The organism is Paenibacillus paludis, from assembly GCF_042610515.1.
In the GTDB taxonomy this organism is placed as follows: Bacteria; Bacillota; Bacilli; order Paenibacillales; family Paenibacillaceae; genus Paenibacillus_AQ.
This window is the reverse complement of sequence record NZ_JBGJZP010000007.1, coordinates 1-57,671: the sequence shown is the minus strand read 5'-3', so window position 1 is coordinate 57,671 and position 57,671 is coordinate 1. Positions and strand designations below refer to the sequence as shown.

Genomic DNA, 57,671 nt, shown 5'->3' with positions numbered 1-57,671 from the left:
GAAAGCAAGCCATCCTGACACCAGGATCATTATCACGGTTAGAAATGTTCCGAAGTGCTCCTGCATGACTTCCCTGCGGTACCGTTTGAAGGCTACAGAATAACCGTCGCGGTCCATTCCGAGCTTGAAATATTTCAGCGCCTCTTTATTGCTTTTGTCCATCAGCAATGATTTGCCAATGCCGATATAAGCAATATCATAGTTGGAATTCAGCTTCAGAACTTCCTTCCACACCGGGACAGCCCGGGTATCCTCGCCATTATAGTGATACCCTACCGCTTGATTGACGCTTGTGCCAAACCGGGTTGGCTTGAAGATGACTATGTTTCCTTTGCCGCGGTCAAGTACGAGCTGGTTCCCGCCAGAGAATTCTATGGCTGCCGGTATTTTGAAGGTTCCGACCTGGTTGCCTTTACCGCCGTACACATAGAGAAGGTCACCTTCATCGTTGTACGTGAACACTTTGCCCTGGTTAGCATCAAGAGCACTGTACATCCCGTTGGCAAGAACTTTAATATCCGTGAACTTAGAAGGTCCTATAGAGTTGCGGAACCTGATATCACCTTTAACATCAAAGTATCCGAATCGCTTCAGCACATCCTCACCAGATGGATTCAGACGTTTTATCGGTTCCTTCGAGCCCGGATCAATATTCGTGGCATACAGAAACCCTTTAGAATCAACATCAATATTGGAAAACTCTGTAGGCACAAATAGTGCCATCTGCGCTTTCTGCGCCTTGGTGGAGAGTAACCGCCATAAATATTCGGTATAGTCACGCTTCACCTTGTTCGTACCGACATAACCGATAAAGTCGCCGTTTTTATCAAACTGCATAATCCCTTCGAATATCCCTTTAGCGATGACATAGACACGTTCCGCCTGGTCTACGGTCACTTTAACAGGAATAAACTTGAAGTCAGCCGGTAAAATATCGGACTTCGGCTGCTCTATCATTCGTAGCAAGTCCCCTTCCGGGGACAGAACAACAATGCGCCCGTTATCCGTATCGGCAATAAACAGATTACCTTCCTGATTAACATATAATCCGCTTGGATTCTTGAATTTTTCCGCTTTACCCTTGTTATCGAAGCCGCTAATGACCTTATTGACCTTCCAGTCGCTATCCAGACAAATAATCCGTCCGTTCCCGCTATCAGCAATATAGATCAGTCCGCTTGCCGCAACGACCATATCGCCGGGATCCAGAAAATCGCCCACACCGAGTTCCTTTCCGGATAGGGTACGATCAGGTACATAAGCAGCAGGAGCAGGTACCGCTTCTTCCCAGTAATTATAGTTGTAGCTCTCATAGGGCGTAGATTCAGCAGACGCCGGCGCAGGAGCTGCATAACATAACAGCAGGGATGCTGCCATAACCGCGGGCAGCCATTTTTTTGCTATCAACTGTCTTCCCCCCTTAGTCCTTCATTCCCGAAGTAGCCATCGTCTCTATAATCCGGCTCTGCGAAAAAACAAACAGCGTAATGGGTACGCTCATTAAAATAAGAGCTACCGCCGCCGCTGCACCGGAACGGGCAATTCCCCCGGCCACCACTTGGCCCGCCGCAAAATGAAGCGACTTCAGCTGTTCACTGTAAATGAACCCGTTCCCGTCACTGCCCCATAGAATTTGGAATAATAGAATGATGAGCGTCAGCCAAGCCGGCTTTACGTTAGGCATAACGATGGACCAAAAAATGCGGTATTCGCTTGCCCCGTCTATCTTAGCGGCTTCCAGCAGCACATCCGGAATCTGTTCCATAAATTGCTTCATTAAATATAAACCCAGTGAATAAGCAAACGCCGGAATAATGACTGCCCAGTAAGTATCAATCAACCCGAGCCAGGACATGATCATATAGTTTGGCATCGCGGTTACTGCCGGCGTAAACATAAGCGACAAGACAACGATGCTGAACAATATCTTTTTGCCGGGAAAATGATGTTTAGCGAGAGGGTACGCCGCTGCCGAGGCCAGCAATACGTGACCGACAATACCCGTGCCGGTAATAAATACCGTATTGAAAATATACCGCGAGAACGGAACCCAGGAATTTCCGAGCAGATTAAACAGATCTATAAAGTTGTTCATCGTTGGATGGCGGACAAATAACGTCGGCGGGAAGATAAAGATTTCATCCAGCGGCTTGAACGCATTATTAATAGCGTATACAAGCGGTAGAATCATAAATGCTCCAAATACGGTGAGCAGGGCGAATAAAGATAAAGTGCCCCATGCTGAACGGTTCACCCGCTTTTTCGGCATTCGGATCGACCGGCTTAACCGTTGTTTTGCATTCATTTGAAAGGGGATATTCATGCCTCTATTCACCCACCTTTCTAAGCAGTTTTTGAACAATTAGGTTCGATCCAACCATGATCAAGAACAACACGGTAGCAATAGCTGAAGCGTAGCCCATTTCAAATCGGGTTGTGCCAAAATCAATCAAATGTGTGACGATGGTTTCCGCTGCATAGTTCACGCTCGGGAACCCTGCCAGCGCAATCGAAACATCAGCTACGGCAAACGCGGTCGTTATCTGGATAACGGCACCGAACATCAATTGCGGGCGCATGGAAGGCAAGGTGATGTACCACAGCTCCTGCCAGCGATTTTTGATCCCGTCCACAGCTCCCGCTTCATATAACGTTCCATCAACAGTCTGCAGGCCTGCAATGAACGTGAGGAACCCTGTTCCGAGACTGAGCCATAATTGAACAAGGATGATGATAGGCATAATGTAGCCTTCCGTTTTGAGCCATTGGATCGGCTCCAGGATAAAGCCAAACTTCAGTAATAATCCGTTCATGATTCCATACCGGTCTCCGGAGAAGATCATGAGCCAAATGAAATAGACATTTCCCGAAATGGAAGGCGCATAAAAGACGAGCGTCATTACAGCTCTAAGCTTTGGAGACAGCTCATTAATGATCCAGGCAAAAACAAAACAGGCGATATAACTAATCGGCCCTGTGATCACTGCGAATAACAGTGTGTTTTTGAGGGCAATCAGAAAGACATCATCTTCCAGAAATAAGCGGGTATAGTTCTGCCAGCCTATAAACTTCGGAAACTCCAACATATTGAAGTATGTGAAGCTAAGCACGATCGAGACCAAGACAGGCAAGACCGTAAATACGGCGAACAATATCATATACGGCGCCATCAAAATATACGAATGCTTATTGGCTCTCATTTCCCGCCACTTCAGGCTCCACCAATTTTGCACGCTTGACCCTCCTCCTTACCGCTATAGACCAAACTCTTTCCGTTTGGTGGTGATCTCGTCCTGAATATATTGGACATAGTCCATAATGGATTCCCGTGCTTCCACGCCGCCGACTACCGTTTTGTAGAAAGCGTTGAATAAATGTCTGCCCGTGAAATACCCGCCCGGAACTTCAGGAACACCTTCGGCCCACTCGAACTGGGCTTTCAAATTATCATAATCGGCAACGGGCCAAGGCAAGCTGTCCAACGCTTTGATGTTAGCGGTCGGATAACGGGCTGCCGCCCCCATTAACCCTTCCATCTCACGTCCGAACACCGTTTGCGTCTCTTCACTCGTCCACCATTTCATAAATTCCCAAGATGCCTCTTTGTCTTTGGCCTTATCCATCATCACGACAGCACTTCCCCCGCTGGATACCGTCCGGTCCAAGGTGCCATCTGTTTGCACGGTTCCCGGGATCGGCACGAAGCCCCACATCCCCCGAATCTCCGGAGCAAATACAGAAAGCTGGTTATATAGTGTGTAATCGGCTATGCCGAAAGGCATTTCTCCTGTGCGGAAGCGATTGGCAAAGTCATATTCACGCTCAAGCTTGTAATCGGTGTAAAACTCCGTCCACTGCTTGAACGTTTCCATCCCGGTCCGCGAATCGAGATCTGACTCCTGTCCGCCATCCCGGTAAAATTGTCCGCCATTCTGAAATAAGAGCGCGGCGTACATCGAGTTAGGCGGGATGTTCTGCCCTTGGACTGCGGATTGAACCACAACCGGCAGTCCAAACTGCATATGGTTCTTACTGAGCACAGCAAGTAAAGTGGATACCTCATCCCAAGTCTGAGGCACTTGCAGATGAAGCTCCTCCAAAATGTCCTTCCGGTAGAAGAGCATATTAAAGGTCTGGGTCTCAGGTAAGGCATACACTCCGCTATCATATCTGTAAGGTACAACTGCGCTTTCCCGGAAACGGCTGCTCACTTCATCAAAGTCTGCAAACTGTGTCAGATCTGCCGCCGCATTGCGCATTGCAAAGTTAACAGGTAGATCATTGCCGATCTGCATCGCTACATCGGGTCCTTGCCCGGCTAAGGTAGCCGGAAGCAATGTCGTCATGTTGACGAGCTTCAGGTTGACATTAATGCCCGTGGCGGATGTGAATGTCTCATCAATCATGGCCTTCATCGTATTCGCCTGATCCCGTCCGCTTCCGATCCAGACGGTTACTGATTTCTGGTCATCCTCTTCCGACACATTTCCGATTTGGTTGTAATCGGTAAAGAAGGAAGCGAAGAAGGTAGCGGTCTCATGCTTAAACTTCGAGCCAAAACCCATCCCTTTCTTGGGAAACTTCTTATCGGGAGAAGCTAAGTAAAGTGCATCTACTTCAAGCGGCTGCTCTCTTGCTGTCTGTACCCATGTTCCAAGTCCTCCGGTATTCGTCTTATATGCGGCCAGTCTTCTTGGAATGGTGTCCGGATCATCAATTAATTCGCCCAACTGCTGTGCCATTGTTTTGAGCAGCGCTTCCTGATCACTCGATTGTCCTGACAACTGGACCAATTGCTTGGCAATCCCCGTTAATCGGTCCCGTTCGGCACCAAACACCTCAAGCATGTCAGGCACTTTTTTATCCAGCTGGTAATCACGGTATTCATCCGGCTTGGTTCCCGTAATCATCAGGATCTTGCGGTACATGGAATTGAGATTGTACAGGCTGTCCTCTACCTCGCGAATTAAAGGGGCGAACTCGCCAAGGCTTACCTCAAGCCTCACAACATGTTTGCCCTTTTCCAGCTTGTATAAATAGGGTTCGTCCCCACCCATAATGTCCAACCGGTAGGAGCTTTTATATCGAAAAGGAACCTTTGCCATTTCCTCAAACGGCACTATTCCGTCTATGGTCAGCCTCCGGGTGGAATAAATCCCCCTGACATAATTCTGCTGTGTCTTAAAGGCCATTTTATATAATCCGGTCTCAGGGACATCAATTTCCCATTCAATCCACTGGCCGGGTATTCGCCAATTCAGCCCGCCTATGGTATTGATCTTGATCTTGGAAGAACTGTAAGGATGAACCGCGGCACTGGAACGCTCGCTAAGCGGGTACAAGGTTGGCGATGATTTGGCAGCCGCATCCTCTCCCTCGATCCTCAGGAGCTGACCGCTGGAGGCCTGAACACCATCGGCATCCAATTGCTTCTTTACTTCCTTATAAGGCAGCGGCTCCGCTTGCTTAAACAGCTTCAACTGCTTAAGAACGACAGGCTCTCTGGAAGATTCCAAAGTTAACGTGTGTGAGCCTTTAGAGAAATAAAATAAAAAGGGCTCATTCTCATAACCGTTAGAGTCTTGGAACGCTTTCTCGCTCCAGCCCGGTTTCTCAATCTGTCTAGGCCTCAGATCATTACCCTGATTGTCTTGAACCAGCTGATCCAATTGGTCAACCCAAATACGGTCAAACTGCAAGAAAGCTGCTTCCCGAAAAGGGAGCTTGCCGTCAATATATAAGGCGCGCTCAATCGCTGAGCTTTTCCCTTCAACGGGATAATACAGCATGGATAAATTATAGAAGCCCTCTTCCGCGACTTGAACATTCCATTCGACCCTGCCGGATTCCCCCGTTAATAGAGATTGGCCTGCCATGCCTTCGTAATCCGGTAGCTTCTCGAAGCCGTTGCCCTCAACATGACTATAATTAGCTGCCTCCAGTACAATTTCTTGATCAGGTCTGGGAGCCCCCTCATGTCCGGTTAAGTAGGATACGTATTTATGCTCATTAAAAGCCGCTGTCTCCACTGTAGCCGTTGTTTCATTGGGTACTTGCTCCACTGCGGACGTTGCTTGCGCACTTGCATCTACCTGTACATTTAAGCCTGCCGGAAGCGTGATCAATAATGCCATTGCAGCAAGCGTTATATTCTTGGCCATTTTGGATTGACGCATTTTACTTATCACCAGAAGTCCTCCTTACAAGCGCAAGCGGTTATCACCCTTTTACGGGAGAGCTTACGTGCTATGGTGAAATCTTATATTCATACAACAGGGGGAGTCGCCAAGACATCCCCCTGTTCTTATGACGATACGAACCGCTTCTGTTACTTGCCTAGCTTGGCAATGGAAGCCTCCGCCTCTGGCTTATATTTCTCGGCTGTTGCTGTAACCGATTGATTGTTTACAATAATGTCCTTCATGAAATTGGTGGTCGGGAATTCCGGGTAAGCGGTTTCCAAAAGAATCTGGCCTGTGTTGTTGATATGCTCATGCATCATAGCTACATCTTCTTCATGAGTGTAGATGCTTTCCAGCCACTCTTGGCTCGGAAAATCTCCGGTTTGAGTAATATCATAGGTATCTTCGAAAGCCTGGTAGACAGCCTGTGGATCTTTTACACCTTTAGGAATGAAAAATGCATTCTTGCCGTTATCAGCATAGGTAAGTTCAGGAGATCCTGAGGGTCCATTCGGGAACGGAACAACACCGAAATCGAAAGTCAAATCTCCCAAATTCCAAATCGGAGCCGGGAACATCGCTACATCGCCATCTTTGAAGGTATTGAATTCGTCATAGCCAACTTTGTCTGATCCTTTGACTTTGACAACGTTTTCAACGTTGTACAAACGGTTTATAAATTCAGCGGTTTCAATGACTTTGGGATCAGTCAGACCTTGTGTACTTGTGGCTTCGTCCACAAGCTTTCCACCATTAGCTGCGGAGAAGTTACGCAGGATATCGATAGCCCAGCCCGAGAATCCATAAGTGTCGATTTTACCGTCATTATTCGTATCCTTAGTGGCTTGTTTGGCGACTTCGATGAATTTATCCCAATTCCATTGTCCACTGGCATAAAGCTCCTGCAAATCGGGAAGCCCCAGTTTTTTGAACAAATCGCGGTTGTAATGGATGCCCGCACCACCGACGCCGGGTTCAGCGAAGGCATAGTCCTCGTTTGCGATTTGAGGTGCCTTAACCAATAGATTAGCTTCATTGTTGATATTGGAAGCGGCTGTAGTATATTCGCTAACTTTCAGCAGCTGTCCCTTGAGGATTGCAGGCCATGCCGAGTTGTACTCCATAATGACGATATCGGCAAAGGGTTCACCCGTAAGTGCGGTAGCCGTGAATTTAGGCATGAACTCTTGGAAGGGAACGTTTACAAATTCGAACTTGCAGTTATACTTTTTCTCTACTTCAGCAATTTTAGCAAGACGTTCCTTCTCGGAAGCTGAATTACCCGCAGGCTTCAGATCCCACCAAGCCGCTACCTTAATTACACGTCCGCCCATGTCAACCGGTGCTGCCGTTGCTTCTGCTGTTGCTTCTACCGCCGCTTCTGTAGCTGCAGGCTCAGTAGTCGCATTTACTTTTGTATTGTTGGCAGCATTGTTCCCGCCACTGCAGGCTGTAAGTAAAAAAACAAAACATAATAATAAAACTGAATACCCCTTTATCTTTCTCATTCGTCAAACCTCCCGTTAATGATATGAATACGTCAGTGCTGTCCCCTTCTGGATAAAGCGCTTACACGACTGCATAAAAAAATAACAGAAGCACAATTCCCTTCGTTTGTTTGGAACACCGCCTTTATTTGTTATTGTATTTTGTTTTTCTTAACATAACAAATATTACCACCACCCAAGAAAACGGTCAATCATTTTTTATACTTAATCTCACTTTTTCCATGAAATAGGACAAGTTATATCGTAAATAAGTCATTAACTTGTACATTGTCAATAATAATGTTATCTTTTGCATAACAAAAATAACAATAATCAAAAACCCCAAACAAAAATATAGCCCTAAAACAAAATAACAAAACCATCCCAAAGGAAGCAAATAACCAAATTCAAAAAAACAAGTGTTAGCCACTCATTCTTCATGTAAAATTGTAATGTAATTGTCTTCGGGAATTATAAAATAATCTGATTAAAGTAGGATGATTTGTATGCGACGTAAAGTAACTATCCAATCCATAGCTGATTTTACGGGGCTGTCGAAATTTGCAGTATCAAGGGCATTATCCGGCAAACCCGGAGTCAGTTCACAGACGAGAGATACGATATTCAAGGCCGCCGGACAGCTTGGTTACTTTAAAGACTCTAAGTCTGCGCAAACTCCAGGCGAGCTGGTCGATCTGGATGCCCGCAAATGGTCCGGCACAGTTCTGATTTTATTTCCAAACATCCGCTACCAGAACCCGAAATCTTTGTATTGGGGACCGGTATTTAGCGGTATCTCTTCCAGATTGAATCAGAGGGGCATTAACGTATTAACATTAACGGAACCTAAAGACGACTCGATGTTTTCTCTTCTTAACCCTGAAGCGATCATGGGTGTGATTACGGTAGGTTCCATTTCAACACCTATTCTGGTAGAGATTCGTAGTCTGGGCATTCCGGTCATGATGGTGGATCACTCCGACCCCAGCTTTCATTGCGATTCCATCTTTACCGATAATCCGTCATCCATGAAAGAAATGATGAACTTTGTCATTAATAAGGGCTACCGGGACTATCAATTCCTTGGAAACATACGTGATGCCCATAGTTTTTATGAACGATTCCTTGTCTTTCGGGCAGCACTCGAAGATAACGATATCGAACTTAAGCAGATCCCTTCACTTAACGGACCCGAAATTGATAACTTCAGGGAAACCTTCGCGGCTGCCATTACCGAACACGGACTGCCCGAGGTCTTTGTATGCGCAAACGATATTTACGCCTTGTTCGCCATGGAGACGTTCGAATTTATGGGCATGGCTATACCCGACGCTTTGGTGTTTACCGGTTTTGATAATACGCACCCTTCCATACCATTCCTGGCGACCGTTAATGTCAATAAGGAGCTGCTTGGCACAAGAGCTGTAGATCAGCTGCTGTGGAGAATCCTCAATCCAGGCACGAGTTATGAAAAAACACTTATACAGGCAGATGTGATCATTAGGGACTAGCAGATATAAGTTAAACGTCTTTGTTCCATCCAAAAAAGAGAACCGGAAAGTCCCGGTTCTCTTTTTTGGATACAGCAACTACAAAAGCTTAAGTTCCAAACCGCTGCCGGTACCCGCATTTGCGGCACAGCTCCTCTACGGCTTCCCTGCGGGAGAAGCCGTAGAACAGGTTGTTCGCCCGCTCGCCCTCGACAATCTCGGAGAAGGGCTTCTCATGGATGTTGCCGAGGTTGATGACACCCTCGCCATCAAGACAGCACGGCACGACCGTGCCGTCGACCAGCACCGCCGCCTGGCTGCGCAGCGCATGGCAGAAGCCTTTGCCGTCGTCCTCCGGCTCGTGCAGGGCAGGCCATCTGAACTCATGGTCCTGGTTGAGATAGATGCGCGGGGCGATTTTGACGCCAGTGCCCGGCATAACCTTCTCCTCAATCTTGAAATCCAGCTGAAACGCCTCCTCCAGCAAGGCCAATGTCTCGCGGTTGCGGCTTCGTTCCAGATTGGTCAGGTTATCCTCCGTCAAATTCCATAGCCGGAAGGAGATAATCACACCCTGCGCAGAAACCTCGCGCACGAACGAAATGATCTCCCGGAGATAGCCCTCGCGGTTCTCTGAGCCAGCATGTCCGTCGAAGCTGTGCAGCGAGAAGTTCATCTGCCTAAGCGCCGGCTTGCCGAGAATCTTCGGCCCCGCCTTATGGATCAGCGTGCCGTTGGTCGTAATGTTGACCTTGAAGCCTTTGGCGTGGGCAGCGTCCAGCAGCTCGCCGATCTTCGGATGCAGCAGCGGCTCGCCTTTGACATGAAGATAGATATGACTGCTATGTGGCTTGATCTCGTCCAGAATCTTATTAAAGGTGTCGAGCTTCATGAAATTCTTCTGCCGCTCCGTGGGCGGACAGAAGCTGCAGGCCAGGTTGCAGACGCTTGTAATCTCGATGTACACCTTTTTGAAAGTCTTCAAGTTCTGCTCCCCTTTTCCCTCTGTAATCCCAGCGGTTTCAACTATAGATCCGAGGCGTAGCGGAGGCCGATCTGTGCTCTGGCTTCCTCCATTACCTCCGCAACCGCGAGCGAATTGGCATGGCTGTTGGTGTTGCTCTCGCGGTGTCCATTCCTCAGCAGATGGATGAATTCCTGCACCTCATAATACATCGGTTCGAATACCTGCGGCAGCGTAAGCTCCTCGACCGTACCGTCGCGGTAATGAATCTTGACCTGATAGGGCTGGTTGATCTTGTCGATCACCATCGTTCCGTTCTCCCCCTGAATCTCGGCAGGCAAATAGGAATCGGTAATCTTGGAATGCATGACAACCGCATCCATATCGGCATAGCGCATAACCATACTCCCCTCCCCGTCCACTCCGGAAGAGAGCATAATGCCCGTAGCCTTAATCGAATCAGGCTTGCCAAACAATGCCACCAGCGGATACAGGCAATAAATGCCCAGATCCATAAGCGAGCCGTTCGAATATTCCGGATTAAAAGCATTCAGCACCGTTCCCTGCCGGTATGCATCATATCTCGACGAATATTGACAATAACTGGCGAAATACCGCCGCACTTGACCCAGCTTGTAAAGGTTGTCTCTAATAACGCCGAAATTCGGCATGAAGGTTGATTTCATTGCCTCCATCAGCAGCACATCATTGCTGTTCGCAGCTTCAATCATCGCCCGCAGCTCTGTGCTGTTGGAAGCGGCCGGTTTCTCACATATCACATGCTTGCCATGGTTCATGCACACCAGCGCCTGTTCGGCATGCATGGAATTGGGACTGGCGATATATATGGCGTCCACTTCGCCGCTGGAGACCATCTCCTCCAGATCTGTGTAAATGGCAGCTCCCGCATATTTGGCGGCAAAAGCGCGGCCCTTCTCTTCTGTGCGGGAATGTACGGCTGTAAGGAGAAATTCCTCATTTTCCAGTCCGGCCTGAACAAAGCGGTCTGTAATCCAGTTGGTGCCTACGACCCCGAATCGAATTGTCATGATGATCCCGTCCTTTTTTTGTTCTCACTAATCTCTATATGCTATTTTCTCACTGTCAGGGTGGTCATGTCCACTTTTAACGGGTAATTTCCGACAAATTCTGATAGGATCACTATGTGAAAAAAAGCACCTGCATAAATGCAGGCGCTTCTCCTCACAACACTTTTAAATTATATAATCGTCCAGCCTCCGTCAACGAACAACGTTTGCCCGGTAGTGTAGCTGCAAGCATCCGAGGCAAAATACAGCACAGCTCCATTCAGCTCACCGGGATTTCCGGGACGGCCCATCGGGCATACGGCGTTGTACATTTTCAAAGCCTGCTCCGAAAAGAGCGTATTCTCCGTCATTTCACTCTTGAACAAGCTCGGTCCAATCGCATTGACAGTAATTCCGTGCTTCGCATACGTTGCTGCCACACCCCGGGTCAGGTGAATCACTCCGCCCTTAGCCGCGTTATAGGAATGGGTAGGGATGGACGCCGAAGCGGTAAGCCCCAGCATGGAGGCGGTATTGACAATCCGGCCGTATTTCCGTTCCTTCATATGGCGGATAACATGTTTGGACATCAGGAACACGCCCTTCAGATCGGTATCAAGCACACGGTCCCAGGCCTCCTCCTCCAGCGCTTCAATCGGCACGGAATCGACGATACCGGCGTTGTTCAGCAGGATATCAATTTTGCCGAACTCGGCCATCACCTTTTGAACCGCAGCAATAATCTGGTTTTCTTTGGTTACATCACATTCGATCGGGATAATCCGGCGTTCCGGATACTTCGCCGTGATCTTCTCAGCCACCGCTTTCAGCTTGTCATATCTTCTGGCCAATATCGCCACATCAGCCCCTTGATCCGCGAGCATTTCCGCAAACTCCACACCGATTCCGCTGGATGCGCCCGACACGATTGCCGTTTTCCCCGTTAAGTCAAAAAGATTGTTCATCGTAAACCCTCCTAATAGTTTTGTAAGCCTGTTCTGATAATGATGTGTTCTCGACTTATATGGACGATGGGGTATGTTCCGGCTGCAGCTTGTTCTCCCACCAGTCCCAGCGGAGATAGCAATAGGGCAGGAACTCCATCGGATTGAGCTGTTCCAGCACTTTGCCTTTTTCCAGCACATTCGTACTGACGGTATAGACCGCTCCCAGCATGTTCACGACTTCAAGCTCGCTCCATGGATCATGCTCAGACTCCTGGAAGGTAATCGAAGCTTCGGCAGCCTTATACACCTTAACGTCACTGACCAGCCGCTGGGTCACCAGCGTAGGCATCAGATCAAAGCCGCTTCCGTCAACCGCATTGGCATACTTGATGTTGTATAAAGGAATGTCCTTGCCGTAATACTCCTCCAGAATCCCTCCGGCCTTGCCGTCATTGAAGCGGTCCTCCATAGTGGCCTTTATGTTGAAAAAGTCAACGCCATTCCGGCTGATCGCCCCTTCGAAGGTACGTTCCGAGCTGTTCATGCGGATATCGGCCATCTTCTTAGGCAGGCCGCAGACCTCGCGGCCCATCGCCATACCGATATCGCTTGTAATCGGCATGGACAGACAGTAGTTGCCCAGCTGTCCGTTATAGTCAGCCAGCACGAACAATCCGGCTTCACGGTAAGGCGGGCAGAAGTTCGTTGCCGGATAGTCGGCCACAAACGCATTGACGAGCGGACGGCTGGCAGGCTTCAGCGGCTTCGGCAGCAGGCGTTCGATAATCTCCGGTTTCGTCTCCCAATACACCGTAAGCATCTCTGCATCATAGAAGGTAGTCGGTCTGCCTCCATACTTCTTGATATCCGCAAAACTTTTCACAAAACTCCCCATCATTGAATCCTCCTTTATTTAGTATCAATTCAGTACAAATGCTGTCTCGAAGCCGGACTGAATCGCCTGCCCGATTCTGCCGGGCTTGCCGGCATCGCCAATTATCTTCACCTTCGGCAGGGCCAGCTTGAGCTCTTCCGTGAATGAACGCTCAGGTGCAACTCCAATGGACAGCACTACGGCATCTGCTTCCCTCACTGAGGTTTCACCCGTGGCGCTGTTCTCCAGCACAATGGCCCCGTCCCGCACTTCTACCAGCTTCGTCGAAGCCAGCAGCTCCACGCCGCTCTTTTTCAGCCGGGTAACAATGTCGATCAGGTTCGGAAGATATGCATCCGGGCCAACCCGCGGCTGCATTTCCACTACCGTGACCTGATTGCCGAGGCTGGCCAGATATTCCGCCGTCTCCAGTCCGGTCATGCCCGAGCCGATTACTACCGCCCGCTTGTTCTTGATTACAGCAGCTCCGCTTAACACGTCGACAACCGTGCAGACCGCTGCCTTATCCACTCCCGGAATAGCAGGCACAATCGGCTGTGCCCCGGCAGCGATAAATACCGCATACGGATTCAGCGACTTCAGCTGCTCCAGCGTAGGCTTCGTTGAAAGCCGGACATCCACATTCAGCTGCTCCAGCTGATGCTGCATATTGTCGATGAACCAGTTCAGCTTCTCCTTAAGCGGCGGGCGGCTGCCCAGCTCCACGCTGCCTCCCAGCACATCCCGTGCTTCGAACAGCACCGGCTTGAACTCCCGCAGCGCCAGAATCCGCGCAGCCTCCATGCCTGCCGGACCGCCGCCTATCACGGCCACAACCTTGCCGCCGCCATCCCGCGGCGGCTCGGCGAATTCAAGCTCCCGCCCTACCCGCGCATTGACGGCGCACTTAATGACCTTGCACTCCATTACTTCCTGGATACAGTACAGGCAGGAGATGCAGGTTCTGATCTCGGCTTCGCGGCCTTCTGCCGCCTTGTTCCCCCACTCCGGATCGGCCAGCTGGGCTCTGCCGAGCGCCACGAAATCCGTATTTCCTTCCTGGAGCAGGCTCTCGGCAAACTCCGGTTTGCGGATTACATCACAAGCGATCACCGGAATCTGAACGGCCTGCTTCATGGCCGCAGCAAGATGTTTTTTCCACCCTTGCGGATAGGAGATCGGCTCAATGATCGTATTTGACGACTCATAGGTGCCAGCGCTTACATTTATGCAGTCCACACCGAGCTGTTCCAGATGTTTCGCTGTGAGCAGCGCTTCTTCCAGCGTAATGCCCCCAGGCACAAATTCATCCCCGTCGATCCGCACGGATACCGGGAATCCGGCCCCGCAGGTCTGCTTGATTCCTTGAACGATCTCACTCAGGAACATCATTCTGCCTTCCAGTGAACCGCCGTATTTGTCGGTCCGCAGGTTGGTCAGCGGGCTTAGAAACTGCCCGATCAGATACCCGTGGGCACCATGGATTTCCACACCGTCGATCCCTGCAGTCTGGGCGATAACCGCGCCGAATACGAATTTGCGCACCAGCCCTTCAACCTCTTCAGTAGTCAGCTCCCGGGGCATTTCACCAATGGCTGATGACATGACTGCGCTAGGCGCCACAATCTGCTTGCCGCCGATCAGCCGCCCGTGATTCTGCCGTCCGGGATGCTGCAGCTGGAGGAAGATTTTGCTGTCATGGCGGTGTACGGCTCTGGCCAGCTTCTCCAGCCGCGGAACGAACAACAGATCACTTGCATTCAGCTGGTTGGGGGTTCCCACACCCGTTTCGTTGTCCACCCGCGTAATCTCTGTAATAATCAGGCCGCAGCCGCCGGCGGCACGTTCTTCATAGAAGGCAATCATTTCGTCCGAGGCTTCGCCGCTGGCCGCTGCCAGTGACGTGCCCATCGCCGGCATTACAATCCGGTTCTTCAGGGTAAGACGTCCTATTTTTCCTGCTGCAAACAGTTTCTCATATTTCATCTGCTTAGCACCTCCACCTATAGTGTAAGGCTCCAGATACTTTGTGAATATATTTACAAGCGCCAAAAATCACTTCTTTATAGTGCAAATTGCACTATGATTATTAGGGGGCGATACCAATGGATGTTACCTTAAATGAGCTGCAGCGTGAAACAATCGAAGTTGAGCACTATACCGCATCTTTGTTCACAGCATACATTTCTGGCGCAGGCCTTTCGGCAATTGTGAACACAGCCGCAGGGCTGCTGGGAAATCCCGTGATTGTGTTTGACGCAAGCTTCAAGATTGTGGCCCACTCCGGCCAGGAGGATATCGACGATTATCTGTGGAACGAGAATATCCGCAAGGGCTACTGCTCTTATGACTTCATTGCGGCTGTGAACCGAATGGAAAGTGTAAGGCGGGGCAAACAAACGGATGCTGCGTATGAAGTTACCTGTGAGGAGACTGCCAATACCAAGCTGATCTCCAAAATAAAAGTAGGCGGCAAGCAAGTCGGCAACGTGCTGCTGCTCGGCTGCAAGAGCCCTTTCCGGCCCAGAGATCCCGAACTGCTGGCGATTGCCGCCACCATTCTTGCAGAAGAAATGGGCAAGAGCAGCTACTACCGCAACGCCAAAAATATAAAGGTAGAGGATTTCATCTGCGGACTGCTGGATCAGCAGCCTCAGGACCCCGGCACTATCCGGGACCGGATGTTATCGGCAGGCCTAAAGTTCGGCACACAACTGCTTGTGCTGCTGTTCGATCTAACCCGCTATGAGGGATCGGGCCGTTATGACGATTATTTAAGAGAGCGTTTACAACAGCTTTTCCCCGGCAGTCCATGCAGCTATTATGAGGGCCGGATCGTGATGATCCATGACGGAAACCTTTCCAAAGAGCTTGCCCGCAGCAGGCAGCTGCAGCAATTTCTGGACCAGACTGGCATCACCATAGGTCTCAGCAGCATGTTCTCCAGTCTGACCCAGTGCAGAATGCACTATCTGCAAGCCTTAAGCGCAATCCGCATCGGCCGGATTCTCTGCCCCGGGCAGCAGTTGACCTACTATGCCGATGTCCAGCTCTATGAGCTGCTTTCTGCCGAGGTGATGTCTGGCGAGGAGCAAGTGTACCGTCATCCGGAGCTGCTCAAGCTGCAGGAATACGATGCCGCCCATCAGTCCACCCTGTACCATACCTTCTTTGTTTATCTCAAAAACAACCGGAACATGCAGCTCGCTTCCGACGAGCTGTATGTTCACCGGAATACACTCAGATATAAATTGGATCATATCGCGAGACTGCTGGATACCGATTTCTCCGATTCGGAAAAAATGCTGGCCTATTACGTCTCCTACAAAGTCGCTGATTTCTGCGAGAAAGCCAGGGAACAGCAGTTGGCAGCGGTGCGTGGCGTATAACGTTAAACACAGCATGAGCAGATCACAGCCTTATGTGTACTTCGCCAAGTGGAAACGGCTTCACCGTCCTCAATAGGACGGTATCCGTTTCAGCGAGAAATAGAAGGATAATTTATAGCGTGAAGCAGATAATTTCTTATATTTTAAGAACGCCAAGAGCCCCCTTCTTCTGGTGAAGAAAGGGGCTCTTGGCGTTCTATGAATCAAAGGTGTCTAGTTCAGCCAGCAGCTGGCTTGTTTATCCGTAAAAAGCCTGCAGCTGCCGCACAATCTCCGCCTTGTCATGCTCGACTACCGTCATATGCTGCGGCTTCTCGAACAAGGCCGAAATCTGCGCTGGGAAGTCCTGCTTGATACCGGTCAGGGCAATCGCCTCGTCGAATTTGGCCGGATGCGCCGTTGCGAAGGTAATGGCCGTTTCGCCTGGACCGCTGAAGGCCTCATAAGCCGCGATGCCGCAGGCTGTATGCGGATCCAGCAAATAGCCGTATTCCTGCTCGTATTTGCCGATGGTATCGAGGCATTGCTGGTTCTTGACCCCAAGCGCGGCAAAATCAGCCTGCACCTGGTCGAACAGCTCGCCGTCCACCGTAATTTTGCCGTCTGTTTGCAGCTGTGACATATATGCAGACAGCTTCACTGTATCCTCGTCCAACAGATAATACAGATAGCGTTCAAAATTGCTCGCCACCTGGATGTCCATCGACGGGCTGTAAGTGCCCGTAAAACTGCCTGGCTTGTATTCGCCGGTCAGTACGAACCGTTCGAGAATGTTATTTTCGTTGGTGGCGATAATCAGCTTGTTGATCGGCAGGCCCATCTTTTTAGCCAAATAGCCTGAAAAGATGTTGCCGAAGTTGCCAGAAGGCACGCTGATATTGATCTTCTTCTCGTCGCTGCCTTCAATTTGCAGATAGGCATAGAAATAATAAACGGTCTGGGCCAGGATACGTACAAAGTTAATGGAGTTAATCGCCCGCAGATGATAACGCCCTTTGAAATCCAGATCCGCGAACAGCTCCTTAATTACCTTCTGGCAATCGTCGAAGTTGCCCTCCACGGACAGGTTCAGCACATTGCTGTCATCCACCGTCGTCATTTGCAGCTCCTGTACTTTGCTTACTTTGCCATGCGGATGCAGGATGCAGATCTTGATCCCTTCCTTGCCGCGAACGCCCTGAATGGCTGCCGCTCCGGTATCGCCCGAGGTTGCACCGAGGATATGGATGATCTCGCCCCGCACCTTGGAGATATAGGAATACAGCTCACCCATAAACTGCAGCGCCACATCCTTGAAAGCAAACGTAGGACCATGAAACAGCTCCAGCACATGTAGCGAATCGTTAATCTTGCGTAGTGGCGTAACCTCCGGCGCACGGAAATTTCCGTAGCTGGTGTATACCATTTCTTTTAGATCCTCATAGGGAATTTCGTCGTTGGTATAGTAGGAGAAAATCTCCAGGAACAGCTCCTGGAAGCTGAGGCTTCTCCACTCTTCCAGCGTTTCCGGGGAAATCACCGGGATCTTAAAAGGGACCATCAGCCCTCCATCATCCGCAAGCCCCATCAGAACCGTATCAATAAAGCCTCTGGCTTCCACATTTCCTCTTGTGCTTATATACTCCATACCTGTCTCATCCTCCTGAACCCCTCTTTATTTAACCTATATAGTAACACGTTTAAGCGTTAAAGTCCGTTATTTATGTGTCAACTTTTGCGATAAAAAATCAGGGCTGAACCGGCTGCACTATTTATTCTGCAGCTGCTTCCAGACGGTCTTGTTGCTGTACTTCTTCTCTACGCTCACATCCTCACCGAACCAGTCCGGGGCGGCGAAGCTTTCCGCTTCCTCCAGCGAATCAAATTCAACCTCAAGCACCGTAAGCTCCAACTGGGTGTAGAGATCAATTTCCACCGTAGTACCGTTCCATACGCCGGTAATCCGGGTTTTGACCAGCGGAATAGCCTTGACCGCATCAATCATCTGATTATAGATTCCTTCCGAGATGTAATATTCAATCTCCTGGCGGCTGATCCCCTTGCCATCCTTGAAGGTATGTGTAAAGGTAACCTCTCCTGAATCCAAATCGGTAATTTTGCGCACCCGCAGTTCCTGCCCGTCTTCGATCGCGAGATAGGTCTGATCTATGCTGTGCCGGGTGAGTACCGTAAGCTGTCCGTCCTCTATAAGCCGCTCCGGATATTCCGGCAGCAGAAACTTGCGTTCAATTTCCATAGCCATGCTGTTCGCTCTCTCCTCTTCCAGTTCCGCTTATATTTTATATTATTAATCATCATAGGGTCGTGTCATACGCAAGTCAATCGCAAAAGCCGAATCTTATGGGAAAAAGCCGGTGCGAGTAGCCAGCATATGCTTAGGCTAAAACCATTTTTGCTGAGTCCGCGTTTCTGCCTGAAAGGTTGCTTGTTGAGCTGGTACGGCTGTTGCTCCATAGAAGAATTAGAGCCTTGCCACATCCTAACTGCACTTCGTGCAACTAAAAAGGCGCATATCAGCGTTAATCAAAATATAATTGCACTTTGTACAGTTAAATATCGCCGATACCAGGAAAAGTAAGCTTACTGTCCTTTTTAAGTGTACGAAATGCAATTATCGCTGAAAATAGACCGCTGCAGCTCTTTTTAATTGCAGTAAATGCAATTATGTACTTCTGTGAGCTTGACGCTACCTGGTGCTGGTGAGCAGCCGCCGATTTTGAGCTATTATGAGCTAGGAGCTATATCAGCAGAGATGCCTCGTTGCAGCATACAGACGTCAGATTCAGTATTCACAAGAAGACGGGGCATCCCCTGCTGGGATACCCCGTCTCAATGACTTTACCGCTGCATCTAGCAGCGGCTACTCTTCTCCAAGCGGATACAGCAGCGGTACCACCCGTCCGGCGCCGACATCAATCAGGCCGTGATCCGTGATTTTAAGTGCAGGACTGACAGGGAGCGAATGGGTGCTGATCGACATAATCGGGTTGTAATGATTATAACCCAGCGATTCCATTGCCGTCCGCAGCGCGAGCACGCGCTCAGCCGTCTCTGCAAGCGGTGCTTCGGTCAGGATACCGCCAACCGGCAGCTCCAGCAATGCGAGCACTTCACCATCACATACGACGCAGAAGCCGCCTTGTGCAGCTATTACTGTATTCGCCGCCAGGATCATGTCCTCAGGGTTATGACCTACGACGAGCAGATTGTGATTGTCATGCGAATACGTAGTCGCAATGGCGCCGCGTTTAATCGTGTCGCCGCCGATCAGGCCGTAGGCGCGGTTGCCGTTTTTGCCATAGCGCTCAAAGGTGGCGATCAGGCCATAGCCGCTTTCCTGCCACTGCAGCTGGCCGCCCTTAACCTCGGCCGCAGCGTGCTTCTCTTCGGTAAACGTGGACACGTTGTTGACCATCATCACCCGGCAGCCATAGCAGCCGTCCGCCAGCTCTGATGACACCGCGAAGTCGCTTGCAGCCAATGGAGCCAACTGCACGCTGCGGTAGAAATGGGCCGGGAACCGCGGCCCCCGCTCCACCTGAGGCAGCGGCTGCATGCGGTCGTAGACCTGGACGCCCCGTTTGTAGACCTTATCAATAGCGAAGCTGGCCAGATCCGACAGCAGTACATAATCGGCGGCTTTGTTCGGGGCGATCACGCCGCGGTCAGCCATCTTCATCCGCCGGGCCGGGGTGAAGGTAGCAGCATAGACTGCATCCTCCGGGGCCATGCCCATGGCGATGGCTTTACGTACCAGATGATCAAGGTGCCCGGTCTGCACCAGGGAATCGGTCATCACATCATCGGTCACGAAGCAGAAATGCTCGCTGACCGCATGGCTGATCAGATACTCCATCACATCGGGGGTCATCGATTTCTCCTGAATCTCGATGAACATCCCGGCTGCAATCCGTGCGGTAAGCCCTTCGATGCTCTGGTGGGTGTGATCTGAATCAATCCCGGCATAGATCAGGCGGTGCAGATCAAGGTCCAGCAGCTTCGGCGTATGCCCCTCGATGACAAGACCGGGATAACGGCTGCGGACATGCTGGATGATGCGGTTGCTTTTGCAATCAGGGTCGCGGATGACATCAACATAATTCATCACTTCGCCCAGACAGATCATCTGCTCCGTCTCCATCAGCTCGTCGATATCGGCAATTTCAATCGAGCCGCCCGTTGTCTCCAGCGGAGTCGCCGGCACCGAGCTTGGAATCGCATAGAACATGTCCACCTGACAGTCCCGGCTGGCCCGGATCATCTCATGTACACCTTCTACGCCGAATACATTGGCCATTTCATGCGGTTCTGGAACAATTGTTGTTACCCCATGCTGCAGAATACCGTAGGAGAAGGTCTCCGGCGTAATCATCGTGCTCTCGATATGCAGATGGATATCAATCAGGCCTGGCACCATATACCGGCCTTCCGCCTGAATGACTTCCCCGGCTGTGAACGTCTCCGCGCCGAGCGCCCCCACATAGAGGAAACGCCCCTCCTTCACGGCGACATTCGCCGTCTCGAACCGTTTATAGTAACTGTTGTACACTTTAGCGTTCAGTATAAGTTGATCTGTAATCATCATGTATGCTCCTTATGAAGCGCTACTGCACCAGCACCAGCTTCTCTTTTGGAAAATAAACCGTAACCTGCTGTCCTTGAATGAAAGGCTGCTCCATTTCCTGATTAACGGTGAATACACCCAGCTCCGTCTCCACCTGGTATTGATAGCTGCGGCCGAGATACGTGCTGATCTGCACCGTGCCAGGCAGTGTGTTGCCGGCGGTGTTTGGATCAGGCGCAGTGCCGAGCAATTGCAAATCATCAGGGCGGATGGCACCAAGCAATCCGGTATTGCCTTCCCCGCCCGGCCGTTTGGCCGCCAGGAACTTCAGCGCTCCCCGGCTGAGCTCGATATCCGTTCCCTCGTCATTCCTGCCCTCAAAGGAAATGAAGTTTCCGAACCCGATAAACCGGGCCACAAATTCACTGGCCGGGTATTTGAAGATCGCCGATGGCTTGTCGAGCTGCTCGATCTTGCCATTATTCATCACGGCTACCTGATCGGAGATGGAGAAGCATTCCTCCTGGTCATGGGAGACATAGACGGTCGTAATGCCCAGCTCCTGCTGGATGCGGCGGATTTCCACCCGCATATTCACCCGCAGATTGGCATCAAGATTACTGAGCGGCTCGTCGAACAGCAGCAGGTCCGGCTCGATGACCAGCGCTCTGGCAATCGCTACCCGTTGGCGTTGTCCGCCGGAAAGGGCAGCGGGCAGTCTTTTCTCAAAGCCGCCCAGACTGACAATTTCCAGCATCCGGGTAACCCGCTTCTTAACCTCCGCTTCCTTCAGCTTCCGCAGCCGGAGGCCGAACGCCACATTGTCATAAACTGACAGATGCGGGAACAGCGCGTAGCTCTGAAACACAAAACCGAAATTCCGCTTTTCCACGGGGATCTTGGTATAGTCCTTCCCGCCGAACATAAATGCTCCTGATTCCGCGTTCAGAAAACCGGCGATCAGCCGCAGTGTGGTCGTTTTGCCGCAGCCGCTTGGGCCGAGCAGCGAGAGAAGCTGCCCCTTGGCCAGCGACAGATTGAAATCCTCCAGGATCAAACGGTTGTCATACGCAACCGATACATGATCAAGACTTAATAGTGACATTGCGTTATGCCTCCGTTTATCGTTTGGTAAAATAAGCGAATCCCATCAGACGCTCAATGACGAACATCAGCGCCGCCGTCAGCACCATCAGAATGACTGAAATCGCGGCAATCGTGGGATCGAAGTAATTTTGCACATAGGTCAGCATTTGAATCGGCAGGGTACTGATCCCCGGGCCGGTCATGAACACGGAAATGTCCACATTGTTGAAGGATTCCAGAAAAGCGATCAGAATGGCCGCCAGAATACCGGAACGGATATTGGGCAGGACCACTTTAAAGAACGTGTACAATCTGGAAGCTCCCAGGCTCTGCGCCGCTTCTTCCACAGCGAAATCGAAATTCTCCAGACTCGAGGCAATCACCCGGATAATAAAAGGCAGCATGATTACCGTATGTCCGATTAACAGTCCGGCCACAATCGGCAGACCATACACTACAATCAGGTAGCGCAGCAGCGTGAAGCCCAGAACAATGCCGGGAATCAGGACGGGGGACAGAAAAATCGCATTCAGCGTATCCCGCCCGCGGAACCGGTATCTGCTCAGCGCGTAGGCTGCAGGCACACCCAGGAGAAGCGCCAGCAGATTGCCGAGCAGCGAGATTACAATCGAGGTCTTGAAGGTCTCCATGAACGCGCTGACCTCGAAGATATTTTTGTACCACTTCAATGAAAAGCCCTCAGGGGGGAATTTCAGGACTGTGCCCGGCTCAAAGGAAGTAACGGAAATGATGATGAGCGGACCCAGCAGAAAAATAAAGACCAACAGCGTATACAGCGACAGCGCGCGGTTTCCTTCCTTCATGTTCTCACCCCTTCGGATTTAATCGGTTGGCCCAGACGTTCATCAGCCCCACGACCACAAATGTAATGACGATCATAATTACGGCAATAACCGAGGCCGACTGCCAGTCATTCAGCGTCATGGCATTCTGGTACAGGAAGGTGGAGACTACCCGTTCCTTACCCCCGAGCAGCGCCGGCGTGGTATAGGCCGTCAGACTGCCGACGAAGACGAGAATTCCGCCGATGATCAGCCCCGGCACTGTCAGCGGGAAGGTGATTTTGCGGAACGCCGCAAACGGGGAAGCGCCCAGACTGCGCGCCGCCCGGACCAGCTCATGATCCAGATTCTCCATAACCCCCAGCAGTGTGATGATGATCAGCGGCAGGAATAAATGCACCAGCCCGATCATCATTGCCGTAGGCGTATAGAGAATATCCAGGGGCTTTTCGATCAGCCCGGTGTTGACCAGGAAGGAGTTGATCAGCCCCTTTTTGCCGAGAATAATCATCCAGCTGAAGGAACGCACAACGGGACTGGTCAGCAGCGGGAAGATCGACAGCGCCAGCAGAAGGCTCTTCTTCCGTGCGCTTGCCCGCGAAATATAATAAGCCGCCGGATACCCGAGCAGCATGCAGACCAGCGTGGTCACGACACTTACCCGGAGCGTAGTCAGCAGGATGCGGTTAAAGTACCCGTCGCGGAAAAAATGCAGATACCCTTCCAGCGTCAGCTTCCCATCCTGCACGAAAGTGGAGGCAATGGTCAGCGTGATCGGGACCAGCATGAAGGCCGCCAGGAACAAGAGGCCCGGCAGCAGCAGATACATTGCTCTTTTGTTCTTCATTTTCTAATGACTCCCGTCCTTCTTCGGCTCTTGGTTCAAGCTATCAATGAAACACTCCAGAAAAGCAGCCGCGTCTACCTCCAGGCAGACAGCGGCATTTACCGGCTTGCCCAGCCGGTTCTGGAAATCACAGACGGTCTGGCCGTCGCACAGCTCGCTGCGGGTCTCCACGTCCACATAATAATCGTGCACGGTGACGAACCCGCGGTTCAGTGCCACGCCAACCGCCAGCGGATCATGCAGGGCACAGGCCTGCACACCGTTGCGCTCATAATAACGCTTCCGGTAGCCGGAGGTGCTCTGCTCCACATAATCGCGGATTGCCGGAATGCGCAGCTTCGCAATGTCCTCCGCGCTAAGCAGCGCACGGCGGGTCACATCCAGCCCGACCAGCGTCAGCCGGGGGAACCCGGCAGCCAGTACCTGCTTCGCGGCCTCCGGATCGACGTACATGTTGTATTCTGCCGTCGGCGTGATATTGCCGAAGCCCTGCACCACGCCGCCCATGACGATTACCTCGGCGGCATGCTGTGTAAGCTCCGGGCATTTCTGCAGCGCGCGCGCCAGATTGGTCAGCGGCGCGGTCATGATCAGCGTGATTTCGCCAGGCTGCGCCAGCACCTGGCGGATGATGAAGTCCTCCGCAGGCTCTGCTTCGGCCTGCTTTGTTACCGGCATATCACCCAATGCACCGCCGATGCCATCCGCACCGTGCACACGGTGCTCAAAAATCGCTTCGCGGGCCAGCGGCTTGTCCGCTCCGCGATATACCGGAATCTGCCCGGACACGCCGAGCAGCTGGAGAATTTTGCAGGTGTTCAGGGTTGCCTGATCCAGTGAGACGTTGCCGCTGACCGTGGTGATGCCAAGAATGTCGAGCTGTCCGCTCGTCACCGCCAGCATAATCGCCAGCGCGTCATCCACCCCTGTATCTACGTCCAGAATGACTTTTTTACGCCCCGTCATCCTTAGCCGCCAATCTCACGGTTGAAGCGGTCCGTCCACTCTGTAATGTGCTCGTTCACGAAGGACATATCCAGCTTGCGCAGCTTGCCGATGACATCCGGTCCGTACGTTACGCCCACAGCTTCTTCAGGTGTCAGCATTACGTTCATATTGACAGGGGAATCGACCTTTGCTTTGGCGGATGCCGCCTGCACTTCATCGCTCAGCTGCCAGTTGATGAATTCTTCGGCAAGCTCTTTATTGTTGCTGCCTTTGACAACGTTGACTGTATTCATTACAGCATAAGCACCTTCAGACGGTGCGATAAATTTGGCGTCTGGCACAGCAGCCTGCAGATCCTTGAAGTACATTTCCATAATCGGACCGCCGGCAATTTCCTCCTGGCCGAACATGTTCACATACTCGGAAGTCTGGCCGTAGTATTTAACAACATTACTGTCCAGCTCCTTCAGCTTCGTGAATGCTGTATCCTCGTTGAAGTCCGCATTGCCCGCCGCAAGAGATGCCGCATCTACAACCATTGGACCTGCTGTAGCTGTAATTGCCGGCATCGCCAGGTTTTTATCAAACTTCGTCCACAGATCGCTCCAGCCGGTTACGTCACCTTTAACCAGTGCCGGATTATAGGCAATTCCCAGGCGTCCGATCGTATACGCAGGACCATATTCTGCACCCAGCGGGGCTTTGGCGATATCATAAAGGTTCTGGAGATTCGGAATCTTGCTGCTGTCGATCGTTTCGAACAACCCTTCATTAATTGCCTGCTGCGCATAATAGTCCGACAGATAAATGACATCCACATCGGAGCTGCCTTGACGGATTTTGTTCAGACGCTCGGCGTTGTTGCCGATTTCCACCACAATTTTCACATTGTGCTCTTTCTCAAACGGCGCATAGACCGATTCCTTGAAGAAATCTTCTGAAAAGCCCCAGGTGGAGACAACCAGTTCCGTAGGCTCGCCCGATTGTGCCGCTTCGGGTGCAGCTGCGTTATTTGTTCCTGTGTTGTTCGTCGAGGTATTGTTGCCGCAAGCAGCAAGCACAGCAGTCAGTGTAAGGGCAAGACCCGCATTCATTATTTTTTTCATTAGTAAATAACCTCCCAAGTGTAATATGCTGTACAAATCCAGTCTTCATCCTATAGTTGCGGCAATTTCAGTTCTCTTCATTCCAGTGAGCTTCTGGCGGAAAACGGTTTGGCAGCACCTCCTGCTGGTAGTAAAATCTTGATTCCCCTTATTTTTTCATAAAAAAAAGAAAAGCATTCTTGTAGGAACAAGAACACTTTTCTTTGTATAAACAAAGCAAAGAGCTACCCGTAATAGAAGGACGGTCTTCGCTTAAGATAGATCAAAAACGAAAATCCGCGGATATCATATTGAATCTGTCATTCTCCGGCCAATATCATATTCGTAAAGGCCCACCCCGTCGGTGCGTCGTAATCCCTCAGCAGAACCTCAATCGTTAGTCCCATCTCTGCTTCAAGTCTTTCCTTAAATCTCTTCTTAAACAGCAGTGACATCCGAAAATCTACTTCCTGCTTAAGTTCAGGCGCCTCGCCCTCCAGGGCGGTCGACCGGGGAGATCTGCGGTGCTTGGCGTGAAAGGTAATGACCCGCTGATCAACAGTAACGCGGAGCAGGGTCGTCCCGAAACCAAACAAATCCTTAGAGACCTCATTGTAGATCTGGCACATTTTCTTCTTCTGCTCGCTGTTTTCCAGTTCTGCCATGAAACCACCTTTGAAAACAGAATATCGTACAATTCCTTCGATAGCAATTGTTATTATACATAAATATCGCATTTTCGGCAACAAAAAAGCAATAACTCACATGAAAGTTACATTAAACACGAACAATTAGCACTTTTCAGCGGGTCAACGTTCAGTAAAATGTGCCGAATTCAGACGCACTTTCACCTCTCAGTGGTTCCCCAAACAAAACAAAAGAAGCCAAGTCCCCCTGGCTTCTCCTGTTCTCCTAAATGCTAATTATGCTTGCGCCTTTAAGTGGAAACATCCGCTCACATAGTCCTGCTGGATGTCCGGCAGCGCCAGCCCGGCCTGCATCAGCCGGTCACCGCCGTATACTTCACCGCTGTCTGTAAGCGTGTAGTTATAGTCGGGGTTCAGGCCGCTGAGCAGGAGGCTGCGGCGCGGCGGGTAAGGCACAGCCATTACCCGGAAGTAATAGACCAGCGCCTCGCGCTGATCGTCCGAGACGAACATCCAGGCCGTCTCGTTGCCCTCGAACGGGCTCTGCAGCCGGTACAGATTGCCCCGCTGCACCAGGCCGCGAATTTCTTTATAATTCGCTACCTGCTCTTTCACCAGCTCCTTCTCCTCGTCCGTGAACTTCGTCAGGTCAAGCTCATAGCCGAAGTTCCCGGACATGGCGACATCCCCGCGGAAGGACAGCGGCGTGACGCGTCCAACCTGGTGATTCGGCACCGCCGAGACATGCGCGCCCATCGCACTGACCGGATACACCAGGCTGGTGCCGTACTGGATCTTCAAGCGTTCCGCGGCGTCAGTGTCGTCGCTGGTCCAGGTCTGCGGCATATAGTAGAGCAGACCCGGATCGAAGCGGCCGCCGCCGCTGGAGCAGCTCTCGAAGAGAATATGCGGGAAGTCCGCCGTCAGGCGCTCGATCAGCTCATACAGGCCCAGCACATAGCGGTGGGCAGTTTCCCCCTGGCGCTCAGCCGGCAGGCAAGCCGAGCCGATCTCCGTCAGGTTGCGGTTCATGTCCCATTTGACATAAGCAACCGGCACGGTGGAGAAGATCTTGCTCAGCGCATCGTAGATGTACTCCCGGACCTCCGCACGGGTGAAGTCCAGCACCAGCTGCCAGCGGGCTTCGGTGCGGCGGCGTCCCGGCACATGAAGGCACCAGTCCGGATGCTCACGGTACAGCTCGCTGTCCGGCGAGATCATTTCCGGCTCCACCCACAGGCCGAACTGCATACCAAGGTCGTTGACCCGCTTCGCCACATCAGCCAGTCCGCCCGGCAGCTTACGCAGGTCCTCGGTCCAGTCGCCAAGCGAGGAGTTGTCGGAATCGCGCTTGCCGAACCAGCCGTCATCGAGCACAAACAGCTCGATGCCCAGCTTCGAGCCTTCGGCGGCGATCTCCACCAGCTTGTCGGCATTGAAATTGAAATAGGTTGCCTCCCAGTTGTTCACCAGAATCGGCCGCTCCTTGTCGCGGTACATCCCCCTTACCAGACGGGTGCGGTACAGGCGGTGATAAATCCGCGACATGCCCCCAAGGCCTTCATTCGAGTAGACCATAACAACTTCAGGAGTCTGGAAGCTTTCTCCCGCAGCCAGATGCCAGGAGAAGTCAAAAGGGTTCAGCCCAATGCAGAGACGGGTCGAACCAAAGGCATCCACCTCCGCTTCAGCCGCAAACCCGCCGCTGTAGACCAGCGAGAAGCCGTATACCTCGCCCTGGTGCTCGTCTGTACCCGGCTTGGCCAGCGCGGCAAACGGATTGTGCTGATGGCTGCTCATTCCTCGGCGGGACTGGAGTGCGGTAGTGCCCTGCTCCAGTCGTCTGCGGGTCAGATTCGCTTCCCGCGACCAGCCGCCGGAAAGATAGATCAGATCAAACTGGCCGTCCTCCGGGAAATCGACGGAAGCGCTCAGCGCGCGCAGCAGGTCAAGCGGCGCCTGGCCGTCATTAACAAATTCTACCGAGCGGGCAATCACATCCGTGTCACGATATACGGTATAGCGTAAAATAACGTTCAGCGACGAGTAATCATCTCGCAGCGTAATTTCCAGCGTATCTGCTTCTTCAGGGGACTCCACATACACGGAAGGAAGTCCGGCGAGCGTTGGCTTGCCCTGCAGTACACGGTATCCGGTGTACTGCAGCTCAGTAATCCGCGTGCCGTCCGTAAGCTTGGCCTGATAAGCCGGCACGCGGTAATCGCCCGTGCCGTACTGCGGATATTCCTGCGGAAGCCGGTCCAGGCCGGTACCCGCCCCGAGATGCGGCAGTCCACCCAGATTGCCGTCATGGCGCAGTTTTTTACCCCAATAGACATGCATCGGATAGTTATTGAAGATGCCGATAATATAACTCATACCCTTGCTCTGTAAATGAAATATCCCCTTGTCTTCCTGTACCCAAATTGCCATGGTCCGGTTCCTTCTCTCTACTGTTTTTTACCCCAGGTAATCTTCCTTCACATAGTCAGCCATCGAATGAATCTCAAGCCCCTTTGGCGCTGCGGGAATGAATTCCCGATCTCCATTGCCCCGCAGCATAAACTGCACGGTCTTCGGCTCACCCGGAAGCAGATCAAAGAAGTTATCCGAGAAGATACCTTCCTCTTCTGCCGTCAGGTATACCCCTCTGGCCAGCACGTCGCTGCTGACCGTAAAGTCCAGGCTGCCCGGAATCTCGGTCACCGTAAGAACCGGCCGGTTCAGCTTGCTGTCCTTGGCCGCAGCGAAGTAATGCTCCTTACGCTCCAGTAGGGAGCCGTCCGCCAGCAGAGAAGCCACCAATACCACATGCTTCGGATCGTTGCCCTGCAGCAGTTCCGCAGTCGGCACCGCGAAGACCACCGCCGCCGAATCGGCCTCCAGTTGGACCGGCTGTGTCCATTCACGCAATAGCGAGCCGCTGAAATCATACAGCCGGAGTACCAGTTCACCAACCAGTGCCTTTTGAAGATCTGAAACGGCATGCACTTGCAGGTTCTCCCCATCCATCTCTTCAATAGAGAGCAGAAGTTCCTGGAAGCTTTTGCGCACCGTATATTGCAGTGCCTTCCAGCGGCCGTAATAATCCATGCCAGCCCAGGAAGCCACCGGCCAGCAGTCGTTCATCTGCCAGTACAACGTTCCCATGCAATACGGTTTGTTTCTTCTGTGGCTTTCAATAGCAATTCTCATCGCCTCTGCCTGAAGAATCTGACTCATATACAGGAATGACCTGAAGTCCTTCGGCTGCGGCAGGTAGATGTCCATATACTCTTTAATGATCAGGTTGCCCCGCCCGTTCTTCTGGTGAGCCAGCATCACTTCCGATTCCAGCTCCATATCCTCTTCCTCCGCGTAGCTCAGCACCGATTTCAGCTCAGGGAAGGACTGGAAGCCGTATTCGCTCATGAAGCGGCCTACCTTGACGTTATAGTTCTCAAAAGGCTCAATCCCGTGCCATACACCCCAGTAATGAATATCGCCCTCACCCATGATCCGCGTCGCATGCTGATCTTGATCAGCAGTAAGTTCACGAAGCGGAGAGGATGGCCAGTAATCAGCACCCGGATGATAAGCCGCTACCGCTTCCGGCAGAATGCGGTGGAAGATTTCTTCATAATAACCCCAGAGCGTTTCGCGGATCTCAGCGCTGTAGCCTTCTTTCCAGCCCCAGCCCATGTTATCCTCATACTGCGACCAGGCGGAGTCAATCTCATTATTGCCGCACCATAGGGCGATGCAGGGATGATTGCGCAATCTGCGCACGTTGTATTCTGCTTCCTTCCGTACATTCTCAAGAAAAGGCTCATCTCCCGGGTACATGCTGCAGGCGAACATGAAATCCTGCCAGACCAGCAGCCCATACTCATCGCACAGCCGGTAAAAAACTTCCTCCTCATAGACTCCGCCGCCCCACACCCGCAGCATGTTCATGTTCGACTCTACCGCTGTGGCAATCTCGTGCCGGTAACGTTCCTCCGTTATTTCCGTGGTGAAGCTGTCGTTCGGAATATGGTTGGAGCCCTTTGCGAATACCGGGACGCCGTTCAGCTCAAACTGGAATGAAGCGCCCTTCGCATCAGGTTTGCGGATCAGCTTGATTTCCCGCAGCCCGGTAGTTACTTCTGCACTGGACAATACCGTAGCGCTATCCAGCAGTTCTGCCTGGAAGGTAGTTAAATGAGGCGTGCCCAGCCCATTGCACCACCATAACTCCGGCTGGTCAACGACAATATCCATCTCCACAGTGTGCTTGCCGGAAGGAACAGAAACCGCTTGCATCCATTCCTGTCCATTAGCAGTCGTGATCCGCAGCATTCCCTCGCAAGCTTGCGGAGCTTCAATCTCCACGACAGCTGTAAGCCGCGCCTCTTCCCGCTTAACTTCATTCTGGCGGATATAGAGATCCGTAATGGCTGCGGCATCCCGGCCTTGCAGCACCGCTTCCCGCCAGATTCCGCTGGTAAGAAATCTCGGGCCCCAGTCCCAGCCATAATGATACGGAGCTTTGCGGGCAAATACGCTAATCCGCTGCTCTTGCAGTCCGCCCAGCTCTGATTGATCATTGGGCGCCGGCAGATCATACCCCAGCTGCGCCAGCTTCGGCAGGTCTTCCTTAACTACGGAACGGAATTTCACGAGAATTTCATTGTCACCGGCCACCAGCAGCCCTTTGACATTTACAGTCCAGGCCCGGAACATGTTGTCTGCTGAAAGCGCATGCACATTATTCACAAAAACATCGGCATAGGTGTCCAAGCCCGCAAAGACCAATTCCGTAATGGCCAGGCTCTGCCATTCTTCTTCCAGCCGCAGCTTGCTTCTGTACTCCCAGTCCTTCTTGTCGATCCATTGCAGCTCATGCTCGTTCTTTCCATAAAAGGGCTGCGAAATAAGTCCATTGCGGAGCAAATCCGTGTGCACCGTTCCCGGCACAACCGCCGGAAGCCACGTTTCATCACCGCAGGCTCTAAATTCCCAGTTTGTCAATTCAAGATGATATGATTTCATAAGTCCTCCCTATTTCAGCAAAATTCATTTGTTTCATTATATTTTGTTATCTTATTGTTAGCAACAAAGTAATTATAAACCCAGAAAGAAAACAAATAAAGACAATAAATAATAATTGAATACATTTAATGCTGGAATCAATGACGCTATAATGATAATGTAAACGCTAACATCAAAACGAAAAGGGGACAACGTAATGAGAAACAAGTTATTTTCGTTATTTTTTGTTATCACCATGACTTTCTCTTTATCTCTGACAGGCTGCGGATCGAACAATAATAACAACGCAGCTAAAGCCACAGATGAGCCGGCTGCAACCAAAGCACCAGAGAATTCCGGCAGTGAAGCAACTACTGAGCCAGCGGCTGGAAGCGGTTCCGACATTAGCGGAAAGATTACCTTCCTGACCAACAGAACCGATATGATCGGCAAAGAGTATGACGAATATGTTAAACGCTTTAACGAGAAGTATCCGAACATAAAGGTCGAGTTCGAAGCTTCCCAAACAGACTACAACCAGCAAGCCAAGGTCAGAATGGCCAGTGGTGAGCTTCCCGATGTGATGTTCATTCCTTCCATTCCCAACTCCGATCTTCCGAAATATTTTGCTTCCCTGGACGATCTCGGCCTGAATGATCAGATCACCTTTAAAGATTTCAAATCCTATGAAGGCAAGCTTTACGGAATTACCACAGGTAACTCCACCACTGGGATTGTTTACAATAAAAAAGCCTTCGCCGATGCAGGCATCACCGAGGTTCCGAAGACTTGGGATGAATTCCTCGCTGCCTGCGAAAAGCTTAAAGCCAAAGGTGTCGTTCCGCTCGCTTCCAACTTCAAGGACAAATGGCCGCTTAACGATTGGGTGTACTCTGTTCCCCGCGTGATTGCAGGCAACCCGGATTTCCCGAACGAAAAGCTGACCTCCGAAACACCTTTCACTATGGACAACGGCTACGGAAAATCACTCAATCTGCTTAGAGATCTGAACGAAAAGGGCTATCTGGAAAAAGACATCAACTCCACCAACTGGGAACAATCGAAGAAGGACATTGCCTCAGGGAAATTCGCCATGTACTTCCTGGGCAATTGGGTCATCAATCAAGTCATCGGCGCCGGCACTACTTCTGACAATGTAGGTTTCTTCCCTCTTCCTTATGATAACTCGGGCACCCTTACTGCACCGCTCAGCCCTGACTTCTTCTACGCTGTGGCCAAGGACAGCAAAAATCTGGATGCTGCCAAAGCGTTCGTGAAATGGATGATCGAGGATTCCGGTTATGAGGATTTTGCCGGATTTATCTCCCCGCTGAAAGGCAAAGAATCCAAGCTGACTCAACTGAAGGAATTCCAGGCGACTGGCGTAACCCTGCAAGAGGGTACAGTGGATGATGCCAAGGTAACAGAGATTACTAACAAGGCGCAGCTCGATCTGCCGGCTATGGCACAGGAGTTCGTCCTGGCCAAGGACCCGCAATCCGTCTTCGACAAATGGAACAAATCCTGGGCCAAAGCAAAAAAAGACCTCGGCTATTAATCTTAAGCAAGACCAGTAACGTTAGAACCTAGCAATCCCCCGGCGCAAAATGGATTATCGCTTTCTCCGGATAATCCATTTTGTCGTCATTGACCAAAGCGCTATTCAGAAAGAAGGTTAAGCGATGTTCGGAACATTATCCTATAACAAACAAAAGCTCATTATCATTGTATCCTTCCTGCTGATTCCACTGCTCCTGCTGGCGACATTCACTTATTATCCGGCCATTAAACTGGTCTATTACAGCTTTACCAACTGGGACGGGTACAGCCCTGAGAAGCCTTGGGTCGGTCTGGACAATTACCGCGAGGTTTTTGGCAATCCTGATATTTTCAAGGTGTTCACCCATAACTTTGCCTACTTTGCGATGGGGATAGTCCAGAATATTGTCGCCATTTATTTCGCCGTTGTGCTGAACAGCAAGCTGCGGGGTAAAAACGGGTTCCGGATTATGCTCTTCCTGCCTTATATCATGAACGGTGTAGCCGTGGCCTTCATGTTCGGCTATGTGTTTGATACTACCAATGGTTCACTCAATATGTTCCTGAACAGCATCGGCCTCACCGGACTAGGACAGACCAGTTGGCTCGGTACTGAAGGACTGGTGAACTACTCGCTCGCTTCCACTGGTTTTTGGCGGTTCATGGGCTACAATATGGTCATTTACATTGCCTCGCTGCAGGCGATTCCGAAAGACATTTATGAAGCGGCCAAAATAGATGGTGCAGGCTCGTTTCAGACGTTGTGGAGAATTACACTGCCGAATATGAAGCCCGTCATTCAATTGAATTTATTCCTGACCGTAACCGGCGCGCTGGAAGTGTTCGATCTGCCGTTCGTACTGACGAAGGGCGGCCCGGCGGGTGCCAGCCAGACCTATGTTCAGCGGGTAGTGGATACCGCCTTTGCTTTTAATAACTACGGCCTGGCCTCAGCGATGAGCGTTATCCTGATCTTCATTGTCGTTGTCGTGCTCTTACTGCAGCAATTGGTTCTTAACCGGGGAGGAGATAAGTAGCCATGGAACATTCCAAACTTAGCCTAAAAGACATTTTTAAATACTTCACGCTGCTTATCGGCGTATTCGTCGTACTCTTTCCGCCTTATGTCGTGGTGGTCAACGCCTTCAAATCAACCGAAGAATTTAACAGCAGCAGTTCCATGGCTCTGCCGCGCAGTTTCTTCAACTTCGATAACTTCGTGACTGTGTTTCAGCGCGGCGGACTGCTCAGCGGCTTCGGCAACGTGCTGATTATTATCATTATTACATTGACCCTGAACATTCTGTTTGGGACAATGGTGGCATATGTACTGGGGCGGTTCTCTTTCAAGTTGAAGCCGATTGTATTCGGCGCTTATCTTGTGGCGACCATCATTCCAAGCATTACTACTCAGGTAGCGACCTTTGGCATCATCAAAAGTATGGGCCTCTACAACACCTTGGGTGCTCCGATCGTCCTCTATATCGGAGCAGACGTCATTCAGATCATCCTGTATTTACAGTTCATCCGCAACATCCCCGTTGATCTCGATGAGAATGCAATGGTTGAGGGTGCATCCCTGTTCAAAATCTACCGTTCGATCATCTTCCCGCTGCTGTCACCGGCGACGGCAACACTGATTATTTTGAAGACGATCAGCATCTACAATGACATGTACATCCCCTATCTATATATGCCAAAACAAAGCCTCGGCGTCGTTACCACCGTCCTCATGCGTTTTCAGGGGGTCAATACAGCCGATTGGAATTTGATCTGTGCAGCCATTCTGCTTATCCTGCTGCCGACAGTCATTCTTTACTTCTTCCTGCAGCGTTATATCTTTGAGGGGGTAACCAGCGGCGCCGTCAAATAGGGGGTACGGAAAGGAATAACCATAGTGGTCTCTTACATCCGGAGAATTGTGCGCAGCATATGGCTGTTCCTGGCCAACCTGCCAATGGAGCGAAAGCTGATTGTCGTATTTATTTTTCTGATCTCCCTGCCAATCACTTACGTCAGCTATCTTTCTTCACGCTCCACCTTCAACTCGGTGCTGTCGAGCTCCACAAAGAGTGCCGGACAGATGGCAGACAGCGCTTCGGATACCATAGACCGGTATGTTGCCGATCTCAAGCGGTACACGGCGCTGCCGCTGTACAATACCGATGTTCAGTTCTACCTGGAGCAGCGTAATACCGATTGGGAAAAGAACACCAGCATGTCGATGTTCCTGAGCTATTTGAACCATACGAAAGAACAGATTATTGCCGTATACTTAGTGGACAAATACGGTTCCGTATTTTTTGACAGGGCTCCCGGCATCAATGAATTGTTCCCGGCGGAACGGCTGGCGCAGTGGCAAAGCCTCACCGAGGGGGCCGGTGTAGCTCCGGTAGTCCAAGGCAGGCATACGATCCGTGTAAACTCCGGTGACCACAAAGAGGTGTTCAGCGTTTTGCGCACCATTACTTCGGTCAGCACGCTCAAAAATATCGGAATCCTTGTCTTCGACATTGATATCAACAACCTCTTCAAGGGGATCGTTGATCCTGTAAACGCCGTCACCCAGGGCAATACGCTGATCGTGGACGACAAGGGCGAATTAATGTACGACGGTGAGCATATGGACGGCCAAGAGACCCCGAAACAACGGGAACATGCACAGATGCTGCTGCAGAAAGTTACCACTCCCAATGGCCACTTTCAAATCACTTTGGATGGCCTTGATGTTCTTGCAGTGTACAGGGTATCCCAGAAGACCGGTTGGACGACCATTGTCTCCATTCCGCTGGACCGTATCCTCTCCCCGGTGGAGAAGAACCGCAACCGGCTGATTTTCACTACTCTGTCGATTATTGCCTTCGCGCTCGTCGTTGCCACTTTTATTTCCTATGCACTGACCAAACCGCTGAAGTCGATGGTCCGTCTGATGAAGCAGGTGCAGCACGGCAATCTGGATGTCTGGCTGCATCCGAAATATAATGACGAAATCGGGATGCTCGGCAGCCACTTCAACCGGATGATTATCCGGGTCAAGGATCTGCTTCAGGAGGTCTCCCTTACGGAGAAACGCAAACAAAAGGCAGATATGCGGGCGCTGCAGAACCAGATTAACCCGCATTTTATTTACAATACGCTGGAATCCATCCGCATGCTGGCGGAGAGCAGTGATGACCCCCGCGTCGCGAAGCTCACCTATCTGCTTGGGCTGCAGATGCGTTACGGCATTGTCCGCAGTGAAGAAACCGTTACGATCCGGCATGAGCTGGATCATGTGCGTAATTATTTGCATCTGCTGCAAATCCGCTTTCCGGATAAATTCCGGCTCAATATCCATGTGCCGGAGGAATTCCTGCCGCTGCCGGTGATCAAGCTGGTCTTCCAGCCGATTGTCGAGAATGCCGTTTTTCACGGGCTTGAACCTAAGGAGGGGCCGGGCACACTGAACATTACGGCTTGGGAGGAGGACGGTAAAACTGTATTTTGCGTCGAGGATGACGGAATAGGTATGGATGAGGATACCCTGCGCGCTTTGAATAACAGTCTGATGGGCGGGGCAGACGGTGAAATGTTCGGAATCGGTCTGCGAAATGTGAATGAGCGCATCCGTCTGCATTACGGCGGCTCCTTCGGATTACACGTGCAGAGTGAACTTGGCACAGGAACCCGTGTGACCTTACGAATCGAGGATCTTTCAGACGATCACAGCGAAGAATAATATCATTCCAACAAGGGGGACTCGGCTTGCTGCGTATTGCGATTGTAGATGATGAAGTTCTGATTCGCGAAGGTCTGGCACGAATGATCAGCAAAGAGAGCAGCACCTTCGTTGTCGCCGGCATTTATCCGGACGGCAAACATTTGCTTGATGCGCTCCCCTCGCTCCACCTTGACGTTGTTATAACCGATATCCGTATGCCGCAAATCGACGGGCTGGAGCTGATCCGGCAGCTTAAAGCGAACCACCCCGGGATTCGCAGCCTGCTGATGAGCGGATTCGTTGAATTTAATTATGCCCGGGAAGCCATCCGCAGTTCAGCGGTAGATTATCTGCTCAAACCTATCAACAAAGAACAGCTCTTCGAAGTGCTGTATAGTCTGGAGAAGGAGCAGAAGCTGTTGCGGGAAAAAGAAGAATGCCAGCGCACCGGCCTGCTGCACTCCCTGCTGCATATCGAAGAGCCCTCTGCCGTTCTTTTAAGCGGCCTTACCTTGCCCCAGCCTTATTTCACAGTCTATGTCCTTAAAGGAAGCTCCCGGGAAAAAGTCTGCGGAATTGCAGACAGTCTGCGGCAAGAGAAGGCGTTTCTCCTCGATACGCTGGAAGTGCAGAAAGGGCTGCAGGCATGGATCTGTTATTCCGCGCAGCCGCTCAACCCTGAAGAATCACACGAAATCGGAGAGATTATCGGCATTGCAAGCAAGGGCCAGTGTCTCCATGCGGGGGCCAGCCGCTCCTATGATGATCCCGGCAAATTTAGAACAGCCTATCTTGAAGCCAAGCTGGCCTGCGATGCAGGGATTTATAGTCCGCTGCCGCTGCATTATGTTACGATTAAAGAGCTCCAGGCACCGGTGCAGGCTGTCTGTGATCCCTTCCCTCCATTCCGGGAGCCGCTGATCCATGAGCTGCAGATTCTAAATGTGGCAGGGGTGCTGGAAGGGCTGCACAAGCTATTCTCTGTGCTGGAGCTGCAGCAGGCTTATCCCGACTTGATCCTGCGCGCCTGCCGGCAGGTTGAAGATACTGCCCGCAAGGAGCTGCAGGAATTTGAGGCGGTCTACCGAAAAGACTGCAGCCAGCGGCTGGAAGAGCAAATCGAAGCCTGCATGGCCTTTGCTGAAATTGAGGAACTCTTCACCTCCTCCTTCTCGGTCGCGCTGAACGAAATCCGCAAGCACCGGCTGGAGATGTCCGGTACGGCCGTTGAAACGGTCAAGCGCTGGGTAGCGGCCCATTATAATCAGCATGCCGATTTGAACATGCTGGCCGGTATGGTATTTTTGACGCCAAGCTATTTAAGCAAGCTGTTCAAGCAGGAGACCGGGCTGACACTGACCGACTATGTAATTGAAACCCGCATCCGCAAAGCGAAGCAGCTGCTGAAGAATGCGCCGGATCTGAAGGTGCACGAGATCGGCACCGAGGTCGGCTATCCCGACCCTGCTTATTTCAACAAGCTGTTCAAGAAAGTTGTCGGTGTTACGCCGAACGAATATAAACGCATTTCACTTGTTTAAGGAGAATGATACCTTGCATCCAGAGTTCCTGAAGTCAAAGAACAACCCCGAAATCCAGGTGTACGAAACGACAGAATTATATGGTGAGAGAGGCAGATTCCGCGTACTGCAGTTTTCGGGAGACGCCATTCAGGGCGCCCTTGATCTGGACCACCCCCGGCGGGTGGTCTTTGAATATCCGCGCGCGATGATCCATCTAATGGAGGCTGGCGAACCTTATTTCGAAGATGTATTCCTGATTGGACATGGGATCGGAACGATTGCCGGTTATTTTGCGGAGAAGCGCTTTAAAGTGGCCGAAGTGAATGCGGAGGTTGTGAAGCTGAGCCGGCAGCATTTTGGCTACAGCCAGGACAATGTCATTGTCGGGGACGGACGGCGCATTCTGGAGGGCGAGCCGGAACGCCGCTATGACTTCCTTCTTCTGGATGCTTTCACCGCTGACGGCACTCCCCGGCATCTGGTCTCCGGTGAGTTCTTCGCCCTGGCCCGTTCCAAGCTGAACAGCCGCGGCTCCATCATCATGAACCTGATGGGCAGAAGTGAAAAGGACCGCCTGATAGGGGCCATCCACACGACTTTAGCCGGGGAATTCGCCTATATCAAGGCCTTTGCCCTCCCTTCGGAAGGCACCGCCGACATCCGCAATATCATCATCATGGGCAGCGGCAAGCCGATCCACTATCAAGCCCGGCAGATGGCCGGGTTTGTGGAAGTCACCCTTGGGCAGGGGCATGTGATCCGGGACTAAGCATGGATAACCTATAAACAGAGGGTCTCCGTTGGGGAACCCCACAGCCTGATTAACCCTATCCTCTCACCGGAGTTCCTTGATGAAAAAACATCTGCCACCGCCCATCCCTGAATTTCCAGATTGAACTGCGCAGTGTCTCTCCACCCGTCTCTTCGTTCATGATCCGGTAGGTGGCCAGCACAGCCTCCCCGGATAACGGATGAAGTTCGAACCCGCTCAGGGTCATTCGGACCTCGCCCGCTCCTTCTTCGTCCATCAAGTCCCGCTTATGCCATACCTTCCCGGAGCTTCCAAATTCAAAAAAATCGTCTGCCAGCAGTCGCGACAATTCATCCGGCGAAGTGCGCACCTCGGTGTTCAGCAGCTTCTCTTCCAGTTCACAGATCTGCTTGGCCATTGCGTTCAGTTCCTTGTATCCTAAGCCTTTTTTTTCAAGCACTGTAATCCTTCTTTCTGCCACTATTCGTACCCGGCGAAATCCGGCCCTACAATACACCGTTCATTCCACCAAATATCCGGCCAAAAACATTAAAATAGATCATGATAAAAGACAAAATAAGGGCTATAGGCAGAATGGACAAAATTTGAATTTTGTTTTTCGGAATGCTAAGTAACAAAACAACTATCATTATTAGATATATCCCCATAAGCCATGGAATTAAATAGAAATGATGGTGAACGGGCAAGTAAGCGTTACGTAATTCAAACCCTTCTGACAGTAATACTGTAATTGGAAGGGCCGAAATAAGATTAGAAAACAATCCGCTCCCGCGTGCATACCACATAACATAAGCACAAACAGGAGATACCACCGCGCATAACCCCCAAAAAACAATTTCTCTTTCTGGAAAAAAATGCAGCACAATCGTTGTGTAAAGATAATAAACGGTAAGCATCGACCCAAAAAAGGCAAATATATTAACAGCCGCTAATTTGGGAGAATAACTGAAAACGGATAAAAGTGTTGCAACAAATACCCATATACCAAGACGTCCTCCGAGATTGTCAAATATCGGGTTTATATTCGGATTATCCACAAGTTTTGCTGCTAACCCCAGAATAACTCCAATAATAATTGCCTTTACTATCGAACAAACTTTTTGTTTTGCAGTGGATTTATTATCCATCGTCTGCTTCCTTCCTCGCCTTATCCCATTCCGCCTTGAACTCCGAGACACTCCGGTAACGCTGAGCCCGCTCTGGATCTACAGCCCGCAGCGCAACCTTGTACAGTTCCGGTCCCGCTTCCCATTTATCCCTGGAACGGTCACTTTCTCCACCCAGCAGTACAAAAGCAGTAGCCCCCATATTATATACATTGGTGATTTCGTCGATTGGGGCATCCAGAAGGTACTCTTCCGGTGATTTGAACCGTTTGGAGCCCCATAGCTGCTCTCCCATGCCGTTGAAGAAGGGCTTAGGTTGATAGAAATCAATATCGCAAATTGCTGTACGGTCCTTAGTGAAATCATAGAGAATGCTTCCGTCATAAAAATCTACAGCCACATATCCTTTAGACTCTATGTATTCATGAAAGCCAAAGATGACCTCCAGAGAATCCAGCCGTTTCTCCGTGGACAAGGCCCTATAGCGGTAAAAAGGCGATTTGGGATCACTATACTTGGCCGCTCCGCCAAAAGCCCAATGTGAATGCAGGCACTCGCCTTCCGTCCATTCAAAAACCACTGCATATCCCGTTTCCACAGGACCATGAGATAACAACTGGATTAGCGACGGATGCCGCAGCTCCTCATAGAGAGGAACCGCCTGAATCAATCTTTCAACCGCTTCCGCAGGATCACCATGAAATTCCATCGTTTTCACTCCGGCGAACTTCACAAAATACTTGTATCCGTCTTGCTCAACCCCAAAGCTGATATTTCCGGAATCCTGCTCATCAAACACGCGGAACACCCGCCCCATTGCCGTCAGCCAATCAAAAGAGTAGGCCTCCTGCAGTTGAAACGTAGCCTCGTCAATTACAAATCTATATCCGTTTCCGCTCATCGTCTGCCTCCTGTGCCATTGAATGAACATCATTCTAGTTCTGCGTTCGACTTTTAGCGTTTGATTGTCCAATCCTTTTTATCAAGTTTATAATAATTAAATCTATCGTTATCAATCCCGATAACACCTTGAAAGTCAAACCCGCATTTTTGTATGACTCTACTCGATGGCAAGTTAATTAAAAGAGCAATAGCATTAAGCACCTCGACGTTCGTATTCTCAAATAAATACTTGACTATCCCTTGTGCAGCTTGGGTTGTATAACCTTTACCTCTATGATCTTTTGATATGGCATACATGATCTCTCGGTTTGGGGGCGGTAATTCATCCTTTAATCCCGTACAGCACCAGCCGATAAGCTCTCCCGTCTCTTTCAATATAATTCCCAAGCGAAGACGGAGTTCACCAATGTCTCCACCTTCCGATACAGCATGTAGAAACTGCTTGTTCTCTGGAATTTCGTAATTTATTAACCAATCTTCTCTTTGCTCTTTTGATACGTTCCAACCTGGCAAGTATTCATGTATTTCAGGCTGCCATGTAAGTGAATGAAACTTATCTAAATCAGAAACTTTGAATTCTCTTAAAATTACATCCTTACAGTCAATGATAAAAGTGTTTTCTTCAGAAATATAATAAGTATTACTGTCCATGATATATCCCTCCCTGGAAAAATGTCCTATTGCTTAGCATATCTCTCTAGTAGATTCCATGGCTAGGGAAAAACAATTATAGCTAAACTATACTGCCTATCAGTGTTCAATGTACAAATCAACACCAGGAACCGAAGTACTGCTCCAACTTAAGATTTTCTTCCCTGAAGCAAATTGTTCAGTGCATTCAGCTGTTCTTTCTAAAATTGAGTATTTCCGCTCTCTCCAAAGCCTCAAACTCCACACAGCCTTTATCTATATAATAGGAACTATGATACTTTTCGAAATGAATGCCCATCTTCGTCTGGTCTTGCTGCACAGAAAAACCAAACTCAAGAACTTCATCTATGATTTTTTTATAGTTGTACGTTTTCTTTTTTCCTTCCTGATCTCGGAAATTAGATAAATGAAAAGGCAAAATAGATAAAATCCCATCCGGCTTTAACGTTCTCTTCGCTTCCTCGTACAAGGTAAACCGGTGAGTTCCGTTGCCGTGTAAAATATCGTAATACATGATCATATCCAAAGACCTGTCCTCAAAATTCAAAGTGTGGTCCTTATTCCCCGTCAAAACTTGAATGTTATTTAAATGCTCTTCACTGGATACCTTACCCACAGCCTTCATGCATTCTTTATTAATATCAACAGCATAAACCGTCCCCCGGCCATTTAGAGCTCTTGATGCAGCAAAGGTGTAGTGTCCGAAGCCACAACCGTAGTCCAAAATTTCCGCATCTTCTGCAAGTCCTAAGCCTTGAAATAAAGCAACCCCTTCTCCGTTCTCCCACTGTTTAACTTTTTCATGAGTATTCATCATTGCCCTCCCCCAAAAATATATCAATTGCAATTTCCCAATTCACGCCATCATGCTTACTTATTCTTCCAACCTTCTCCCTTATCCTTCTTCACGTTTACCGCGGCTCCTCATCACTCTTCAATACAAAAACAGCCTTAGCCGCACACCCCGGACGGCAATTCCCCGTCTTATTTCCCATTCCTCCGCTTTTTTTGCTAAAATAGAAGGGTCGGCGCATTCTTCAGCTTGTAAGGCGCCAGTCACTGAAACGGAGGCATTACCTGTGGATTATATTATTCTGGACATCGAATTCAACGGCCGCAAATTTGCCAGCGAGCATCCTATGGAGGTCATTGAGATTGGAGCCGTCCGGTTAGACGCTTCATTGCAAGTTAAGGATGAGTTCTCAGCCTTAATTAAACCTATATACTTCTCCACCCTGAATTCGTTCATTAAGAAAAAAACCGGCATTCCCCAAGAGGATATCGACGTCGCCGACCGTTTCCCCAAGGTCATTACCGCCTTTAGAGCCTGGCTGGATCAGAGCAGTGACGGAGTGCTGCTTCTGACCTGGGGCGGCGAGGATATGAAGCGGATCATTCAGGACATCCGGATGCACAAAATGGATGATTCCTACTGGATGGCTGCAACCTATTTTGATCTCTTGAAGGGCGTGCTTCGTGCCCGCGGCCTTAGCAATGATATCAGCGTCGAAGGTGCGATGACCCTGTTCGAGCTTGAGCCTTCCGGTTCCGCTCACCGGGCGCTGGACGATGCCAAGATGACCGCGGAGATTTTCCGCGCTGTCTTTAACGACCTGGATTTTGAGCGGTCCCAGCATTACAAGGACACCTTCTCCAACGCCAGAGAACGCAAGACGGTCAAGATCGCCATCAAGGCAATGATCTCCCAAAAAATCGTTCCCACCTGGGAACTGGTCGCCGAACATTACTTCCCGGGTGAAGATGCGCTGGCGGATCCCCGGAAGCTGGCAGAGCTGCGGGAATATTTCACGGCACAGGTCGGCAAGAAATAATCCGGCTTCATGTGTAATACAAGGTTAACAGCAGTTTCCTTAGTGGACATACTATAGGGAGCTGCTGTTTTTTTGAGCGATATTCCCCACAAAAGAGTGTTTGACATTGCCGTTGCGTGAAGGTGTAGAGTGATCTTGTAAGCAGCAAACCACAGCTTACAAGTGTGCAATTGGGTCCAATAATACTACGCTGAAACAAGTTATGGGAGGTACAGCCACTATGGAATACACGGTGCAGAAGCTGGGAGCTTTGGCGGGCATCAGTACGCGGACATTGCGCTATTACGATGAGGTTGGCATTCTCAAGCCGGCGAGAATCAACTCCTCGGGATACCGCATCTACGGCCAGGCCGAGGTCGACCGGCTGCAGCAGATTCTTTTTTACCGGGAACTGGGCTTAAGCCTCGAAGGAATCAAAGAAATCGTGACCGCACCGTCCTTTGACGGCACCCGGGCACTGCGGGAGCACCATGACCAGCTGCTTCAGCGGAGAGAGCAATTGGATCAATTAATCGCAAACGTCGAAAAAACACTGGCCCAAAGTGAAGGGAGAATAACCATGAGCAATGAAGAGAAATTTGCAGGCTTTAAGCAAAAGCTGATTGACGATAATGAGCGTACGTACGGACAGGAAGCCCGCAGCAAATACGGGGAGGAAGCTGTAGAGAAGTCTAACCGCAAGCTGAAAAATATGACCGAAGAGCAGTATGCCGCCATCCAGCAGCTTGAAGCAGACATGTTCGCAGCCCTTGAGCAGGCGATGGAGGAAGGCGATTCCGCCAGCGAGCTGGCGCAGCAAGCCGCTGAGCTGCACCGCCAGTGGCTCACCTTCTACTGGGACACTTATACTAAAGAAGCTCACGCCCACGTAGCACAAATGTATGTGGATGACGAACGCTTTACCGCCTATTATGACAAGCGCCGTCCGGGTCTGGCCGAGTTCCTGAGAGATGCTGTGCACGTCTATACAGGTACAACGCAGTAGTCTTCCACTCCGCTTGCCCGGAGTGATACAGCAGTTGTATGATCTATAAACGCGGGGCAGCCGATATCCGGCTGCCCCGCTTTTATAAAGTGTTAATTCCTCTGCATATTCATGGATTCAATCCTCATCGTCATCAGAATCTACATCCGTATACAGAACCTTCGCAGTATAGGCATCGACTCCCACTTCGGTCGTCACTTTGCCGTTTCTGATCTCCACTTCATATACGAAACTTCCATTGTCCCCATCAAGGTCAATTTCAGTAACTGTACCCTTTGCGGAGGCGGAGGCCGCTTCTGCCGCTTTAGCTGCGCTGATCATCGTTCCGCTTTGTGATGTGGCTGCTGCGTAGTTGTCATCATCGTCATCGTCATCGGTTTCTTTGCGCACGCTTAAGATTTTACCTGTGTAGGCATCAACCCGAACGTCAATTTCCTGGTTGTTATGACGGATCTCAACCTCGTAATACGAACCGCTGATTCTCTCCTTCAGATCAATGCTCTCTACTCGGCCCTGTGCTGACTTCAGCGCATACGCCTCTGCCTTGTCCACGCCAATCAGTGTCTTGCTTTGACTTTGTGAAGCAGTTGATCCTGCGGAAGCACCCTGAACCTCGCTGATGCTGTATGCACCCCCGAACAGAATGGCTGCCGCCGCTACACTGCTCCATAATTTCATCTTCATCATTTATTGCCGCCTCCTCATGTTCAATCTGTGCTGCTCATGTATTCAATATACACAGCCCAAATGAGAGAAAGGCGGCAGTAACATTAGAAATTGATGAGAATTCTGCTTAAGGATGATCCTCATCCGGTTCTTCCCAAGCCACGGACATAATGTTTCCGGAGATCGCGTCCACCTGGACCACCGCTTCACGCCCATCCGTTGTATTAACTTCCACCAGATAAAAGGCGCCTGATTCGTTAATTTCGGTATCCACATCATCCGGTTCTCCCGGCACCTCCTGCAGCGCCAGCTTGACTGCCTCGTCTTCTGACACTGCACGCGGAGCAGTCGGTGAAGGGGATGGCAGGGCGCTGCCGCCTGCCGGAGGGGCCGAAGAAGGCAATGGTGTGGGCCGGACCTCTGCGGAAGCGGCTGGCTCCAGCAGGACAATGGAAACAATCTCACCTGTTGCCCCATCCAGCTCCAGCTCATAGAGACCCTGGCCGGTTTTCAGCTCCGCTACATAGTTCCCGGATTGCAGGGTCAGGTTCTCTAAGCTGCCGGAATACTCTTTCAGCACAGCCTGCTTCGCCTGCTCTTTCGTCAACAGCTGTGCGGATTCATTTGTGAATATTTTAAACGCAGCAATGGACAGAAGCAGCACGGCAGCAATAATAATGACGGCTTTGTATATGAATTTTTTGCTCTCAGGTTTCTTTATTTTCATTGTCTTCCCCTGCTCTCAGCCGCAATTCGGATCATAACCGATGTTCCGGCGCCTTCCACACTCTCCATGGACAGCTTGGCTCCAATGGCTTCGGCAATTTCCGCAGCGAGTGACAACCCCAGCCCTGCTCCTCCGCCCTGGCGGCCTCTTGCCTCATCTACTCTGTAGAAGCGGTCGAACACTCTGGGCAGCTCCCCGCTCGGAATCCCGATGCCCCGGTCAGTAATGATAATGTGGCTCTCCTGCCCGGAGGCTCCAAGTGTGATGGTTATGGCTTCATCGCTGTATTTGCGGGCATTGTCCAAAAATATGAACAGCAGCTGTCGCAGCTTCGCTTCATCGCTGTACCCTTTAACCTCCCCCTGTGCATTGACGGTGACTTCTCTGCCATATGCATTGCGGAAGACTTTAGCCGATGCGTTGGCCAGCTCTTTCAGATCAACAACCTTCATGGACAGATCCCATTGTTCGTGGTGCTTCGCCAGCAGCAGCAGCTGCTCGGTCAGCTCCTTCATCCGAATCGCCTCGGAATGGATGGCTTCAACGGATTCATTGAACAATTCAGGATGGGTGAGTCCCCGCCTTTTGAGCAGGCTGGCGTAGCTTTCAATCACCGTCAGCGGTGTACGCAGCTCATGCGAGGCGTCGGACACGAATTTCTCCTGCTTCAAATAATTACTCTCCAGCAAAGCGATCATATCGTTGAACGTGCGCCCCATTTCAACCAGCTCATCTCTGGATGTATCTTCCAGCGTTAGTCTGCTGAATTTCCCGCTGTTCTTGATCTCCCGCATCGTAGCTGTCATTTGCACAATGGGACGCATAATCAGCCCGGACAGCACACGGCTGGAGAGCAGCAGCGGAAGCAGTGCAAAGGCGGTTGCCCCCGCCAGCACAACCCGCAGCACGCGGAGCGTATTCATCGTACTCTCCAGGCTTTTGGTCATTTGGACATTCATCACGATCCCGTCTATCCAGATGACCGGAGTCGTCACAAAAGCATAGGAACGGCCATCCACCTTGATAATTTCACTAAGCTTGTCTTTATAATATACCGGCTTCAGCCGGCTGATCTCCTGTTCCGACGCCGAAGTCACGGGCGCCGGTCCGCTCCCGTCCGGAGCCAGCAGCCGGAGCATTCCCTCAATCGGCACGTACGCCCGAAGCAGCTCCGGGGCAGCCACACCGGTTCCAACTCTTCGCATATCGGCAGCGATTTTGGCAGTCTCTGCAGCGGCCTGATCCAGCTGATTATCTGTCGACAACCGGCTGAACATAAAGTAAATGACGAGGTTCATAATGACAAGGAGTACAGCAAACAGCACGCTGGAATAAAGATAAATTTTGCTCCGCAGCTTCATGGGGAGTCCTTCAGGACATACCCGATGCCCCGGACGGTATGAATAAGCTCGCTCTGATCCCCTTGGGTAAGTTTTTTACGGACATAACGGATATACACATCTACGACATTGGTATCACCGTAATAATCGTACCCCCAAACCGCGGTCATAATCTGCTCTCTATTCAGCACCTGGCGCTTGTTCTTCAGCAAGAACACCAGCAGATCGAACTCCCTCGGGGTGAGGTCAATCGTTCTGCCAGCCCGAACAACTTCACGCGTGGTTTCGTTCAGCTCAAGATCATCCGCTTTAAGCCAGCTGCCTGTCTCCTCAATGTTTCGGGTAGACGCAAGCCGCAGCGCAGCGCGGACACGCGCCAGAAGCTCCTCAATTTGAAAGGGCTTGGTGATATAGTCATTTGCCCCAAGGTCAAGCCCGGACACTTTGTCTTCCACCGAGCTTTTGGCAGTCAGCATCAGTACAGGGGTAAGCGCATCATTGACCCGGATACGGCGCAGCAGCTCAATTCCGCTGAACCCGGGAAGCATCACATCAAGCAGAAGGAGGTCCGGCTGCTGTGCCTGATAGATTTCAAGCGCCTGATGGCCGCTGCCCGCAATCAATACGCGATAGCCCTCGCATTCCAGCTCAATCTGCAGCAGCCGGGCGATTTTTTCTTCATCCTCCACGACCAGGATGGATTCCGTCATTGGCAGTTCTCCCTTTCTTCGTTCCGCAAGTGGATGATTTAACTACTTGGCTGCCTTCATTGTAGGGCATAACCGGGCGCTGATTCAAACCCTGCCGCACCTTGAAGATGATTTATAGTGTGAACCATATATATGTTTAACTATTAACTATCCAAAAAAGGTGTTCCCGCCGTTTCACTGGCTTAGAACACCCCATTCTAATTGTTTCTATTGCTGCCGGACAATAAATGAACGGTTCTACAGGCTGCGGTGCAGCAGCTCCAGCACCTGCCGCAGCTCGGCAACCGCAACCTGTCCAGGGGCAGATGGCTTATGGGCCGCGCCGAAGGTAAGCGCAGAGCCGAAGATTTCCCCGGCTAGGCGGCTGATTACGCCCTCTCCGGCCATGGACATCGTAATGATCGGACGGTCCGCATACAACTCCTGCATCCGGTTTGTCGCAGCCAGCAGTGTCAGCACATCTGCCGCGCTGCATGGCATAACGGCGATCTTCGGCAGGTCTCCGCCCAGCTCCTGAGCCTTGCGCAGCCGGGACACAATCTCCTCCTCAGAAGGTGTTCCCTGGAAATCATGGTTCGACACAATCACAAACACCCCGCAGTTATGCGCGGCAGCGATAAGCGCCTGTACATCAGCTTCCTCATTGAACAGCTCCACATCAATGATATCGACGAGTCCACTCGCGGCTGCAGCCTTATTCAGCCGGATATAATCCTCCGTGGCAATCTGCCGCTCCCCGCCTTCTCTGGCGCTGCGGAACGTGAAGATCAGCGGAAGGTCCGGAAGAATAGCCTGGATCATTTCCAGTACTTCCGTAACTGCCTCAATATTGTCCACTCCGGCAAAAAAATCGCTCCGCCACTCCAGCACATCCGGTGCCAGAGCTTTCAGTGCCTCCGCTTCTTCCTTCAGTTCGGTCAATGTTGCTCCGATCAGCGATACGCAAATCTTGGGCATTCCCTCGCCCAGAGTCACATTCTTAACCGTTACAGTGCCACTCATTTACTTCAGCTCCTCATCTATCCGATCTATATCTATCCCCGGCTTACCGTTCAGCTGTTTCTTTCAGGAACTGCTCGACCTCCGGCAGCTTCGGCAGCGACGGAATTGCCCCTTCTTTGCCTACAGCCAGCGCACCTACTGCATTGGCGAACCTCACCGCTTCTTCCAAGGCCACACCGCGGGTCAGTTGGTAAGCCAGCGCCCCGTTAAAGGAATCGCCTGCCGCAACCGTATCGACCGCCTGTACCGGGAATCCGGCAATATGCTGCGCGTTGCCGGATTCATTCACGATCAGCGCCCCCTTGGAACCCAGAGTGACAATGACGTTCCGTACCCCTTTCCCCAGCAAAATAAGCGCCGCCTGCTCAGCCGTCTCCGTATTGTTTACTTCAATGCCGGACAGGATTCCCGCTTCGGTTTCGTTCGGGGTCAGATATGTCACATTTCTCAACATTTCCTGGCTAAGCTCTCTGGCCGGAGCCGGATTCAGAATGACCGGAATGCCGTGGCGCTGCGCAATGGAAGCCGCCTGTTCACACATCGGAAGATCCGTCTCCAGCTGCATCACGATCATTTCAGCTCCGCTGATTACGTGCTCAAGCGCCTCAATATCCGCTGGACCAAGTTCAATATTCGCTCCCGGCACAACAATAATCCGGTTCTCCCCTTCTCCATCGACCACAATTGACGCGACGCCGGTAGCCTGCGAGTTACTCTGGGCAATATGCCGGACATCAATATGCTCCTGCCGCATAATCTCCAGCAGCTCACTGCCAAAAGCATCCCGGCCGACACTTCCGATCATCGCTACCTCGGCACCAAGACGCGCTGCGGCTACTGCCTGATTGGCGCCTTTTCCTCCCGGTGACAAGGCGAAGCCTTGTCCAAACAAAGTCTCCCCGGCTTCAGGGGCCCGGCTGGTGCGTACCACCATATCCATATTCAAACTTCCGATCACCACTATACTCAAGCTTTACACCACCATTAGTTATTTTGAACAATCGGGATTTATAACCTATACTTATCTTAAGCCGCTGCGGCCATAATTTGTCCGCTTTCGGTATAGAACCTGAATATCCTTCCGGCCGGAACCATGCTGAACTGTCACTCTCACATCCATATAGCCCGCTTCAGCAGCAGCAATCACTTCAAAGGGTGTTATTGTCCCTTCCTTATCTTATGGCCTGAAGCCATCTTTATCAAACTTTTCTGTTTATATAGATTGAACTTGTGGTTAGAGTACAGGATCAGTCGCAACTACGGTGAATATTTAGACTTCCGGTTGCTGTCGCTCCTACAGTTCCCAAATCTCCCTTCGTTGCTCCTTTCCTTTATCTCAAATTCCCAAGTTCAATCTATATAGTTTTTTCTTGAATCCTTATGTTTGTTCTTCACAAAAACTTCGTTATGCTTTTTGACTGCAAGTGTGCTAGAATAGGTGTGCAATCGCTTCCAGGGAAGACTACATCATTTTGAGCAAACGTTTGCACCTTAGATTGAGCCTACAGCAATACCAGATTATAATCTAATTCGTATTAGGAGGCTTATCAAGTGAACGAGAACCAATTACCGTCAGTTGCTTATTTCAGCATGGAGTATGGCCTGCATTCCGATTTCAAAATGTACGCCGGAGGCCTGGGCATCCTGGCCGGAGATTACATCAAGGGCGCGAAGGATATCAACGCTCCTATCATTCCAATCGGGCTGAAGTGGAAGCAAGGGTACACGGATCAAAAGATTGATGCCCACGGCAATCCGTATGACTCCTATCACAACTATGTTTATGATTTCCTTGAAGATACAGGGGTTAAAGTAACGGTTAAAGTTAGAAAAATCGATGTTGTCTGTAAAGTGTGGAAGACTGAGCAGTTTGGCAACAACCCGCTGTACCTGCTGGACACGGATATTCCCGAGAACAGCGATGCCTGGATTACAGGCCAACTGTACGGCTGGTTCGGCGAAGAACGGATCGCTCAGGAAATCGTTCTTGGGATTGGCGGCGTTAAAGCGATGCGTGCACTGCAAATTCCGATTGATGTCTATCACTTCAATGAAGGACATGCGGCACTGGCCGCCATCGAGCTGATCCGTGAAAAAATGTCCGGCGGCAGTACCTTTGAGGAAGCCTGGAAAGCTACCCGTGAAGAAGTTGTGTTCACTACCCATACACCAATCAAGGAAGGCAATGAAACGCATCCGCTCGACCGCCTCGAGTATATGGGCGCATTCAATGGCTTAACCCGCGATCAAATGGAACGTATCGGTGGAGATCCTTTCAATATGACCGTAGCCGGTCTGCGGTTGTCGCGCATTTCCAATGCAGTGGCCCAGCTTCACGCTGATACTGCGAACAAAATGTGGAAGGAAGTTGCCGGCAGATCGGAGATCATTGGCATTACTAATGCCATTCATACCCCTACCTGGGTGGACGAACGGATTACCCGCACCTTTGAGGAGAACGGGGATCTTTGGGCCACGCATAAAGAAATTAAAAATGAGCTGGTTGGGTTCATCGAGGAACGCTCCGGCATCGCCCTGAATGCGGACAATCTGCTTATCGGCTTCTCCCGCCGCGCCGCTCCTTACAAACGCAGCGACCTGATTTTCTCCCAGCCGGAAGTCATTGAGCCTTACCTGAGGGACGGCAAAATCCAAATCGTCTTCTCCGGCAAAGCCCATCCGTTGGATGACAACGGCAAAAAAATCGTCAGCAATCTCGTGGCGATGATGAAAAAATATCCGAAAAGTGTCGTTTTCCTGGAAAACTACGATATGACCATTGGGGCACAGCTGACCCGCGGCTCCGACATCTGGCTCAACAATCCGCGCAGACCGCTGGAAGCCAGCGGCACCTCCGGAATGAAAGCGGCTATGAACGGCGTCCTCAACTGCTCGATTCTGGATGGCTGGTGGCCGGAAGCCTGCATTGACGGCGAGAATGGCTGGCAGATTGGCGACGGCTTCGAGACCACCGATTTCGAAGTGCTCGACAAGCATGACAGCGACGCGCTTTACGACACCCTCTTGAACCGCGTGCTCCCTACCTTCTATGACAACCGGGAGAAATGGGTACAAATGATGCGCAAGAGTATCGAGACCACTCGTGTTGAATTCGCGAGCAAACGTATGCTGGATGAATATTACAGCAGAATGTATATCAAAGGCTAAGCTGCGTATTTTTCAACGTCAATCATTAGCTATACTACTTTTCTGACGCCTTAGCCGCCTATCCTGCCTTTTCCCTGCTCCCGTCCGCTGCTGCGGATGGGAGTTATTTGTATGCGGTCTTCTTTAAGATGATTGCATTAATGAAGCGTATGATACTGCGCTTCTCCAATCTCGCTTCCTCCCCATACCTGCAATGAATTCCCCTTACTTTCAACAACATTCATGAATATCCTTTACCACATCCTTATTAACTTAGGTGATTACAACTCGAGCTTCCTTCATCGGACGTGCCTCTTTTCCCATTATCATGATTCAACCCATTTCCGCATATTGTTAATTAAAATCATTATAAAAAAGAATTGCTTTTCCCGTTTTATTTGTTATTATAGAACTTATACTAAATCTAAAATCAAATCTTATTACGAGGTGATTGTATTCATGAGTCAGAGCAATAACAAACTTACAACAAGCTGGGGTGCCCCTGTCGGAGACAACCAGAACTCAATGACCGCAGGCTCCCGTGGACCTACCTTGCTGCAGGATGTTCATCTGCTGGAGAAATTGGCCCACTTTAACAGGGAGCGTGTTCCTGAACGTGTTGTCCACGCTAAAGGAGCCGGTGCTCATGGATATTTTGAAGTCACTCAGGATTTGTCACAATATACCAAGGCAGCATTCCTGTCCGAAGTCGGCAAACGCACGCCAATGTTCATTCGTTTTTCCACCGTTGCCGGAGAGCTGGGCTCTTCCGACACGGTCCGCGATCCACGCGGGTTTGCAGTAAAGTTCTACACGGAAGAAGGAAATTATGATCTCGTCGGCAACAATACACCGGTCTTCTTCATTCGCGATGCGATCAAATTCCCGGATTTCATCCATACCCAGAAACGTCACCCGCAGACTCATTTGAAGAATCCGAATGCTGTTTGGGATTTCTGGTCTCTATCTCCTGAATCCCTGCATCAGGTAACCATTCTTATGTCCGACCGCGGCATCCCGGCTACACTCCGTCATATGCACGGGTTCGGCAGCCACACCTTCAAATGGGTGAATGCCGAAGGCAAGGCTGTCTGGGTGAAATACCATTTCAAAACTGAACAGGGCGTAAGAAATCTTGATGTAAATCTGGCGGCACAAATTGCCGGGGAGAACCCGGATTATCATACAGAGGATTTGTTCAACGCAATTGATAAAGGAGATTTCCCGGCATGGAGACTGCATGTGCAGATTATGCCTGTAGAGGATGCCGACACGTACCGTTTCGACCCATTCGATGTGACCAAGGTATGGTCGCAGAAGGAATATCCATTAATTGAGGTTGGCCGTATGGTCCTGGACCGCAATCCGGAAAATTATTTCGCAGAAGTAGAGCAGGCTACCTTCTCTCCTGGTTCTTTTGTTCCGGGCATTGAAGCATCCCCCGACAAAATGCTGCAAGGCCGCCTATTCGCCTATGCCGATGCCCACCGCTACCGGGTAGGTGCGAATCATAACCAATTGCCGATCAACCGGCCTATTGCCGAGGTCAACAACAATCAGCGTGACGGTGCAATGAACTCTGGCAGCAACGGCGGCAGCTCTGTCTATTATGAACCTAACAGCTTCGGCGGAGCAACGGAATCTCCGCAGCATAAACCAGCTCCATACAACGTTTCCGGTCAGGCAGACAGTGTCCCTTATGATCACGATGATCATTATACACAAGCAGGTGACCTCTACCGGCTGCTGAGCGAAGAGGAACGTGCGCGTCTTGTCCGCAATATTGTCGGTGCCATGACTCCTGTCGAGTTTGATGAGATCAAAATCCGCCAGATCGGCCACTTTTACAAAGCCGATCCTGAATTCGGTCAGCGCATCGCCGAAGGTCTGGGATTGCCTGTACCTCTAGCTGATTAAAATCATATGCAAAACCCCGGACCTTGAGGTTCGGGGTTTCTTGTTGCCCTAAAAATGACAGTGTTTAGATCAGGATCAAGAGGATACTTTACTCCTATTCCTTATAAATACTCATCCAATGCTCCAGCCGGTGCTTTAGCTCCACTCTGGCCGATGTCGGCTCCAGAATTTCGGCATTTGGCCCGTATTGCAATATCCACTTCATGAATTCTTTTTCATTGTTCACAGTCACTTCGAACAGCAGACTGCCATCCGGCTCATCGCTCATCCGCGGATGAACAAACAGTTCCTCTTCCTTAATATAGCGCGCAATCTCCGGCTGGAACCGCACCTTGAACTTTATGTTTTTATTGCCGCGGTCAATGGACCATGTATTTTTCAAATATTTCTTAATATTGAAGTTCCCCTTGTCGAAGCTCGCCTCCATTACCTCCACGTCCAGAAAACGGCTGATTCTGAAGGTTCGGATAGCCTTTTTAAGGTGGCAATACCCAATGAGGTAAAAGCGCTGATCACGCGGAATCAAATAATAGGGATCGATCTCACGTTCCGTTGTCGCATCGCGCGACTGCGAGTGATATACAGCTCGGATCCGCCGCTGCTCCACAATCGCCCCTATAATCGGCTGGAGAAAATTCCGGCTTTCTTTACGATAGGCGGGTGTGCCCATCTGAATGATGTCGGCAATGTTCTCCAGAATCCCATTCTGCCTGGATTTCTCCTTCATATGTGTACCCATTACTTTGTCATAAGCTGTATGGAAACCCGGAGGGATTTTGTCCTCATTGAGTACAGAAGGTAAAAGAGAGAATGCCAACGCTTCCTGCTCGGAAAAATCAAGCGGATAGAGAAAGAACTTACCAAGAAACTTATAGCCGGTGCCTCTACCCTCATTCGTAACGGGCGCAAAATGGCTGATGATCTCAAGATCCCTGTAGATCGTTCTAACGTTCACATCACATCTGAAAGCCAAATCTGTCGCCGTAATACCAGGATTAGATTGAATCGCATTAATAATTCTGAAGATTCGAATTACTTTATCTTTCATTTGAGTTGCTCCTTAATACTTCCTGATCATTGAAGCCCGATATCGTAAATCTAATATACCAGCTTCACAGACCCGCTGGCTGTCACGAAACACACTTTCCGGCAGACAAAAAAACACGAAGGAACTATCTCCCAACGTGTTCGTCAAGCTACTATTAATTAGTTTGCTTTCCCTTTGCGATTAGCTATTGATCAAATGTATTCTCAACTCTTTCAGATAAAGTAAAGTAAGCAGTCCAGATTAGATTTTTTATTACAGAAACGATCGTCACCATAATTAAAGGCTCACCTATATAATAATTGCCCGAATAATAACTTAACCAACAATTTGCAATCGAAATCAGTGATATTACGATCAGGTATCCTCTAACCCAATGAATGGTCTGTTTCTTCTTAAAATAAAACAAAAATATTATGACGAGCAGCAGCACAATGAAAAAAGGATTTTGCAAATATGCAAGCCAATGAGAAAAAACATATTCTGGCGATAACTCCCAGCTTTTCTCTGTTACTTTCATTATTGATGAAAATTCATCCAAAACTAAATCCTTTGAAAATTTAAATATCACTAGTATGAATCCCAGCCAAATGCTGATTTGAAAAAAAATGAGCCAGCCCCCAAAACCTTGGTGCCCATACGCTTTATGTATCTCTGTATCGTTTGAAATAGAACTGCCCGATAATGCATCTAAATTGAATTTCGAATCCACCATTACTACGTCCCTTCAACTTTATTACTATCCCATGAAAAAATGGGCAATTATAACTTATAATCGGTTTATTGGAACTTATTATGTATAGTATTGTCCCACTCTAACTTTCCTAATTTCACTAGACTGTAGCTGCTGCATGACTCTTGAGCACACAGCACAAAAAAAGCCTTGCATATCGCAGGCTTTTTTTGTGGTTTATTCTGTTAAGCGGGTGATGGGAATCGAACCCACGCTATCAGCTTGGAAGGCTGAAGTTCTACCATTGAACTACACCCGCATAGGTGTACAATCGGGATGACACGATTTGAACATGCGACCCCCTGGTCCCAAACCAGGTGCTCTACCAAGCTGAGCTACATCCCGTTAATATTAAAAATGGCGCGCCCTGAGAGATTCGAACTCCCGGCCTTTTGATTCGTAGTCAAACGCTCTATCCAGCTGAGCTAAGGGCGCAAAATCTATATGGAGCGGACGACGGGAATCGAACCCGCGACCCTCGCCTTGGCAAGGCGATGCTCTACCGCTGAGCCACGTCCGCAAAAACATGGTGCGCGTGAAGGGACTTGAACCCCCACGTCGTAAAACGCCAGATCCTAAGTCTGGTGCGTCTGCCATTCCGCCACACGCGCACACTTTAAAGAAATGGTGAGCCATGAAGGACTCGAACCTTCGACACCCTGATTAAAAGTCAGGTGCTCTACCAACTGAGCTAATGGCTCTCATGAAAATGGCTGGGGATATAGGATTTGAACCTATGCATGACGGAGTCAAAGTCCGTTGCCTTACCGCTTGGCTAATCCCCAATATTTATAATTAGCTAAAAACACGGAACAGGGCGGATACTCTGCACTTCGTTGCGAGATTGCAAAGTAATTCTTGCGAAGCTTATACTTCTGATCCCTGATGCCATACTAATGGCGGAACCGACGGGATTCGAACCCGCGATCTCCTGCGTGACAGGCAGGCATGTTAGGCCAACTACACCACGGTTCCAAATTGGTTGCGGGGGCAGGATTTGAACCTGCGGCCTTCGGGTTATGAGCCCGACGAGCTACCGGGCTGCTCCACCCCGCGTCAGTAAAAGTTATTGTTCCCTTTCGGTCCCAGAAAAACACCTGGAATCCATTGCGAAGCTTCAGCTTCTTAGGGAAATGTTATGGTGGAGGCTGAGGGGATCGAACCCCCGACCCTCTGCTTGTAAGGCAGATGCTCTCCCAGCTGAGCTAAGCCTCCATGATATGACCCGTATGGGATTCGAACCCATGTTACCTCCGTGAAAGGGAGGTGTCTTAACCCCTTGACCAACGGGCCATGCTTGTTGAAAATTTGTGGCGGAGAGAGAGGGATTCGAACCCTCGAGACGCTTGTGGCGCCTACACGATTTCCAATCGTGCTCCTTCGGCCAAACTCGGACACCTCTCCATAATGGCTCCCCGAACAGGACTCGAACCTGTGACAACTCGATTAACAGTCGAGTGCTCTACCAACTGAGCTATCAGGGAAAATGGTGGGCCTTAGTGGACTCGAACCACCGACCTCACCCTTATCAGGGGTGCGCTCTAACCAGCTGAGCTAAAGGCCCTTCTACCGTATACAAATATTAAGGGCAAAAAAAATACCACAGTGTGTGTGGTTGTCCGCTTGGCGGCGTCCTACTCTCCCAGGACCCTTCGGTCCAAGTACCATCGGCGCTGGAGGGCTTAACGGTCGTGTTCGGGATGGGNAACAAAAAAGCCACTGTTGAGAAACTCAACAATGGCTTTGTGTGCTTGGCGGCGTCCTACTCTCCCAGGACCCTTCGGTCCAAGTACCATCGGCGCTGGAGGGCTTAACGGTCGTGTTCGGGATGGGTACGCGTGGAACCCCTCCGCTATCGCCACCAAACGGGCATTTACAGCGTAAATGCTTCAGGAACCTTAATTCCTGAAAACTGAATCCGAAACGAATCTGCGTCTTTACTAGTTGGATAAGCCCTCGACCGATTAGTATTGGTCAGCTCCATGCATTGCTGCACTTCCACCTCCAACCTATCTACCTCGTCGTCTTCAAGGGGTCTTA

Annotated in this window: 46 protein-coding genes, 14 tRNA genes and 2 rRNA genes (1 of these 62 running past the window's edge); 12 read left to right on the top strand and 50 right to left on the bottom strand. The window is 50.5% G+C overall.

The genetic code is table 11. The annotated features are described in order from the left end of the window. From ACAN56_RS15295 to ACAN56_RS15275, 5 genes are all read right to left on the bottom strand, one after another. Positions 1-1,407, bottom strand: partial view of a gluconolactonase gene (locus ACAN56_RS15295; RefSeq protein ID WP_379143879.1) — the 5' portion only. The gene continues 102 nt to the left of window position 1, outside the view; the window shows 1,407 of its 1,509 coding nt (coding positions 1-1,407); the start codon lies at positions 1,405-1,407; the stop codon falls past the left edge of the window. Between the two features lie 13 nt (positions 1,408-1,420). Then, complete coding sequence (locus ACAN56_RS15290) at positions 1,421-2,269, bottom strand: carbohydrate ABC transporter permease (protein WP_379144308.1); 849 nt, start codon at positions 2,267-2,269, stop codon at positions 1,421-1,423. Between the two features lie 58 nt (positions 2,270-2,327). Then, positions 2,328-3,200: a carbohydrate ABC transporter permease gene (locus ACAN56_RS15285; protein WP_081966099.1), complete on the bottom strand. Its 873-nt coding sequence runs from the start codon at positions 3,198-3,200 to the stop codon at positions 2,328-2,330. A 54-nt stretch (positions 3,201-3,254) separates the two neighbouring features. After that, a complete protein-coding gene (locus tag ACAN56_RS15280) occupies positions 3,255-6,176 on the bottom strand; it encodes an extracellular solute-binding protein (RefSeq protein WP_379144306.1) in 2,922 nt (973 codons plus the stop codon). Positions 6,177-6,328: 152 nt separating this feature from the next. Next, positions 6,329-7,690 (bottom strand): ABC transporter substrate-binding protein, encoded by a 1,362-nt coding sequence (locus ACAN56_RS15275; protein WP_038586166.1) that lies wholly within the window; start codon positions 7,688-7,690, stop codon positions 6,329-6,331. A 485-nt stretch (positions 7,691-8,175) separates the two neighbouring features. Here ACAN56_RS15275 and ACAN56_RS15270 point away from each other — a divergent pair, with 485 nt between their 5' ends. After that, the gene (locus ACAN56_RS15270; RefSeq protein ID WP_379143876.1) at positions 8,176-9,180 is read left to right on the top strand and encodes a LacI family DNA-binding transcriptional regulator; all 1,005 of its coding nucleotides are present in this window, start codon (positions 8,176-8,178) and stop codon (positions 9,178-9,180) included. 88 nt (positions 9,181-9,268) lie between these two features. On the opposite strand, the gene ACAN56_RS15265 is transcribed toward ACAN56_RS15270, so the two are convergent. From ACAN56_RS15265 to ACAN56_RS15245, 5 genes are all read right to left on the bottom strand, one after another. Continuing rightward, complete coding sequence (locus ACAN56_RS15265; protein WP_340894725.1) at positions 9,269-10,144, bottom strand: radical SAM/SPASM domain-containing protein; 876 nt, start codon at positions 10,142-10,144, stop codon at positions 9,269-9,271. Positions 10,145-10,185: 41 nt separating this feature from the next. After that, positions 10,186-11,172, bottom strand: coding sequence for a Gfo/Idh/MocA family protein (locus ACAN56_RS15260; protein WP_038586160.1), 987 nt, complete (start codon positions 11,170-11,172; stop codon positions 10,186-10,188). Between the two features lie 170 nt (positions 11,173-11,342). After that, on the bottom strand, positions 11,343-12,116 hold the full coding sequence (locus tag ACAN56_RS15255; protein WP_038586158.1) for an SDR family NAD(P)-dependent oxidoreductase: 774 nt from the start codon (positions 12,114-12,116) through the stop codon (positions 11,343-11,345). 55 nt (positions 12,117-12,171) lie between these two features. After that, positions 12,172-12,996 (bottom strand): acetoacetate decarboxylase family protein, encoded by an 825-nt coding sequence (locus ACAN56_RS15250; protein WP_379143872.1) that lies wholly within the window; start codon positions 12,994-12,996, stop codon positions 12,172-12,174. A 21-nt stretch (positions 12,997-13,017) separates the two neighbouring features. Then, positions 13,018-14,958 carry an oxidoreductase gene (locus ACAN56_RS15245; RefSeq protein WP_379143870.1) on the bottom strand — a complete coding sequence of 647 codons (1,941 nt, stop codon included), beginning with the start codon at positions 14,956-14,958 and terminating at the stop codon, positions 13,018-13,020. Positions 14,959-15,077: 119 nt separating this feature from the next. Between ACAN56_RS15245 and ACAN56_RS15240 the strand changes: the two genes are divergently transcribed. After that, positions 15,078-16,361, top strand: coding sequence for a PucR family transcriptional regulator (locus ACAN56_RS15240; RefSeq protein ID WP_038586154.1), 1,284 nt, complete (start codon positions 15,078-15,080; stop codon positions 16,359-16,361). Positions 16,362-16,599: 238 nt separating this feature from the next. Here ACAN56_RS15240 and thrC read toward each other — a convergent pair whose 3' ends face one another. The 11 genes from thrC to ACAN56_RS15185 form a co-directional block, all read right to left on the bottom strand. Beyond that, on the bottom strand, positions 16,600-17,988 hold the full coding sequence (gene thrC, locus ACAN56_RS15235; protein WP_038586152.1) for a threonine synthase: 1,389 nt from the start codon (positions 17,986-17,988) through the stop codon (positions 16,600-16,602). Between the two features lie 120 nt (positions 17,989-18,108). Further along, positions 18,109-18,603, bottom strand: coding sequence for a CYTH domain-containing protein (locus ACAN56_RS15230; protein WP_038586150.1), 495 nt, complete (start codon positions 18,601-18,603; stop codon positions 18,109-18,111). Positions 18,604-19,221: 618 nt separating this feature from the next. After that, entirely contained in the window at positions 19,222-20,943 is a 1,722-nt protein-coding gene (locus ACAN56_RS15225) for an adenine deaminase (protein WP_379143866.1), read from the bottom strand. Between the two features lie 22 nt (positions 20,944-20,965). After that, on the bottom strand, positions 20,966-22,030 hold the full coding sequence (locus ACAN56_RS15220) for an ABC transporter ATP-binding protein (RefSeq protein ID WP_038586144.1): 1,065 nt from the start codon (positions 22,028-22,030) through the stop codon (positions 20,966-20,968). A gap of 16 nt (positions 22,031-22,046) precedes the next feature. Then, positions 22,047-22,835, bottom strand: a complete 789-nt coding sequence (locus tag ACAN56_RS15215) for an ABC transporter permease (protein ID WP_038586142.1) — start codon at positions 22,833-22,835, stop codon at positions 22,047-22,049. A 4-nt stretch (positions 22,836-22,839) separates the two neighbouring features. Continuing rightward, positions 22,840-23,661: an ABC transporter permease gene (locus ACAN56_RS15210; RefSeq protein WP_379143862.1), complete on the bottom strand. Its 822-nt coding sequence runs from the start codon at positions 23,659-23,661 to the stop codon at positions 22,840-22,842. Between the two features lie 3 nt (positions 23,662-23,664). After that, on the bottom strand, positions 23,665-24,627 hold the full coding sequence (locus ACAN56_RS15205; protein ID WP_379143860.1) for a nucleoside hydrolase: 963 nt from the start codon (positions 24,625-24,627) through the stop codon (positions 23,665-23,667). Positions 24,628-24,629: 2 nt separating this feature from the next. Then, the gene (locus tag ACAN56_RS15200) at positions 24,630-25,715 is read right to left on the bottom strand and encodes an ABC transporter substrate-binding protein (protein WP_379143858.1); all 1,086 of its coding nucleotides are present in this window, start codon (positions 25,713-25,715) and stop codon (positions 24,630-24,632) included. 299 nt (positions 25,716-26,014) lie between these two features. Then, entirely contained in the window at positions 26,015-26,359 is a 345-nt protein-coding gene (locus tag ACAN56_RS15195; RefSeq protein ID WP_038586129.1) for a hypothetical protein, read from the bottom strand. A 258-nt stretch (positions 26,360-26,617) separates the two neighbouring features. Beyond that, entirely contained in the window at positions 26,618-28,774 is a 2,157-nt protein-coding gene (locus tag ACAN56_RS15190; RefSeq protein WP_379143856.1) for an alpha-galactosidase, read from the bottom strand. A 27-nt stretch (positions 28,775-28,801) separates the two neighbouring features. Further along, positions 28,802-31,354, bottom strand: coding sequence for a beta-mannosidase (locus tag ACAN56_RS15185; protein ID WP_379143854.1), 2,553 nt, complete (start codon positions 31,352-31,354; stop codon positions 28,802-28,804). A 196-nt stretch (positions 31,355-31,550) separates the two neighbouring features. Here ACAN56_RS15185 and ACAN56_RS15180 point away from each other — a divergent pair, with 196 nt between their 5' ends. The 6 genes from ACAN56_RS15180 (at position 31,551) to ACAN56_RS15155 (ending at position 38,864) form a co-directional block, all read left to right on the top strand. Further along, positions 31,551-32,891, top strand: a complete 1,341-nt coding sequence (locus ACAN56_RS15180; protein WP_379143852.1) for an ABC transporter substrate-binding protein — start codon at positions 31,551-31,553, stop codon at positions 32,889-32,891. A gap of 124 nt (positions 32,892-33,015) precedes the next feature. Further along, positions 33,016-33,909 (top strand): carbohydrate ABC transporter permease, encoded by an 894-nt coding sequence (locus tag ACAN56_RS15175; protein WP_038586119.1) that lies wholly within the window; start codon positions 33,016-33,018, stop codon positions 33,907-33,909. A gap of 2 nt (positions 33,910-33,911) precedes the next feature. Next, on the top strand, positions 33,912-34,745 hold the full coding sequence (locus ACAN56_RS15170; protein ID WP_038586116.1) for a carbohydrate ABC transporter permease: 834 nt from the start codon (positions 33,912-33,914) through the stop codon (positions 34,743-34,745). A 24-nt stretch (positions 34,746-34,769) separates the two neighbouring features. After that, positions 34,770-36,590 (top strand): cache domain-containing sensor histidine kinase, encoded by a 1,821-nt coding sequence (locus tag ACAN56_RS15165; RefSeq protein ID WP_379143849.1) that lies wholly within the window; start codon positions 34,770-34,772, stop codon positions 36,588-36,590. Positions 36,591-36,616: 26 nt separating this feature from the next. Further along, positions 36,617-38,113: a response regulator transcription factor gene (locus ACAN56_RS15160; RefSeq protein WP_379143847.1), complete on the top strand. Its 1,497-nt coding sequence runs from the start codon at positions 36,617-36,619 to the stop codon at positions 38,111-38,113. Between the two features lie 13 nt (positions 38,114-38,126). After that, the gene (locus tag ACAN56_RS15155; protein ID WP_379143845.1) at positions 38,127-38,864 is read left to right on the top strand and encodes a spermidine synthase; all 738 of its coding nucleotides are present in this window, start codon (positions 38,127-38,129) and stop codon (positions 38,862-38,864) included. Between the two features lie 58 nt (positions 38,865-38,922). On the opposite strand, the gene ACAN56_RS15150 is transcribed toward ACAN56_RS15155, so the two are convergent. The 5 genes from ACAN56_RS15150 to ACAN56_RS15130 all read right to left on the bottom strand — a co-directional run bounded on the left by ACAN56_RS15150 (position 38,923) and on the right by ACAN56_RS15130 (position 42,341). Next, entirely contained in the window at positions 38,923-39,264 is a 342-nt protein-coding gene (locus ACAN56_RS15150) for a nuclear transport factor 2 family protein (protein WP_379144304.1), read from the bottom strand. Between the two features lie 88 nt (positions 39,265-39,352). After that, positions 39,353-39,994: a hypothetical protein gene (locus ACAN56_RS15145; protein WP_379143843.1), complete on the bottom strand. Its 642-nt coding sequence runs from the start codon at positions 39,992-39,994 to the stop codon at positions 39,353-39,355. Then, positions 39,987-40,874, bottom strand: a complete 888-nt coding sequence (locus ACAN56_RS15140; RefSeq protein WP_379143841.1) for a protein kinase family protein — start codon at positions 40,872-40,874, stop codon at positions 39,987-39,989. The genes ACAN56_RS15145 and ACAN56_RS15140 overlap by 8 nt, the downstream gene beginning before the upstream one ends. Before the next feature lie 53 nt (positions 40,875-40,927). Continuing rightward, positions 40,928-41,527: a GNAT family N-acetyltransferase gene (locus ACAN56_RS15135; RefSeq protein ID WP_379143839.1), complete on the bottom strand. Its 600-nt coding sequence runs from the start codon at positions 41,525-41,527 to the stop codon at positions 40,928-40,930. A 187-nt stretch (positions 41,528-41,714) separates the two neighbouring features. Beyond that, positions 41,715-42,341 carry a class I SAM-dependent methyltransferase gene (locus ACAN56_RS15130; protein ID WP_379143837.1) on the bottom strand — a complete coding sequence of 209 codons (627 nt, stop codon included), beginning with the start codon at positions 42,339-42,341 and terminating at the stop codon, positions 41,715-41,717. A gap of 265 nt (positions 42,342-42,606) precedes the next feature. Between ACAN56_RS15130 and ACAN56_RS15125 the strand changes: the two genes are divergently transcribed. After that, on the top strand, positions 42,607-43,359 hold the full coding sequence (locus ACAN56_RS15125) for a 3'-5' exonuclease (RefSeq protein WP_038586099.1): 753 nt from the start codon (positions 42,607-42,609) through the stop codon (positions 43,357-43,359). A 220-nt stretch (positions 43,360-43,579) separates the two neighbouring features. Then, the gene (locus ACAN56_RS15120) at positions 43,580-44,344 is read left to right on the top strand and encodes a MerR family transcriptional regulator (RefSeq protein ID WP_379143834.1); all 765 of its coding nucleotides are present in this window, start codon (positions 43,580-43,582) and stop codon (positions 44,342-44,344) included. Positions 44,345-44,461: 117 nt separating this feature from the next. Here ACAN56_RS15120 and ACAN56_RS15115 read toward each other — a convergent pair whose 3' ends face one another. The 6 genes from ACAN56_RS15115 to rbsK form a co-directional block, all read right to left on the bottom strand. Continuing rightward, positions 44,462-45,031 (bottom strand): PepSY domain-containing protein, encoded by a 570-nt coding sequence (locus ACAN56_RS15115; protein WP_052091811.1) that lies wholly within the window; start codon positions 45,029-45,031, stop codon positions 44,462-44,464. A 106-nt stretch (positions 45,032-45,137) separates the two neighbouring features. Further along, a complete protein-coding gene (locus tag ACAN56_RS15110; protein ID WP_038586094.1) occupies positions 45,138-45,737 on the bottom strand; it encodes a PepSY domain-containing protein in 600 nt (199 codons plus the stop codon). Then, positions 45,734-47,098: a sensor histidine kinase gene (locus ACAN56_RS15105; protein ID WP_379143831.1), complete on the bottom strand. Its 1,365-nt coding sequence runs from the start codon at positions 47,096-47,098 to the stop codon at positions 45,734-45,736. The genes ACAN56_RS15110 and ACAN56_RS15105 overlap by 4 nt, the downstream gene beginning before the upstream one ends. After that, positions 47,095-47,787 carry a response regulator transcription factor gene (locus ACAN56_RS15100; protein WP_379143829.1) on the bottom strand — a complete coding sequence of 231 codons (693 nt, stop codon included), beginning with the start codon at positions 47,785-47,787 and terminating at the stop codon, positions 47,095-47,097. The genes ACAN56_RS15105 and ACAN56_RS15100 overlap by 4 nt, the downstream gene beginning before the upstream one ends. Before the next feature lie 237 nt (positions 47,788-48,024). Next, positions 48,025-48,789: a type I 3-dehydroquinate dehydratase gene (gene aroD / locus ACAN56_RS15095; protein WP_038586087.1), complete on the bottom strand. Its 765-nt coding sequence runs from the start codon at positions 48,787-48,789 to the stop codon at positions 48,025-48,027. A gap of 43 nt (positions 48,790-48,832) precedes the next feature. Continuing rightward, on the bottom strand, positions 48,833-49,750 hold the full coding sequence (rbsK, locus tag ACAN56_RS15090) for a ribokinase (RefSeq protein ID WP_379144302.1): 918 nt from the start codon (positions 49,748-49,750) through the stop codon (positions 48,833-48,835). 590 nt (positions 49,751-50,340) lie between these two features. Between rbsK and glgP the strand changes: the two genes are divergently transcribed. Both glgP and katA read left to right on the top strand, forming a co-directional pair. Further along, positions 50,341-51,957, top strand: coding sequence for an alpha-glucan family phosphorylase (gene glgP, locus ACAN56_RS15085; RefSeq protein ID WP_038586082.1), 1,617 nt, complete (start codon positions 50,341-50,343; stop codon positions 51,955-51,957). 438 nt (positions 51,958-52,395) lie between these two features. Next, entirely contained in the window at positions 52,396-53,853 is a 1,458-nt protein-coding gene (gene katA / locus ACAN56_RS15080) for a catalase KatA (protein ID WP_379143825.1), read from the top strand. 94 nt (positions 53,854-53,947) lie between these two features. Here katA and ACAN56_RS15075 read toward each other — a convergent pair whose 3' ends face one another. The 18 genes from ACAN56_RS15075 to ACAN56_RS14990 all read right to left on the bottom strand — a co-directional run. Next, positions 53,948-54,901 carry a helix-turn-helix transcriptional regulator gene (locus tag ACAN56_RS15075; protein WP_038586074.1) on the bottom strand — a complete coding sequence of 318 codons (954 nt, stop codon included), beginning with the start codon at positions 54,899-54,901 and terminating at the stop codon, positions 53,948-53,950. A 184-nt stretch (positions 54,902-55,085) separates the two neighbouring features. Further along, entirely contained in the window at positions 55,086-55,613 is a 528-nt protein-coding gene (locus tag ACAN56_RS15070; protein ID WP_038586072.1) for a DUF2569 family protein, read from the bottom strand. Between the two features lie 206 nt (positions 55,614-55,819). Then, positions 55,820-55,890, bottom strand: a tRNA-Gly gene (locus tag ACAN56_RS15065). 12 nt (positions 55,891-55,902) lie between these two features. Next, positions 55,903-55,976 (bottom strand) — tRNA-Pro (locus ACAN56_RS15060). Positions 55,977-55,989: 13 nt separating this feature from the next. Further along, positions 55,990-56,066 (bottom strand) — tRNA-Arg (locus ACAN56_RS15055). Positions 56,067-56,076: 10 nt separating this feature from the next. After that, positions 56,077-56,151 (bottom strand) — tRNA-Gly (locus tag ACAN56_RS15050). A gap of 7 nt (positions 56,152-56,158) precedes the next feature. Further along, a tRNA-Leu gene (locus ACAN56_RS15045) sits at positions 56,159-56,242 on the bottom strand. Positions 56,243-56,256: 14 nt separating this feature from the next. After that, positions 56,257-56,332, bottom strand: a tRNA-Lys gene (locus ACAN56_RS15040). A gap of 9 nt (positions 56,333-56,341) precedes the next feature. After that, positions 56,342-56,416: transfer RNA gene (locus ACAN56_RS15035), tRNA-Gln, on the bottom strand. A gap of 112 nt (positions 56,417-56,528) precedes the next feature. Beyond that, positions 56,529-56,606 (bottom strand) — tRNA-Asp (locus ACAN56_RS15030). Between the two features lie 4 nt (positions 56,607-56,610). Further along, positions 56,611-56,687 (bottom strand) — tRNA-Met (locus ACAN56_RS15025). A gap of 83 nt (positions 56,688-56,770) precedes the next feature. After that, positions 56,771-56,846: transfer RNA gene (locus ACAN56_RS15020), tRNA-Val, on the bottom strand. A 6-nt stretch (positions 56,847-56,852) separates the two neighbouring features. Beyond that, positions 56,853-56,924, bottom strand: a tRNA-Glu gene (locus ACAN56_RS15015). A gap of 18 nt (positions 56,925-56,942) precedes the next feature. Then, positions 56,943-57,035 (bottom strand) — tRNA-Ser (locus tag ACAN56_RS15010). A gap of 4 nt (positions 57,036-57,039) precedes the next feature. After that, a tRNA-Asn gene (locus tag ACAN56_RS15005) sits at positions 57,040-57,115 on the bottom strand. Positions 57,116-57,118: 3 nt separating this feature from the next. Further along, positions 57,119-57,195 (bottom strand) — tRNA-Ile (locus ACAN56_RS15000). Between the two features lie 185 nt (positions 57,196-57,380). Beyond that, positions 57,381-57,497 (bottom strand): 5S ribosomal RNA (gene rrf / locus ACAN56_RS14995). 78 nt (positions 57,498-57,575) lie between these two features. Next, positions 57,576-57,671, bottom strand: a 23S ribosomal RNA gene (locus ACAN56_RS14990); the annotation flags it as partial.

Bases quoted from the DNA above. Each gene is read 5' to 3' on its own strand.
- ACAN56_RS15290 (WP_379144308.1), bottom strand. From the start codon at position 2,269: ATGCCGAAAAAGCGGGTGAACCGTTCAGCATGGGGCACTTTATCTTTA.
- ACAN56_RS15285 (WP_081966099.1), bottom strand. From the start codon at position 3,200: ATGAGAGCCAATAAGCATTCGTATATTTTGATGGCGCCGTATATGATA.
- ACAN56_RS15280 (WP_379144306.1), bottom strand. From the start codon at position 6,176: ATGCGTCAATCCAAAATGGCCAAGAATATAACGCTTGCTGCAATGGCA.
- ACAN56_RS15275 (WP_038586166.1), bottom strand. From the start codon at position 7,690: ATGAGAAAGATAAAGGGGTATTCAGTTTTATTATTATGTTTTGTTTTT.
- ACAN56_RS15270 (WP_379143876.1), top strand. From the start codon at position 8,176: ATGCGACGTAAAGTAACTATCCAATCCATAGCTGATTTTACGGGGCTG.
- ACAN56_RS15260 (WP_038586160.1), bottom strand. From the start codon at position 11,172: ATGACAATTCGATTCGGGGTCGTAGGCACCAACTGGATTACAGACCGC.
- ACAN56_RS15255 (WP_038586158.1), bottom strand. From the start codon at position 12,116: ATGAACAATCTTTTTGACTTAACGGGGAAAACGGCAATCGTGTCGGGC.
- ACAN56_RS15250 (WP_379143872.1), bottom strand. From the start codon at position 12,996: ATGATGGGGAGTTTTGTGAAAAGTTTTGCGGATATCAAGAAGTATGGA.
- ACAN56_RS15245 (WP_379143870.1), bottom strand. From the start codon at position 14,958: ATGAAATATGAGAAACTGTTTGCAGCAGGAAAAATAGGACGTCTTACC.
- ACAN56_RS15240 (WP_038586154.1), top strand. From the start codon at position 15,078: ATGGATGTTACCTTAAATGAGCTGCAGCGTGAAACAATCGAAGTTGAG.
- thrC (WP_038586152.1), bottom strand. From the start codon at position 17,988: ATGGAGTATATAAGCACAAGAGGAAATGTGGAAGCCAGAGGCTTTATT.
- ACAN56_RS15230 (WP_038586150.1), bottom strand. From the start codon at position 18,603: ATGGCTATGGAAATTGAACGCAAGTTTCTGCTGCCGGAATATCCGGAG.
- ACAN56_RS15225 (WP_379143866.1), bottom strand. From the start codon at position 20,943: ATGATTACAGATCAACTTATACTGAACGCTAAAGTGTACAACAGTTAC.
- ACAN56_RS15220 (WP_038586144.1), bottom strand. From the start codon at position 22,030: ATGTCACTATTAAGTCTTGATCATGTATCGGTTGCGTATGACAACCGT.
- ACAN56_RS15215 (WP_038586142.1), bottom strand. From the start codon at position 22,835: ATGAAGGAAGGAAACCGCGCGCTGTCGCTGTATACGCTGTTGGTCTTT.
- ACAN56_RS15210 (WP_379143862.1), bottom strand. From the start codon at position 23,661: ATGAAGAACAAAAGAGCAATGTATCTGCTGCTGCCGGGCCTCTTGTTC.
- ACAN56_RS15205 (WP_379143860.1), bottom strand. From the start codon at position 24,627: ATGACGGGGCGTAAAAAAGTCATTCTGGACGTAGATACAGGGGTGGAT.
- ACAN56_RS15200 (WP_379143858.1), bottom strand. From the start codon at position 25,715: ATGAAAAAAATAATGAATGCGGGTCTTGCCCTTACACTGACTGCTGTG.
- ACAN56_RS15195 (WP_038586129.1), bottom strand. From the start codon at position 26,359: ATGGCAGAACTGGAAAACAGCGAGCAGAAGAAGAAAATGTGCCAGATC.
- ACAN56_RS15190 (WP_379143856.1), bottom strand. From the start codon at position 28,774: ATGGCAATTTGGGTACAGGAAGACAAGGGGATATTTCATTTACAGAGC.
- ACAN56_RS15185 (WP_379143854.1), bottom strand. From the start codon at position 31,354: ATGAAATCATATCATCTTGAATTGACAAACTGGGAATTTAGAGCCTGC.
- ACAN56_RS15180 (WP_379143852.1), top strand. From the start codon at position 31,551: ATGAGAAACAAGTTATTTTCGTTATTTTTTGTTATCACCATGACTTTC.
- ACAN56_RS15175 (WP_038586119.1), top strand. From the start codon at position 33,016: ATGTTCGGAACATTATCCTATAACAAACAAAAGCTCATTATCATTGTA.
- ACAN56_RS15170 (WP_038586116.1), top strand. From the start codon at position 33,912: ATGGAACATTCCAAACTTAGCCTAAAAGACATTTTTAAATACTTCACG.
- ACAN56_RS15150 (WP_379144304.1), bottom strand. From the start codon at position 39,264: ATGGCCAAGCAGATCTGTGAACTGGAAGAGAAGCTGCTGAACACCGAG.
- ACAN56_RS15145 (WP_379143843.1), bottom strand. From the start codon at position 39,994: ATGGATAATAAATCCACTGCAAAACAAAAAGTTTGTTCGATAGTAAAG.
- ACAN56_RS15140 (WP_379143841.1), bottom strand. From the start codon at position 40,874: ATGAGCGGAAACGGATATAGATTTGTAATTGACGAGGCTACGTTTCAA.
- ACAN56_RS15135 (WP_379143839.1), bottom strand. From the start codon at position 41,527: ATGGACAGTAATACTTATTATATTTCTGAAGAAAACACTTTTATCATT.
- ACAN56_RS15130 (WP_379143837.1), bottom strand. From the start codon at position 42,341: ATGAATACTCATGAAAAAGTTAAACAGTGGGAGAACGGAGAAGGGGTT.
- ACAN56_RS15120 (WP_379143834.1), top strand. From the start codon at position 43,580: ATGGAATACACGGTGCAGAAGCTGGGAGCTTTGGCGGGCATCAGTACG.
- ACAN56_RS15115 (WP_052091811.1), bottom strand. From the start codon at position 45,031: ATGATGAAGATGAAATTATGGAGCAGTGTAGCGGCGGCAGCCATTCTG.
- ACAN56_RS15110 (WP_038586094.1), bottom strand. From the start codon at position 45,737: ATGAAAATAAAGAAACCTGAGAGCAAAAAATTCATATACAAAGCCGTC.
- ACAN56_RS15105 (WP_379143831.1), bottom strand. From the start codon at position 47,098: ATGAAGCTGCGGAGCAAAATTTATCTTTATTCCAGCGTGCTGTTTGCT.
- ACAN56_RS15100 (WP_379143829.1), bottom strand. From the start codon at position 47,787: ATGACGGAATCCATCCTGGTCGTGGAGGATGAAGAAAAAATCGCCCGG.
- aroD (WP_038586087.1), bottom strand. From the start codon at position 48,789: ATGAGTGGCACTGTAACGGTTAAGAATGTGACTCTGGGCGAGGGAATG.
- katA (WP_379143825.1), top strand. From the start codon at position 52,396: ATGAGTCAGAGCAATAACAAACTTACAACAAGCTGGGGTGCCCCTGTC.
- ACAN56_RS15075 (WP_038586074.1), bottom strand. From the start codon at position 54,901: ATGAAAGATAAAGTAATTCGAATCTTCAGAATTATTAATGCGATTCAA.
- ACAN56_RS15070 (WP_038586072.1), bottom strand. From the start codon at position 55,613: ATGGTGGATTCGAAATTCAATTTAGATGCATTATCGGGCAGTTCTATT.